This window comes from Marinobacter shunpengi, from assembly GCF_045449695.1.
Taxonomy (GTDB): domain Bacteria; phylum Pseudomonadota; class Gammaproteobacteria; order Pseudomonadales; family Oleiphilaceae; genus Marinobacter.
The window spans coordinates 1-40,587 of sequence record NZ_JBJJKZ010000021.1 but is presented as its reverse complement, the minus strand read 5'-3'; the positions used below and the strand labels follow the sequence as shown (position 1 = coordinate 40,587).

General features: G+C 62.0%; 35 protein-coding genes. 24 read left to right on the top strand and 11 right to left on the bottom strand.

The features are described from left to right. Window positions 1-183: 183 nt before the first annotated feature. Window positions 184-1,491 carry a TRAP transporter large permease gene (locus ACJO2E_RS18505; protein WP_406965823.1) on the top strand — a complete coding sequence of 436 codons (1,308 nt, stop codon included), beginning with the start codon at window positions 184-186 and terminating at the stop codon, window positions 1,489-1,491. Between the two features lie 14 nt (window positions 1,492-1,505). Next, window positions 1,506-2,717, top strand: a complete 1,212-nt coding sequence (locus tag ACJO2E_RS18500; RefSeq protein WP_406965822.1) for an acyl-CoA dehydrogenase family protein — start codon at window positions 1,506-1,508, stop codon at window positions 2,715-2,717. 67 nt (window positions 2,718-2,784) lie between these two features. Here the strand turns inward: ACJO2E_RS18500 and ACJO2E_RS18495 are convergent, their stop codons facing one another. Genes ACJO2E_RS18495 through ACJO2E_RS18470 form a run of 6 tightly spaced genes read right to left on the bottom strand, consistent with a single transcriptional unit; the run spans window position 2,785 to window position 7,444 of the window. Beyond that, on the bottom strand, window positions 2,785-3,726 hold the full coding sequence (locus ACJO2E_RS18495) for an alpha/beta hydrolase (protein WP_406965820.1): 942 nt from the start codon (window positions 3,724-3,726) through the stop codon (window positions 2,785-2,787). Between the two features lie 23 nt (window positions 3,727-3,749). Further along, a complete protein-coding gene (locus tag ACJO2E_RS18490) occupies window positions 3,750-4,124 on the bottom strand; it encodes a hotdog family protein (protein ID WP_406965819.1) in 375 nt (124 codons plus the stop codon). Continuing rightward, the gene (locus tag ACJO2E_RS18485; protein ID WP_406965818.1) at window positions 4,121-4,516 is read right to left on the bottom strand and encodes a MaoC family dehydratase; all 396 of its coding nucleotides are present in this window, start codon (window positions 4,514-4,516) and stop codon (window positions 4,121-4,123) included. The genes ACJO2E_RS18490 and ACJO2E_RS18485 overlap by 4 nt, the downstream gene beginning before the upstream one ends. Before the next feature lie 2 nt (window positions 4,517-4,518). Continuing rightward, the gene (locus ACJO2E_RS18480) at window positions 4,519-6,033 is read right to left on the bottom strand and encodes an acyl-CoA synthetase (RefSeq protein WP_406965817.1); all 1,515 of its coding nucleotides are present in this window, start codon (window positions 6,031-6,033) and stop codon (window positions 4,519-4,521) included. Further along, a complete protein-coding gene (locus ACJO2E_RS18475; protein ID WP_406965815.1) occupies window positions 6,030-6,803 on the bottom strand; it encodes an enoyl-CoA hydratase/isomerase family protein in 774 nt (257 codons plus the stop codon). The genes ACJO2E_RS18480 and ACJO2E_RS18475 overlap by 4 nt, the downstream gene beginning before the upstream one ends. Next, window positions 6,800-7,444, bottom strand: a complete 645-nt coding sequence (locus tag ACJO2E_RS18470) for a TetR/AcrR family transcriptional regulator (RefSeq protein WP_328188458.1) — start codon at window positions 7,442-7,444, stop codon at window positions 6,800-6,802. The genes ACJO2E_RS18475 and ACJO2E_RS18470 overlap by 4 nt, the downstream gene beginning before the upstream one ends. A 365-nt stretch (window positions 7,445-7,809) precedes the next feature. Here ACJO2E_RS18470 and ACJO2E_RS18465 point away from each other — a divergent pair, with 365 nt between their 5' ends. The 6 genes from ACJO2E_RS18465 to ACJO2E_RS18440 all read left to right on the top strand — a co-directional run bounded on the left by ACJO2E_RS18465 (window position 7,810) and on the right by ACJO2E_RS18440 (window position 14,202). Continuing rightward, window positions 7,810-9,018: a substrate-binding domain-containing protein gene (locus ACJO2E_RS18465; RefSeq protein ID WP_406965814.1), complete on the top strand. Its 1,209-nt coding sequence runs from the start codon at window positions 7,810-7,812 to the stop codon at window positions 9,016-9,018. A gap of 70 nt (window positions 9,019-9,088) precedes the next feature. Next, complete coding sequence (locus ACJO2E_RS18460; protein WP_406965813.1) at window positions 9,089-9,877, top strand: ABC transporter ATP-binding protein; 789 nt, start codon at window positions 9,089-9,091, stop codon at window positions 9,875-9,877. Next, entirely contained in the window at window positions 9,870-10,595 is a 726-nt protein-coding gene (locus tag ACJO2E_RS18455) for an ABC transporter ATP-binding protein (RefSeq protein WP_406965811.1), read from the top strand. The genes ACJO2E_RS18460 and ACJO2E_RS18455 overlap by 8 nt, the downstream gene beginning before the upstream one ends. Then, complete coding sequence (locus ACJO2E_RS18450; RefSeq protein WP_406965810.1) at window positions 10,592-11,677, top strand: branched-chain amino acid ABC transporter permease; 1,086 nt, start codon at window positions 10,592-10,594, stop codon at window positions 11,675-11,677. Before ACJO2E_RS18455 ends, ACJO2E_RS18450 begins: the two co-directional genes overlap by 4 nt. Window positions 11,678-11,687: 10 nt before the next feature. Beyond that, window positions 11,688-12,890, top strand: coding sequence for a branched-chain amino acid ABC transporter permease (locus tag ACJO2E_RS18445; protein ID WP_406965808.1), 1,203 nt, complete (start codon window positions 11,688-11,690; stop codon window positions 12,888-12,890). Between the two features lie 286 nt (window positions 12,891-13,176). Further along, window positions 13,177-14,202: an NADP-dependent oxidoreductase gene (locus ACJO2E_RS18440; RefSeq protein WP_406965806.1), complete on the top strand. Its 1,026-nt coding sequence runs from the start codon at window positions 13,177-13,179 to the stop codon at window positions 14,200-14,202. Window positions 14,203-14,346: 144 nt separating this feature from the next. Here the strand turns inward: ACJO2E_RS18440 and ACJO2E_RS18435 are convergent, their stop codons facing one another. Continuing rightward, window positions 14,347-15,222 (bottom strand): crotonase/enoyl-CoA hydratase family protein, encoded by an 876-nt coding sequence (locus ACJO2E_RS18435; protein WP_406965805.1) that lies wholly within the window; start codon window positions 15,220-15,222, stop codon window positions 14,347-14,349. Between the two features lie 158 nt (window positions 15,223-15,380). Here ACJO2E_RS18435 and ACJO2E_RS18430 point away from each other — a divergent pair, with 158 nt between their 5' ends. From ACJO2E_RS18430 to ACJO2E_RS18395, 8 genes are all read left to right on the top strand, one after another. After that, on the top strand, window positions 15,381-16,148 hold the full coding sequence (locus tag ACJO2E_RS18430; protein WP_406965804.1) for an enoyl-CoA hydratase/isomerase family protein: 768 nt from the start codon (window positions 15,381-15,383) through the stop codon (window positions 16,146-16,148). A 57-nt stretch (window positions 16,149-16,205) separates the two neighbouring features. Then, window positions 16,206-17,234 carry a phosphotransferase family protein gene (locus ACJO2E_RS18425; protein WP_406965803.1) on the top strand — a complete coding sequence of 343 codons (1,029 nt, stop codon included), beginning with the start codon at window positions 16,206-16,208 and terminating at the stop codon, window positions 17,232-17,234. Between the two features lie 14 nt (window positions 17,235-17,248). Further along, window positions 17,249-17,662: a DUF6285 domain-containing protein gene (locus ACJO2E_RS18420; RefSeq protein WP_406965801.1), complete on the top strand. Its 414-nt coding sequence runs from the start codon at window positions 17,249-17,251 to the stop codon at window positions 17,660-17,662. A gap of 30 nt (window positions 17,663-17,692) precedes the next feature. Beyond that, a complete protein-coding gene (locus ACJO2E_RS18415) occupies window positions 17,693-18,976 on the top strand; it encodes an acyl-CoA dehydrogenase family protein (protein WP_406965799.1) in 1,284 nt (427 codons plus the stop codon). 41 nt (window positions 18,977-19,017) lie between these two features. Beyond that, a complete protein-coding gene (locus ACJO2E_RS18410; protein ID WP_406965828.1) occupies window positions 19,018-20,628 on the top strand; it encodes a long-chain-fatty-acid--CoA ligase in 1,611 nt (536 codons plus the stop codon). Window positions 20,629-20,764: 136 nt separating this feature from the next. Beyond that, window positions 20,765-21,919 (top strand): C4-dicarboxylate TRAP transporter substrate-binding protein, encoded by a 1,155-nt coding sequence (locus ACJO2E_RS18405; RefSeq protein ID WP_406965797.1) that lies wholly within the window; start codon window positions 20,765-20,767, stop codon window positions 21,917-21,919. A gap of 13 nt (window positions 21,920-21,932) precedes the next feature. Next, a complete protein-coding gene (locus tag ACJO2E_RS18400; RefSeq protein ID WP_406965795.1) occupies window positions 21,933-23,141 on the top strand; it encodes an acyl-CoA dehydrogenase family protein in 1,209 nt (402 codons plus the stop codon). An 11-nt stretch (window positions 23,142-23,152) separates the two neighbouring features. Then, the gene (locus ACJO2E_RS18395) at window positions 23,153-24,289 is read left to right on the top strand and encodes an acyl-CoA dehydrogenase family protein (RefSeq protein WP_406965794.1); all 1,137 of its coding nucleotides are present in this window, start codon (window positions 23,153-23,155) and stop codon (window positions 24,287-24,289) included. Between the two features lie 148 nt (window positions 24,290-24,437). Here ACJO2E_RS18395 and ACJO2E_RS18390 read toward each other — a convergent pair whose 3' ends face one another. Further along, window positions 24,438-25,160: a hypothetical protein gene (locus ACJO2E_RS18390; RefSeq protein WP_406965793.1), complete on the bottom strand. Its 723-nt coding sequence runs from the start codon at window positions 25,158-25,160 to the stop codon at window positions 24,438-24,440. A 248-nt stretch (window positions 25,161-25,408) separates the two neighbouring features. Continuing rightward, the gene (locus ACJO2E_RS18385) at window positions 25,409-26,737 is read right to left on the bottom strand and encodes a hypothetical protein (protein ID WP_406965791.1); all 1,329 of its coding nucleotides are present in this window, start codon (window positions 26,735-26,737) and stop codon (window positions 25,409-25,411) included. Between the two features lie 969 nt (window positions 26,738-27,706). On the opposite strand from ACJO2E_RS18385, the gene ACJO2E_RS18380 reads away from it, so the two are divergent. From ACJO2E_RS18380 to ACJO2E_RS18350, 7 genes are all read left to right on the top strand, one after another. Next, the gene (locus tag ACJO2E_RS18380) at window positions 27,707-28,501 is read left to right on the top strand and encodes an IclR family transcriptional regulator (RefSeq protein ID WP_406965827.1); all 795 of its coding nucleotides are present in this window, start codon (window positions 27,707-27,709) and stop codon (window positions 28,499-28,501) included. A gap of 276 nt (window positions 28,502-28,777) precedes the next feature. Next, on the top strand, window positions 28,778-30,874 hold the full coding sequence (locus ACJO2E_RS18375; protein ID WP_406965790.1) for a 3-hydroxyacyl-CoA dehydrogenase NAD-binding domain-containing protein: 2,097 nt from the start codon (window positions 28,778-28,780) through the stop codon (window positions 30,872-30,874). A 66-nt stretch (window positions 30,875-30,940) separates the two neighbouring features. After that, the gene (locus tag ACJO2E_RS18370; RefSeq protein ID WP_406965788.1) at window positions 30,941-32,125 is read left to right on the top strand and encodes an acetyl-CoA C-acyltransferase; all 1,185 of its coding nucleotides are present in this window, start codon (window positions 30,941-30,943) and stop codon (window positions 32,123-32,125) included. 68 nt (window positions 32,126-32,193) lie between these two features. Beyond that, entirely contained in the window at window positions 32,194-33,996 is a 1,803-nt protein-coding gene (locus tag ACJO2E_RS18365) for an acyl-CoA dehydrogenase (RefSeq protein ID WP_406965787.1), read from the top strand. 39 nt (window positions 33,997-34,035) lie between these two features. Further along, window positions 34,036-35,145: a zinc-binding dehydrogenase gene (locus ACJO2E_RS18360; RefSeq protein WP_406965786.1), complete on the top strand. Its 1,110-nt coding sequence runs from the start codon at window positions 34,036-34,038 to the stop codon at window positions 35,143-35,145. A gap of 52 nt (window positions 35,146-35,197) precedes the next feature. Then, window positions 35,198-36,613 (top strand): aldehyde dehydrogenase family protein, encoded by a 1,416-nt coding sequence (locus tag ACJO2E_RS18355; RefSeq protein ID WP_406965785.1) that lies wholly within the window; start codon window positions 35,198-35,200, stop codon window positions 36,611-36,613. A 164-nt stretch (window positions 36,614-36,777) separates the two neighbouring features. Next, window positions 36,778-37,164: a hotdog fold thioesterase gene (locus ACJO2E_RS18350; RefSeq protein WP_406965825.1), complete on the top strand. Its 387-nt coding sequence runs from the start codon at window positions 36,778-36,780 to the stop codon at window positions 37,162-37,164. A gap of 125 nt (window positions 37,165-37,289) precedes the next feature. Here the strand turns inward: ACJO2E_RS18350 and ACJO2E_RS18345 are convergent, their stop codons facing one another. Beyond that, the gene (locus ACJO2E_RS18345) at window positions 37,290-37,913 is read right to left on the bottom strand and encodes a QsdR family transcriptional regulator (protein ID WP_406965784.1); all 624 of its coding nucleotides are present in this window, start codon (window positions 37,911-37,913) and stop codon (window positions 37,290-37,292) included. Between the two features lie 233 nt (window positions 37,914-38,146). On the opposite strand from ACJO2E_RS18345, the gene ACJO2E_RS18340 reads away from it, so the two are divergent. After that, window positions 38,147-39,736 (top strand): diguanylate cyclase, encoded by a 1,590-nt coding sequence (locus ACJO2E_RS18340; protein WP_406965782.1) that lies wholly within the window; start codon window positions 38,147-38,149, stop codon window positions 39,734-39,736. A gap of 25 nt (window positions 39,737-39,761) precedes the next feature. On the opposite strand, the gene ACJO2E_RS18335 is transcribed toward ACJO2E_RS18340, so the two are convergent. Further along, a partial coding sequence (locus tag ACJO2E_RS18335; protein WP_406965780.1) for a methyl-accepting chemotaxis protein occupies window positions 39,762-40,587 on the bottom strand: 826 nt, incomplete at its 5' end.

Here is a 40,587-nt window from a genome sequence, read left to right as displayed (position 1 = left end):
GTGCAGGGCAACTCGGACATCTCCATCTGGGTGACCTACTACATGCTGCCCCTGGGCTGCGGGCTGATGGTGCTGGTGGTGCTGTACAAGCTGATCATGAGTTTCCTGCCCCAGGAGAGTGGCCTGGATACCGAGCGTGCCAAAGCCGACGAACTCGACCCGGACTGACGAGAGACAATAATAATGAGTGACGTACAGATTGGCCTGACCGGTCTTGGCCTGATCATCTTCCTGATTGCCCTGCGTATCCCCATCGGCGTCACGCTGGTGGGGGTGTCCTTTGGTGGCCTGTGGTACCTGATGGGCTTCAACGTGGCCTGGGGATCCCTGGGCATCATTCCCTACCAGTTTGCCACCAACTGGGTGCTCAGTTCGGTGCCCATGTTCCTGCTGCTGGGCTTTATCTGCTACCACACCCAGCTCACCCAGGGCATGTTCCGGGCGGCGCGGATGTGGCTGTCCGGCATTCCCGGGGGCCTGGCCATTGCCGCCATCTTCGGCTCCGCCGGGTTTGCGGCGGTGTCCGGTTCGTCGGTGGCCTGTTCCGCGGCCATGGGGCGGATTGCCGTGCCGGAAATGGTGAAGTACCGCTACAACCCGGAACTGGCCACCGGCACCGTGGCGGTGGCGGGCACCATCGGGGCGCTGATTCCGCCGTCCATCATCATGATCCTGTACGGCATCATCGCCCAGGAGTCCATCACCGGGCTGTTCCTGGGGGGGATCTCCGCCGGTATCCTCACCGCCATCGGTTACATCACCGTGGTGCTGGTGCGGGTCAAGCTGAACCCGGAGCTGGCCCCGGACACCAATGAACAGATTCCCTTCGCCGACAAGGTGTGGGCGCTGAAGGACACCTGGCCGGTGATCCTGATCATGATCGGTATCTTCGGCGGCCTGTTTGGCGGCATCTTCACGCCCACCGAGGCGGGCGCGGTGGGGGCCTTCCTGTCGCTGGTGGTGGCGGCCATCAAGGGCAGCCTGACCTGGGGGCGGTTCCGGGATGCGATCCTGGAAACCCTGCTGACCACCAGCGCGCTGATCATCATCGCCGTGGGGGCCAGCCTGCTGACCCGCTTCCTGGCCCTGTCCGGTGCCGGTGATTTCCTGTCCGAGTGGATCATCGGCCTGGATGCTTCCACCGTGGTGATCCTGCTGGCCATCGTGCTGATCTACATCCTGCTGGGCATGTTCCTGGAGCCCATTGGCGCCATGCTGCTGACGCTGCCCATCGTGTTGCCGATCATCGATAACCTGGGCCTGAGCCTGCTGTGGTTTGGCGTGGTACTGACCAAGTTGCTGGAGGTGGGCATGATCACCCCGCCCATTGGCATGAACGTGTTCGTGATCAAGAGTGTGGTGGGCAAGCTGGTAAGCACCGCGCAGGTCTTCCGGGGGATCTTCTGGTTCCTGGTGATGGACCTGTTCGTGCTGTTCCTGCTGATGGCCTTCCCGGACATCATCCTGTTCCTGCCGGGGCTGGGTAAGTAAGACGGAGATCAAGAATGAGCAACGACCTTATTTCAGTCGCAAGCTGCGCCGATGCCTTCCCGGACCGGGAAAAGGCTGAAGAGATCGCGGCCAGGGTGGAGCGCTTCGTCCGCGAGGTGGTTGTGCCTTACGAGACTGACCCACGGCGGGACCACCATGACTGTCCGACCGATGACCTGACCCGGGAGCTGCGGCAGAAGGCCCGGAAAGCCGGTGTGCTGACCCCCCATATCCTGCCGGATGGCAGTCACCTCAGCCAGCGTGGTACCGCCCGGGTGCTGATCAAGAGCGGACTGTCTCCCCTCGGCCCACTGGCCTGCAATACCGCCGCGCCGGACGAAGGCAACATGTTCCTGCTTGGCAAGATGGGCAGCGACAGGATCAGGGAGCGCTTCCTGGAGCCCATCGTCAGGGGAGAGAAACGGTCGGCGTTCTTCATGACCGAGCCGGCGGCGGAAGGCGGCGCCGGTTCCGATCCCTCCATGATGCTTACGGAATGCCGGAAAGAAGGCGATGAGTGGGTCATCAACGGTCGCAAGGCGTTCATCACCGGCGCCGAGGGGGCTGGCGTGGGCATCATCATGGCCAAGGCGCCCGAAGGCGCCTGCATGTTCCTGGTGGACCTGCCGGACCCGGCGATCCGGATCGACCGGGTGCCACGCACCATCGACAGCTCCATGCCCGGTGGTCATGCCACCGTCACCATCCGGAACCTGCGTGTGCCCGACGACCAGATGCTGGGCGCGGCGGGGGACGGCTTCCGCTACGCCCAGGTGCGCCTGGCGCCGGCCCGTTTGTCCCATTGCATGCGCTGGCTGGGGGCCTGTATCCGCGCCAACGAGATCGCTTCCGACTACGCCAACCGTCGCGTGGCGTTCGGCAAGCCGCTGGTGGACCACGAGGGCGTTGGCTTCATGCTGGCGGAGAACCTGATCGATATCCAGCAGTGCCAGTTGATGATCGACTGGTGCGCCAGCGTGCTGGACCGTGGCGATAACGGTAATGTGGAGAGTTCCATGGCCAAGGTCTCCGTCAGCGAGGCCCTGATGCGTATCGCCGACCGGTGCGTGCAGGTGATGGGAGGCTCAGGCGTGACCGAGGATTCCATCGTGGAGCAGGTGTTCCGGGAGGTCCGGGCCTTCCGGGTGTATGACGGTCCCACCGAAGTGCACAAGTGGTCCCTGGCCAAGAAGATCAAGAAGCACTGGAAGCAGGCTAACGAGTAAACGGCACCGGTCGCCATCCCCGCAAGGGTGCCCTGGCATCCCGGTCGGGGCCATTGGCGGTTCCTGATCAGGCCTCCCGATTCAGGAAGTCGGCCACCTGTCGGTAGGTATCCCCGCAGGCGTCCGGCACCAGGTCCTCCAGGTTCAGGTAGGCGTGGATCATGTCGGCGTAGTCCTTCAGCCGGCAGGTGACGCCTGCTTTCTCCAGCTTGCGGGCATAGGCAACTCCCTCGTCATGGAGCGGGCAGAAGCCGGCGGTGACCACTAGCGTTGCCGGCATGCCCTCCGGCACTGGCATATGTAGCGGTGATGCAGCGCGGCGGTCCTCGCCGCCAGCGAAATAGTGATCGAAATACCAGCGGATCCTGGCCTCCTCCAGCAGGTACCCCTCGCCGTGCCTGTTGATGGATGGGTGGTCCATGGTGTAGTCCAGGCTCGGATAGAGGAGGATCTGATCAGTCAGGTTCAGTTCAGGATCTCCCGCCACCTGCCGGCTGACGGTGGCTGCGTAGGTGCCGCCGCCGGAGTCCCCTGCCAGTGCCAGCCGGCGTTCAAAGACCACACTTTCGTTTTCCAGTAGCGACCACACCTGACGGGTCACCGCCAGGCAATCGTTGAGCCCGCCCGGGTAGGGGGTTTCCGGCGCCAGTCGGTAATCCACCGACAGCACCAGCCAGCCGCTGGCATCGGCCAGTTTGCGGGCGATGGGGTCGTAGACCTGGACGCTGCCGGCCATATGGCCACCGCCATGGAAGAACAGCATCACCGGCTTCTCGGTACCGGGGGCCGGATCGTAGAGTCGAACCGGAATGTTGCCGTCCGCGGACGCCACCTGCAGGTCCCTGACTCGGGGCAGATCCGGCGCCTGGGTAACAAAGGTGTTGGTAATGCCGGCCAGGCTGTCCCTTACCATCCGGGGAGTGGCTTCCACGCCGCGGGCCTTCTGATCGGCGACCAGGGGGTTGAGCTGGTCAAGCCAGGCGCGCAGGTTGGGATGTACGTTGGTCATCGGGTTCTCCATAGCCGGCGGGCTCAGTGCTGGAACAGCACCAGGGCTTCGCCATCGCAGATCAGTCGGCCATCGCGGCCGGTGCACCGGGTGGTCAGGTTCACCAGTGCCTTGTCCCGGCGCAGTCGGCTGACGGTCACCGACGCCTGCAGGGGTTCATCCGCGTCGGCGGTGGCGTGGAAGGTCATGGCCTGCTTCAGGTAATTGGTGCCGTGGCCTGGCAGGTCCTCGCCCAGCAGGCAGGAGAACAACCCCGCAATCAGTGGTTCCGGAACGCCCTGCCAGTCATCGTCCAACTGGCAAAGCTGGCTCCAGTCGTGGATGTCATCGGCGGAGAAACGTCGTTCCAAGGTGGCGGACTGGCCCTCGCTCAGGGCATCGAAACGTTCCAGGCTCATGCGGCGTCCTCCCGGGCCAGGGTCAGTTGGCACCGGCCGGTCAGGCAGGTTTCGCCGTCCTCCCGGGTGATGGTGGTCTGCAGGGTGAGGGTATTGCCGTTGCGGTCCAGTTCCTCCACGGTCAGTTCCAGCGCCTCACCGGCGTAGGCCGGGGACGGGAACATCAGGTCCTGGCTCTCGAGCACGGCGCCGGGCCAGGTGCGGGCCAGCAGGCTGCGCACCACACTGAACAGCAGCATGCCGTGGGAGACGGTGCGGCCAAAACTGGTGCGGGCCGAAAACTCCGGGTCCACATGGATCGGGTTGTGGTCGCCGCTGAGGCGGGCGAAGCGGTCGAAGTCCGCCTGGGTGAGCATGAAGGTCTGCTCACAGGGAATGGTGGTGTCGGTCATGGTCAATCCTGTCTGAGAACCTGTTTGGTTACCTTGCCCAGGGCGTTACGGGGCAGCTCTTCCACGAACTGGAAGTACCTGGGCACCTTGTAGCCGGCCAGCCGTTCCCGGCACCAGGCATTGAGATCGGTCGAATCCGGTTCGTCGCTGTCGGGCTTCAGGCACAGGAAGGCCTTGCCCACCTCGCCCCATTTCTCGTCCGGCACGCCGATCACCGCCACCTCGCTGACAGCGGGATGTTCCACCAGTACCCGCTCCACCTCGGCGGGGTAGACGTTCTCTCCGCCGGAAATGAACATGTCCTTCCAGCGGTCAACGATGTAGTAGCAGCCGTCCTCGTCGCAGCGGGCCACGTCGCCACTATGCAGCCAGCCGTCCGGCTCGATGGCCTCGCGGGTGGCATCGGGGCGGTTCCAGTACCCCGGTGTGATGTTGGGGCCGCGGATCAGCAGCTCGCCGGATTCGCCCGGGGCGACATCTTTTCCATCGGTGCCGACAATGCGGACCTCGGTGAGCAGTTGTGGGCGCCCCACGGAGCCGATCTTGTCCAGCACATCCGCTTCATCCAGCAGGAACACGGTGGGGCCGGTTTCGGTCATGCCCATGCCGGTACGTACCCGGATGCCCTGGTCCACGAATCGCCGGGCCACCGGCAGGGCCAGCGGCGCGCCGCCACAGCCCCAGGAGCGGACGTTACGCAGCCGCTCCCCGCTGAACGACGGGTGCTCCAGGATCGCCTGGTAGACCGCCGGCACCCCGAAGAAGATGGTGGCGCGCTTCTCCAGCACGTCCATGGTCTGGTCCGGGTCGAAATTGCGGGCCACCAGCACGCAGCCGCCCGCCAGGAACACCGCCGAGGAGTAGAGGTTAATGCCGGCGGTGTGGAACAGGGGCAGCACGTTCAGCAGGGTGTCCTGGCCGGTCAGGTCCACCGCCAGGCCGATGTTCAGGTAGTTGCTCATCATCATGCGGAAGGTCTGAATGACCCCCTTGGGCCGGCCGGTGGTGCCGGAGGTGTAGAGCAGGTACCAGGGGGTATCCGGGTCCCGGTCCGGATGGGCGCGCAGGTCCGGCTGCGTATCCGCCAGGTCCGCATCGTAATGGCGGCAGTCATCGGCCCTGCCGTCCAGGTCCACCAGTTGATCGGTATAGCCCGAGGCCCTGAGTTTGCGGGCGCTGTCGGTGAATTCCTCACCGAACACCAGGACGCCGGGGGAGCAGTCCTCCATCAGCTGTTCCAGCTCCGGCTGGGCCAAGCGCCAGTTCAGGGGCACCAGGATGAGGCCGGCCTTGGCGCAGCCGAACAGCATGGCGAAGAATTCCGCCCGGCTATGGCCCAGGAAGGCGACCCGGTCACCCTTACTCAGACCCCAGTGGCTGAGGGCTGCTGCGGCAAAGCGGGCCGCCTGTTCGTTGAGCTGTCGATAGGTGTAGGCACGTCCCGATGCCAGGTCCTCGAGGGCCGGACGATCGGGGGTGACGCGGGCCCGGTGGCCCGCCAGGTCAAACATGTTCATGGGGTCCTCCCGAGAAAGTCAGCCATGCCCCGGTCGGCTTCGTCGGTGATGATCTGTTCCAGGAACTGCTGGCGTTCCTGCTCCAGTGCGCCGGCGATACGATCCGCGTCCGGCCGGTTCAGGAGCAGGGTGCGGGCGACGCTGCCGGGCTGTTTGCAGGTCAGGTTAGTGGCGATGTCGAGGGCACGGGCCAGTTCGCCATCGGCGGGCGCCGGGTACTGGGCCAGCCCCCAGGCCAGGGCCTCCTGTTGCGAAATGGTGCGATTGGTGAGTTGTACATCCAGTGCCCGGGCGCGACCAATGCGCTCCGGCATCAGCGCCGTCCAGCCACCATCGGGGCTGAAGCCCACCACGGTGTACCAGGGGGCGAAACTGGCGCGGGGGCCGGCCACCACAATGTCGCTGGCCAGGACCAGACCCAGGGAACCGCCGGTCACCATGCCGTGCAAGGCGGTTACGGTGGGCACCGGCAGGGTCAGCAGTTGCAGGATCACGTCATTCAGGGTGCCGACTACCCTGCTGGCGTAGGACTCCCGCCCATGGCGAGGCGTGTTGTGGAAACCGGCGACATCGCCACCGGTGGAGAAGGATTTCCCGGCGGCATCGATCAGTAGTGCAGCGGGCTGTTCACGTCGGCATTGGGCCAGCGCCTCCTTCAGATCGTCCAGCAACTCCGGGACCAGGGCGTTGTGGCGTTCCGGGCGGTTGAGGGTGAGCCGGGCGATGCCGCCCTCCTGACGATAGATGACGTGTGTCAGTCCGCGAGTCACGACTTGTCCCTCCCGTTCAGGGCGAGGCCGTTGCGCAGGAAATCCGACATGGTCTCCACGATCGGATCGAAGGCGTGCTCCCCTTCGCTGGCGCGCTGGTCCCAGAGGGCGTATTTCAGGGCCAGGAAGTGGGACAGTCCCATCAGCGCCCAGGCCCGGTGCTGGTTGTTGCCGGGTCGGATCTCGCCCTTGCGGGTGGCGGTATTGAGCATGTCGGTATAGCCCCGGGCGAAGGTCTCGTAATACTCCTGGTAGATGGCCTGATCCACGAACTGGGCTTCCTGCAGGACCCGGTACAGGGACGGGTGATCCGACAGGTATTGCAGGAACGCCCGGAGCCCCTGTTCCTCCGCCTCCAGCCGGTCGCTGGTGCCGATCACCTGGGCGGCCAGGTGGGCCCGCAGTTTGTGGCCCAGGTCCATGACCAGCTCCCGCAGGATTTCTTCCTTGCTGGTGAAATAGGTATAGAAGGTGCCCTGGGCGACACCGGCGGCCTTGGTGATGTCGGTGACCCCGGCACGGTGATAGCCCAGGGTGCCGAAGGTGTCTTCCGCCGCCTTGAGGATCTTTGCCCGGGTGCGGGCGCCGCGGGCGGTCTTGGGTGCGCCGGGGGACTGCGGGGCCTGTGTTGTTGTACTCATCAGCCTTGTCCTTCTGCCGTGTGGTGACGGAGCCGGGTCCATCCACCCTGATGGGCGGGGTTGGTCAGTTACCGGGTTTCATGATTGCGAAACATGAATCAGTCGTCAAGTAATCTAGGAAAGCGCGCCATCCCTGTCAAGGCGTAAAAAGTCAGTAATAACAGGCTTTTTTTCGCATTCGAGAAAATTTATCTATCACTATACGTTCAGTTAATAGTCAAAAAAGAGAAATTTTTTCTTGATAAAACCTGAATCGGTTGTCATATTTTAAGTCGAACAATGACACAACAAGGCGGAACGTTCACCGACAGGTCGTCCGCCGCGCCATAACCAGAAGCCCGACAACAACAAAAGGGGATCGTCGTATGAAGCGCATCATGCTTGCAGCCGCTATTTCCGTTGGCGCTCTGTCCGCCCAGGCGGACGAAGATGCCATCCGGATTGCCCACGTCACCGGTTTCACCGGTGCACTGGCACCCTATGCCGAACAACTGGACATCGGTCTCAGCATGGGGTTTGAGTACGCCACTGACGGCACCATGGAAATCGAGGGGCGACAGATCCAGATCGCCCGCAAGGATACCCAGCTGGATCCGGCCCGTGCCCGGGCCCTGGTCGAGGAAGCCTACGCCGAGGATGATGCCCATATCGTGGTGGGACCGGTATCCTCCGGTGTTGCCCTGGCCACCCTGCCGCTGGCCCAGGATTACGAGCGCATCATCATGCCCGAAGGGGTGGCCGACGCCATCACCGGGGCTGAATGGAACCGCTACGTGGTCCGGGTGGGCCGCAACTCCTCCCAGGATGCCGTCTCCAACGCGGTCGCCCTGGGTGAGCCTGGTGTTTGTGTGTCCACCATCGCCCAGGACTACGCCTTCGGTCGTGATGGCGTAGCGGCTTACAAGGAAGCCATGGAAGCCGAGGGGGGCAAGATTGTCCACGAGGAATACCTGCCCACCGACGCCACCGACTTCACCGCCGCCGCCCAGCGCCTGTTTGATTCCCTGAAAGATCGCAGCGACTGTGAACAGGGCAAGTATATCTTTGCCATCTGGGCCGGTTCCTCCAACCCTCTAGGTCGTATCCAGGACCTGGACCCGGGTCGCCATGGCATCAAGCTGGCTACCGGCGGCAACATCCTGGCGGCCATGGTTGGGTATTCCGACTTCCCGGGCATGCAGGGGGCCGGCTTCTACTACTTTGAGTCGCCGGACAACGAGATCAACGACTGGCTGGTGAAAGAGCACTTCGACCGCCACAACTCGGCCCCGGACTTCTTCACTGCCCAGGGGTTTGCCCAGGCCATGGCGATTACCGCCGCCATCCGCAAATCCGGTGGTTCCACCGATGCCGAGGACCTGATCGCGGCCTTCGAGGGCCTGGTGTTCCAGACGCCGAAGGGTGAGATGGAGATTCGTGCCGAGGATCACCAGGCACTGCAGGACATGTATCACTTCGAGATTGAGGTGGAAGAGCGCGACGACTGGTTTGCCGGTCGCACCGTGGAAGCGGGCGTTCCCAAGCTGATCCGGGTGATCGACCGCAAGGAGATGGAGATTCCGGTCCGTAACTGAGCGGTTCCCGCTCCATGGCCCCCGGTACGCCGGGGGCCGCAGTCTCTGGAATACAAAAGCGGAGTGGTTCATGTCATCCCAACAAGCGGTTCTTGAAACCCGCGACCTGACTATCAACTTTGGTGGCCATGTGGCGGTCAACCAGGTCTCCTGCCAGTTCCACAAGGGGACCCTGACCTCCATCGTCGGCCCTAACGGCGCCGGCAAGACCACCTGGTTCAACCTGATTTCCGGCCAGCTGAAGGCGACGGCCGGCCAGGTGATCCTCAATGGCGAGGACATCACCGGGCTCACCGCCGCGAGCCGGGCCGACAAGGGCCTGGGCCGGGCCTTTCAGCTGACCAACCTGTTTCCCAACCTCACCGCCCTGGAAAATGTCCGGCTGGCGGTGGCGTCGCGCCACAACATTGGTCATGTCTTCTGGCAGATGGCCAGCCGGCGCACCGACCTGACCGACCGGGCCATGGCCTACCTGGAGCAGGTCAACCTGGCCAGCCGGGCCGAGTACCTGGTGGCGGGCCTGCCCCATGGCGACCAGCGCAAGCTGGAAGTGGCACTGATGCTGGCCCTGGAGCCGGAAGTATTCATGTTCGACGAGCCCACGGCCGGTATGAGCGTGGACGAGGTACCGGTGATCCTCGACCTGATCGCCGATATCAAGAAACAGCAGGACAAGGTGGTGCTGCTGGTGGAACACAAGATGGATGTGGTGCGCTCCCTGTCGGATCGCATCGTGGTGCTGCACAACGGTGAACTGGTGGCTGACGGCGAACCCTCCGAGGTGATTGCCTCGCCGGTCGTCCAGGAGGCCTACCTGGGGGCTGCCCCGGAAACCGAGGCGGAGGTGTCCCATGGCTGAACCCATCCTCACCCTGTCCGGCGTCAAGGCGGACATCGACCAGTACCACATCCTCCATGGCGTGGACCTGGTGGTGCCGAAAGGCGAGCTGACCGTGCTGCTGGGCCGCAACGGCGCGGGTAAGAGCACGACGCTACGCACCATCATGGGCCTGACCACCCTGACCGGCGGCACCGTGACCTACCAGGGGCAGGACATCAGCCGCTGGCCGACCCCGAAGATTGCCCGGGCCGGCATCGCGTTCGTGCCTGAGAGCATGGGCATCTTCGGCCTGCTGAGCGTACGGGAGAACTTGGTGCTGGCAGCCGTCAACGGCCCCATGGATGATGCCCGGCTGCAGTGGATTTTCGACCTGTTCCCGCCCCTGAAGAAATTCTGGGACAAGCCGGCCGGCACCCTGTCCGGTGGCCAGAAGCAGATGCTGGCCATCGCCCGGGCGGTGATCGAACCCCGGGAGCTGCTGCTGGTGGACGAGCCCACCAAGGGGCTGGCACCGGCCATCATCAACGACCTGGCAGATGCCTTCGAGCAACTCAAGGCGCAGCAGGTGAGCATCCTGCTGGTGGAACAGAACTTCAACTTCTCCCGCCGCCTGGGCCAGTCCGTGGCGGTGATGAACGACGGCGCGGTGGTGCATGCCGGCACCATGGCTGAGCTGGCGGAGAACGATGAACTGCAACAGGACCTGCTGGGCCTGGGACTGGGAGCACACCAATGAGCGAGGAGACCACTGCCATGCCGATGTCCGATGCCGGTTCCGACTCTGTCCGGCAACGTCGCAGTCCGCTCAAGTGGCTGGCGGAATGTCGTGACAACCAGGCTCACCTCTTTCTGCTGGGAATCATGCTGTTGGTGTCTGTCGCGGTTATCGATTTCCAGACCTGGCTGGTGCTGACCATCAGCGGGGTGGCCATGGGCGCCATGCTGTTCCTGATGGCCTCCGGCATGACCCTGACGTTCGGGCTGATGAGTGTACTCAATCTGGCCCACGGGGCGTTTATCTCCCTGGGTGCCTTTGCCGGCGGCACCGTGCTGGCCTTCTGGCTGGACGGCTTCACCGACGCGCCATCGTTACTCACCAACCTGGTGGCCATCGTTCCTGCCCTGCTGTTTGCGGCCCTGGTGGCCGGCGTGGTGGGGCTGGTGTTCGAGAAGCTGGTGATCAAGCCGGTTTACGGCGACCACCTCAAGCAGATCCTGGTGACCGTGGGCGGCTCCATCATCCTGATGCAACTGATCGAGGTGATCTGGGGGCCCAACGAGATCCCCGTTACCCGTCCCGAGTCCCTGAGTGGCGCCTTCTTCGTGCCGGAGTTCCTGCCGCTGATCGGCGGCATCGTGCTGGAGAAATACCGCCTGCTGGCGGTGGTGCTGGGGCTGGCCATCTACGCCGCCATGCTGTGGGTCATCGACCGCACCCGTATCGGCATCCTGATCCGCGCCGGTGTGGAGAGCCGCGAGATGGTGGAGATCCAGGGCTACCGCATCCACCTGCTGTTCCTGGGCGTGTTCGTCGCCGGTTCGGCTCTGGCCGGTCTCGGCGGTGTGATGTGGGGCATGTACAAGGAGCTGCTGACGCCCCATATGGGCGACGAGATGATGATCTCGGTGATCGTGGTGATCATCCTCGGTGGGCTGGGTTCCATTCGTGGCTGTTTCTACGGTGCCCTGCTGGTGGGGCTGATCAACCTCTACATCGGCTTTGTGGAGCCCCGGCTGGCGGCGGTGGCCACGGTTGGGCTGATGGTCGGGGTGCTCATGTGGCGGCCCCAGGGGCTGATCCCGGTGATCAAGGTTTAAGGAGATGAGTATGCTGAACCGAATCTTGTCCGGCGATTATCCCCGCAGCCGCCCGCTGACCGCGCTGCTGCTGATCATCGTCACCTGTCTGGTACTGGGGCCGTTCCTGTTTGACGGTATCCGTGCCTTCACCACCCTGGCCATGATCTGCGTGTTCATCATGGTGGTGGCCGCCTATGACCTGATGCTGGGCTACACCCACATCGTGTCCTTCGCCCACACCATGTTCTTCGGCATCGGCGCCTATGGTGTCGCCATGGCCATTGAGGGCATGGGTGACAGCTTTGGCGCCATCGGCGTGGGTCTGTTGGGCGCACTGGTGGTGAGTTTCCTGCTGTCGCTGCTGCTGGGCCTGTTGTCGCTACGGGTGAAGGCGATTTTCTTCGCCCTGGTGACCCTGGCGGTGGCCTTTGCCTTCCTCAGTCTGGTGACCCAGCTTTATCACATCACCGGCGGTGAGGATGGCATGCGTGTCCGCGTGCCCCGGGAACTGGGGCCGGCGTTCCGGCCCTTCGAGAAACCGCTTCCGGGGATCGATCTGCCCACGCTGCTCAAGGGCCTGCTGACCCAGCCCTGGAACCTGGGGCAGGTATGGCAGGACTCGCTGTTCGAGATGCGCTTCAACGGCCGCAATATCATGTACTACGTGCTGGTGCTGATGGCCACCGGGGTGTTCCTGTTCCTGCTGCGGCTGGTGAACTCACCGTTTGGCCGGGTGCTGCAGGCGATCCGGGAGAACGAGTTCCGGGCCGAGGCCCTGGGCTACCGTACCGTGGTCTACCGCACCGCGGTGGTGATCCTGGCGGCCCTGGTGGCCACCCTGGCCGGTGCCGCCTTTGCCCTGATCAACCGTTATGTGAACCCGGAGAACACCCTGAACTTCGAGTTGATGGTGTTCATCCTGCTGATGTGTGTGATTGGTGGCATGGGTACGCTGTACGGGGCCATTGTTGGCAGCACGCTGTTTATCCTGGCCCAGAACTATCTCCAGGACCTGCTGGGCTGGGTGGGGCAGTACACCGCCGGTATCCCGCTGGTGGAGAACCTGCTGGGAGAGGATCACTGGCTGCTGTGGTTCGGGGTGCTGTTCGTGCTCAGTGTGTACTTCTTCCCCGCCGGGGTGGTTGGGCAATTGCGGATCTGGTCGTTGCGGCGGCGCAATCGCCAGTCGCCGCCCTCCGGGCCTGAGGCCGAGCCTGTGACGCAGGCATGAGGTTGATTGGGGTCGCGGTGGAAGACACCCCGGGGGCGGGGAGGTCTTTCGCCGCCGCGTTGGAGGGGCGTCCTGCCACCCCAACGCTTCCGTGGCATCCATGTCACTGCTCTGAAAGACCTCCCCGCCCCCGGAGTGTCCCATACCTGGGAGTTGCCTACGGTGTACCTGTTGTAAGGTCCCTGCCTGTGGCAGCCCGTTGCCAACATTCGTCGTAACAGACGATGGCAAAAAACTACATAGGTGCCAAACTGTTTCCACTGATAAAAAGAAACAGGACCCTGACATGGCAAACCAACCACAGAACCGCCGGTGGATACTCCGCAAGCGGCCTGAAGCGGATATCACCGCCGACCACCTGGAACTGGTGACCGAACCGGTGCCTGACCTGCAGGACAATCAGGTTCTGGTCCGCAACGTCTACCTGTCCCTGGATCCCACCCATCGCCTGTGGATGAGCGACCGTGAGCAGTACCTGCCACCGGTGCAGGTGGGTGACGTGATGCGTGGCGGCACCCTGGGTGTGGTGGAACAGTCCCGCTCGGATCGATTCAGCCCCGGGGATATCGTCAAACCCATGGTAGGCGGCTGGGAAGCCTACACCGTTGCTGACGGGAAAATGGTGCGGCCGGTGGACCGGCATCCGGATATTCCCCTGTCTGCCTATATGTCTGTGCTGGGATCCACCGGCATCACCGCCTATTTTGGCTTTTTGGACATTGGCCAGCCCCAGCCGGGGGAAACCCTGGTGGTCTCGGCCGCTGCCGGGGCGGTGGGCTCCATCGTCGGCCAGATTGGCAAACTCAAGGGCTGCCGGGTGGTGGGCATTGCCGGCGGTCCGGAGAAGTGCCGCTGGCTGACCGAGGAACTGGGCTTTGATGGCGCCATCGACTACCGCAATGACGATGTGCCGGCGGCCCTGGACCGGTTGTGTCCGGATGGCGTGGACATCCAGTTCGAGAACGTGGGCGGCGATATCATGGACGCGGTCTACAATCGGCTCAATCTCAATGGTCGCCTGTCCCTGTGCGGCATGATTTCCCGGTACAACGATGAGGGCGTGATGCCCGGGCCGAGGGATTTCGGTCGGGTGCTGATGAAACGCCTGACGGTGAAGGGCTTTATCGTGCTGGATTACCAGAAACGGTTCCCGGAGGCCCTGGAGGCGTTGACTGGCTGGGTCAGCCAGGACCAGCTCCAGTGGAAAAACCACGTGGTGGACGGCCTGGACAATGCCCTTGACGGGCTGTCGCTGCTGTTCAGCGGCGGCAATGACGGCAAGCTGATGGTCAAGGTATCCGACGAACCCTGAAGTTTCTCCTGTAGCGAACCTCGAGCGGAGGCGATAGACAGCCACCATACTGTCACCGGAGGCCTGTTATGGGCGCTCCGGTTTTTTATGTCTTGAGAGTCAGGCTGGGAGTGTGCGTATTCAATCCCCCATACCCTACAATTTCTATCTGAATTCCGGCTCCCCCTGCCACTCAAAGAACGTCGGCATATCGGTGGACACCCGGTTGGGATATTCCGCCGCCCGCTTCTCCAGGAATGACTCCACACCCTCCTTCGCATCTGCCGACGCGCCCCGGGCCTGAATCGCCCGGCTGTCCAGTTGGTGGGCCTCCATGGGGTGGCTGGCACCGGCCATGCGCCACAGCATCTGCCGGGTCATGGCGACGGAGACCGGTGCGGTGTTGTCGGCGATTTCCCGGGCCAGGGCCACAGCGGCGGGGTACAGATCATCCGGCGCGTGTACCGAGCGTATCAGGCCCCGTTTCTCCAGTTCATCGGCATTGATCAGGCGACCGCTCATACACCATTCCAGGGCCGTGGACAGGCCCACCGCCCGGGAGATAAACCAGGACGAGGCGGCCTCCGGCACGATGCCCCGGCGGGCGAACACGAAGCCGTAACGGGCTTTTTCGGACGCCAGTCGCATATCCATGGCCAGCGACATGGTGGCACCCACCCCCACGGCGGCGCCGTTGATGGCGCCGATCACCGGTTTCAGGCTGCGGAAGATGCGCAGCGACACCATGCCGCCGCCGTCCCGGTTGACGCCATTGGCCAGCGGGTCCGGAGCGTTGCCGGACTGGGCCTTGTAGTCAAAGGTCTCGCCGCCACCGGACAGGTCCGCACCGGCGCAGAACGCCTTGCCGGCACCGGTGACGATTACCGCCCTGACGTCATCGTTGGCGTCGGTGTGATCGAAGGCGGTAATCAACTCCTCCATCATGGTCAGGGTGAAGGCGTTCATCCGATCCGGGCGATTGAGGGTAATGGTGGCGATGCCGCCGCTGATATCGAGGGTAATGGTTTCGAACTGGCTCATGGTGTCTCCTTGTCTTGAATGCCTTAAGGCTGCGGCATCCGGTTGTTCCGGGGCATCGTCCGATGCGACGAAAACACCGCCATCACCGGATTCGTCGATTCGGACGATGCCCCGGTGGCCCCGTCGGACCACGATGAAGAAAAACAAGGAGCCCCCCCATGAGCGATGACACCGCTGTCGAATACCACGCCCGGGATGCCGTGGCCTGGATCCGCATGAACCGCCCTGATTCACTCAATGCCTTCAATGATGCCTTGCGCCGGGACCTGACTGCTGCGCTGAAACAGGCGGCTGACGATAACAACATCAACGTGGTGGTACTGGCGGCCAATGGTCGCGCCTTCAGTGCCGGGGCCGACCTGATGGAGGAGAACAGTCCGGACAAGTCTGATGTAACCCAGCAGTTGATGGAGGAATACCACCCCATCCTGGACACCATCCGCTCCATGCCCAAGCCGGTGATTGGCGTGGCACCTGGGGTCGCCGCGGGTGTCGGTGCCTCGGTGCTGATGAGTTGTGACCAGGTGGTGATGGCGGAGGAGGCCCGCATCTACATGGCCTTCAGCCATATCGGACTGGTTCCGGACGGCGGTGCCACCTGGCTGCTGTTCCAGACCCTGGGCTATCACCGGGCGTTCGCCCTGGTCACCGAGGGGGGCAGTATCAGCGCCCGGGAATGCCTGGATCTGGGAATAGCCCGCGCCGTGGTGCCCCAGGAACAGGTGGAGCAGACTGCCGCGGACATCGCCGCCACCCTCTGCGAACGGTCTGCACTGGCCACTGCCGAAGCCAAACAGCTGCTTCGGATGGCGGCCACAGCCTCCTACGACGAGGTGTTCAAGGCTGAGGCCATCGCCCAGAAGCATTGCCTGAACAGCGAGGAATCCAGACAGGCCATCGCTCGCTTCAAGAACCGCAGCAAGTGACACCATTGCCCGGACCGACACTGGTCATCAGTCACCCTTACCGGGAGGAATACCGCCATGGCTGAACCCGCACGCGAGAGCCGGACGCCCGTCGGCGAGACCGGGATGGAAGAAAAACTGGCCGGGGTGGTCCGGCGTGTCTTCCCCGATGCCTCCGTTGAGGGTCTGACACGGCTCACCGGCGGGGCCAACCAGCAGATGTGGTCGCTGGATGTGGTGGCGGACGGTAAACGCCACCCCATGGTGCTCCGCCAGACCAGCGACTGGAACCGGGATGCCACAGGCACGCTGGCACTGGACGACGAGGCACGGCTGGTGATCCGGGCCGGTGAGGGCGGCGTGCCAGTACCGGGGGTTCACCAGATCCTTGAACCGGACGATGGCCTGGGCATTGGTTACCTGATGGCCCGGCTGGAAGGGGAAACGCTGCCGCCGAAGATCCTGCGGGACGAGCGGTATGCCGATGCCCGCAGCAGGCTGGCCGGACAGTGCGGTGAGGTGCTGGCGGCTATCCATCGACTGGATGTGTCGGGCCTGGATTTTCTGCCGGCTACCACACCGGAGGGCGTGGTGGATCAGCTCTACCGGGAGTACCAGGGCCATGGTGAGCCCCGGCCCGTATTCGAACTGGCTTTCCGCTGGCTAAAAGATCACTTGCCAGCAGCCCCGGAAAAACTGGCCCTGGTCCATGGCGACTTCCGCCACGGCAACCTGATGGTGGATGAGGGCGGCCTGGTGTCGGTGCTGGACTGGGAGCTGGCGTGCCTGGGAGACCCCATGGCAGACCTGGGTTGGATGTGCGTGAACTCCTGGCGCTTCGGCCATATCGACCTGCCCGTGGGTGGCTTTGGCGCCCGCGAGCAATTGTTCGACGGCTATGAAGCCGCCAGCGGTGATCGCCCCGACCCGGACCGGGTCCGCTTCTGGGAAATCCTCGGCACCCTGCGCTGGGGGGTGATGTGCCAGGGCATGGCGGCGTCCTTCGTGGGCGGCCACGACACCTCGCCGGAGCGGGGCGCCATCGGTCGCCGGGCCTCGGAAACCGAAGTGGACCTGCTCCGCGAGCTGGTGCCCCTGATCCCCTGAACGGAGATTGTCCCATGCAGGATCTGCCAGACAACACCACGCTGCTGGCCTCGGTCGAGGCATTCCTGAAAGAAGAGGTGATGCCGCAACTGGACGCCGCCGGCGGTTTTCGTGCCCGGGTGGCCGCTAATGCACTGGCCATGGTGCGTCGACACCTGGAGCAGGCGTCCGCCGATAGTACCCACGATGAGCGGGAGCGCCTGTACCAGCTCACCGGCAAGAAAGGCACCCTGGCGGGCCAGACCGCGGAGCTGTGCCGGCTGATTGCCGACGGCCACCTGGGTGCCGGCGACCCCCAATTGCGTGATCACCTGTGGCTGACCACCCTCGCCAAACTGGCGGTGGACCAGCCCCGTTATTCCGGAAACCAGCGGGCCCGTGAGGAGTGGGAGGCATTCTGCGCCGGCTCCACCCGGCCCCATTCCTGATTGTTTACGACCCGATCCTGGAGACAGAGCATGGATTTCAACCTGCCACAAGAACTGACCGATTACCTTGCCGAGCTGGACGCTTTCATTGAGAGCACGATCAAACCCCTGGAGCAGAAAGACGACAACATCCGCTTCTTCGATCACCGCCGGGAATGGGCCCGTACCGACTTTGAAGGCGGCGGCCTGCCCCGGAAGGAATGGGAAGCGCTGCTCAAGGAGGTGCGCCGGCTGGCCGACGACGCAGGGCACCTGCGCTTCCCGTTACCCTCCGAGTTTGGCGGCAAGGACGGCTCCAACCTGGCCATGACCGTAATCCGCGAACACCTGGCGGCCAGGGGCCTGGGCCTGCACAACGACCTGCAGAACGAGCACTCCATTGTCGCCAACAACCCCTTCGTGCTGCTGTTCCGGGATTTCGGGAGCCGCGACCAGTACAGCGAATTCGTGGACCGTATGCTCAACGAGGAGTACCAGCTGGCCTTCGGTCTCACCGAACCGGACCACGGCTCCGACGCCACCCATATGGAGACCCGGGCGGTCCCGGAACAGCGGGATGGCGTCGATGGCTGGCTGATCAACGGCGAGAAGATGTGGACCACCGGCATGCACACCGCCACCCACTGCGTGACCTTTGTGCGGACCAGTGGTAACGATGGCGACGCCAGGGGGATCACGGCCCTGATCGTGCCCTCCGATACGCCGGGGGTGAAGGTGGAGGAATACCTCTGGACCTTCAACATGCCCACGGACCATCCCCGGGTCAGCTTTACCAATGTGTGGGTGCCGGACTCGGCGGTGTTCGGACCCATGGACGGCGGCCTGGCCATCGCCCAGCATTTCGTCCACGAGAACCGCATCCGCCAGGCGGCGTCCAGCCTGGGGGCGGCGGACTTCTGTATCCGCGAGAGCGTGAAGTACGCCCGTCAGCGCAAGCCTTTCGGCCAGGAACTGGCCCGGAACCAGGGCATCCAGTTTCCCATGGTGGAGTTGGCCACCCAGGTGGAAATGCTGCGTCTGCTGATCCGAAAGACCGCCTGGGAGATGGACCAGATGTCCAAGCCGGAAGTGGCCAACCAGATCTCCGACAAGGTGGCCATGTGTAACTACTGGGCCAACCGCCTGTGCTGCGAGGCCGCAGACCAGGCCATGCAGGTGCATGGCGGCATCGGTTATTCCCGCCATAAGCCGTTCGAACACATCTATCGACATCATCGCCGTTACCGGATTACCGAAGGCTCCGAGGAAATCCAGAAGCGCAAGGTGGGGGCGTTCCTGTTTGGGTATCTGGGGCCGAACAAGTGGAAGGCGTAAGGCTTCCCCAATCTCGTCGCTACCGACGACGCCCCTGATCCCTGCCCGTCGACATAATCGATGCCATCATCCAACAACAATCGCAAGAGAGTTCACCCATGTACCTGACCCAATTCCTCCACAAGGCTGTTCGCGAATACCCCAACGACGAAGCTGTGGTGTTCGGTGACCGACGCCAGACCTGGGCCCAGCTCTGTGACCGGATCGCCCGCCTGGCCGGCGTGATGCAGACACTGGGCATGGGGGAGGGAGACCGTGTGGGTATCCTGGGCCTGAATTCGGACCGCTACATGGAAACCGTGTTCGCGGCGCTGTGGGGTGGTGGTGTGTTCAACACGGTCAATATCCGCTGGAGTGCCCCGGAGATTGCCTATTCCCTGGACGACTGCGACACCCGCATCCTGTTTGTGGATGACGAGTTTGCGCCGCTGGTGCCCACCATCCGTGAAAAGTCCGCCTCCCTGCATACCGTGGTGTATATGGGAGAAGGGCAGGCGCCGGCGGGCACCGAGGAACTGGGGGCCCTGATGGACAATGCCAGCCCGGTGGCCGACGCCGAACGCCATGGCGACGACCTGGCGGGCATCCTCTATACCGGCGGCACCACCGGCAAACCCAAGGGTGTCATGCTCAGCCACGGCAACCTCTACCTCAGCGCCCTGAGCACGGTGATCCCGGCCTGCCGCCGCGATCGTATCGTGGGTCTGCATTCGGCTCCGTTCTTCCACGTGGCGGGCATCGGCCTGATCGTGCAACTGGCCATCCGGGGCGGTACCCATGTGATCCTGCCCCGGTTCGAACCGCTGCCGGTGATTGAAGCCATCTCACGGGAAAACGTGAAGGAAACCTTCCTGGTGCCCACCATGCTGCGGGCGGTGCTGGACCATCCCGGGTTCGACAACCACGACACCAGCTCCCTGCGCTGCCTGATCTACGGGGCGTCGCCCATGGACAGCACCCTGCTCAAGCGGGCCATGGACAAGCTGCCGAACGCCGACTTCCTGCAGATGTACGGCATGACCGAGCTGTCCCCCACGGTCACCATGCTGCTGCCAGAAGTGCACGCCGATCCCGCCCGGCACGACAAGCTGATGACCGCCGGCAGTCCCACTCATATTGCCGAGATCCGCATCGTCGACCCCATGGACAACGAGGTAAAGCGTGGCCAGGTGGGCGAGATCTGCGCCCGTGGCCCGATGGTCATGCAGGGCTACTGGAACAAGGAACAACAGACCCGGGAGGCCATCCGCGACGGCTGGATGCACACCGGCGATGCCGGCTATATGGATGACGACGGCTATGTATTCCTGGTGGACCGGATCAAGGACATGATCGTCACCGGCGGCGAGAACGTCTACTCCGTGGAGGTGGAGGACGTGCTGCTGCAATGCCCGGAAATCGCCCAGTGTGCGGTGATCGGCGTGCCGGACGAGAAATGGGGTGAACGGGTGCACGCCGTGGTGGTGCTCAAGGATGGCCGGGAACTGGACGAGGCCGCCGTGACCAACTTCTGCAAGGAACACATTGCCGGCTACAAGTGCCCCCGCAGCTACGAGGTGCGTGAGGAACTGCCCATGTCCGGCGCCGGCAAGTTGCTGAAATTCAAATTGAAGGAAGAGCATTGGAAGGGCCGGGGACGCAACATCGGATAGCCAGGGAAGCCGGGACCAAATCGTCGTAAGCGACGACGCCCCCAAACGGGCCGTGGCCTTAGAGTCCTGAGACAACGCCAACAATAATCCGGGTGCGGCATGACCGTCGACACCCGGTCCGAACCTGGAGGTTCACATGACATTCCTGAAGACCGTTACATCGCTTGCGGCACCCGTGGTGCTGGGCAGTCTGCTGTTCACCGCCGGAGCCAATGCTGAAACCATCACCCACGCCACCGGTTATCCTCCCAATACCATCGGCGCCAACGGCGCGGAGACGTTTGCCGGTGCGCTGGAAGAACTGTCCGGTGGCGAGATGGACGCCAAGGTCTATGCCAGCTCCCTGCTGAGTTTTTCGGAAACCTCCCCAGGCATCCGTGATGGCATGGCGGATTCCGGCTTTGTGCTGATGTCCTACTATCCGAAGGAGTTTCCGGTGTCCAACCTGGCAGCGGAACTGAGCATGCTGGTGAAGCTGGACGATGTGCAGGACAGCACCGCCGGGCTGGCGTTCATGGGGGCCCTGGCTGATTTCGTATTCAACTACTGTGACGAATGCGTGGATGAGTTCTCCGCCCAGAACCAGGTATTTACCAGCGCCTCGGCCAGTGACAACTACATGCTGCAATGCAACAAGCCGGTGGCGAACCTGGAGCAACTGAAAGGCAAGCGAATCCGCACCTCCGGTCCCCACTGGGCCCGCTGGGTGGAGCACCTTGGTGGTACCCCGGTGACCATGTCGGTGAGTGACCAGTACGAAGCGCTGAACCAGGGCGTCCTGGACTGCACGATCTCATCCGGGATCGATATGGACATCTTCAAGATCAAGGAAGTGGTGACGGACCTCACACCAGGGGTTCCCGGTGGTGTCTACGGAGCGACGGCCTTCAACAATATCAACCGGGACGTCTGGAAAGGGCTGACCGAAGATCAGCGCAGGAACGTCCTGCATGCGTCGGCCATTGGTGCCGCCCGTGTCAGTATGGACTATCACGTGGGCGCGGCCCGGGAAGTGGCCGCGGCCGACAGCCGGGATATCGCGGTGCATGAGCCGTCAGAGCAGCTTCTGCAGGCTACACAGGCATTCATCAGGTCTGACATCTCCCGTATCGCCTCGAACTATACGGAGCGTCACGGTGTTGAAACAGCGGATGAAAAAGTGGCCAAATTCCGCGAATTGCTGGCAAAGTGGTCCGAGCTGGTTCGCGACGTTGACAGCGCAGACGCATTGGCGGAGATTTACTGGGAAGAACTGTATTCCAAAGTGGATGTGAGTAGCTACGCGTTGTAGAGCTGAGGCCCCCATGATCACCAAAGACCCGGCAGAACTCGCCGCCTTCCGCCACCAGGTCCGAGCCTTCATCAAACAGAATGCCGATGTTGAGGTTCTGGAAGCGGGCCGCAAGACCACCAGTTTCTTCCCGCCGTTCGACGCGGTAATGAAATGGCATCGTATCCTCCACAGCCAGGGCTGGTCCGCCATCCGCTGGCCGGAGGAATACGGTGGTACCGGCTGGGATGTTCCCCGGCAGCTTATTTTCGAGGAGGAGTGCCGGCGGGCGGGGGTGCCCCTGCTGTTGCCCCAGGGCATTTCCATGGTGGGGCCGGCGATCATCCACTACGGCACCAACGAGCAGAAGCGGAAACACCTGCCGGGCATCCTGTCCGGCGAGGATTTCTGGGCCCAGGGCTACTCCGAGCCCAATGCCGGCTCCGACCTGGCGTCCCTGAAATGCCGGGCCGTGCGGGATGGCGACCACTACGTGATCAATGGCTCCAAGACCTGGACCACCTATGCCCACCATGCCAATCGCCTGTTCCTGCTGGTGCGCACCGGCGGGGCCGGCAAACCCCAGCAGGGCATCAGCTTTTTCCTGATCGAGGACCTGACCGACCCCGGCATTGAGATACGCCCCATTATCGGGCTGGACGGGGTACCTGAGCAGTGTGATGTGTTCTTCACCGATGTCCGCGTACCGGTGGACTGTTGTCTTGGCGAGGAGAACGACGGCTGGTCCGTGGCCAAGTACCTGCTGGAACATGAGCGCGGCGGCGGTACCTCCTTCGCCACCACCTTCCGCCACGAGCTTGCGCTGATCCGACGTCTGGCGGGCCGCACCGGCGACGGCTTTGGCGGCGTACTGGCAGAGGATCCCGTGTTCCATGACCGGTTTGTCCGCCTGAGCCTGGAGGTGGACACCCTGGAGGCCACCGAGGAGGCGTTCGCCGATATGGAAAAGGGCTCGCCCCAGTCCGGGCCCATGAGTTCCATGATCAAGATCACCTCCATGGAAACCCTGCAGCGGATCACCGAGCTGGGCATCGATGTGGCGGGTACGCCGTCCCTGGCACTTCAGTTGGCGGCCCTGACGGTGGGTAGTGGCGTGGAACCTATTGGTGACGACGACCTGCTGACGTTGATGCCGAAATATCTGAACAACCGGGCTGCCTCCATCTTCGGTGGCAGCAACGAAATCCAGCGAAACATCATCGCCAAATCCCTGTTGCGGTAAGGAAACGGAGCATGAGCACCCTGAACCGGGAAACCCGGGCGATGCTGACGGACAGCGTCGAGCGCTTTATCCGCACCGAGTACAGCTTTGAAGACCGTCGCCATAACCTGAAGCAAAACCAGGGACAGTCGCCGGACCACTGGCGCACCTTCGCCGAAATGGGCTGGCTGGGCATTCCGTTTGCCGAAGATCAGGGCGGCCTTGGTGGAGACATTTCCGATACCATCAGTGTTATGAAAGGGTTCGGCCAGGGGCTGGTCACCGAACCCTACCTGGGGGTTGTAAACGCCGCACGTATACTGGCACTGGCGGAGCAGGGCGATGACCGTCAGCAGCTTCTGGCCGGTGTTCTCGCCGGCGACAGTCAGGTGATTTTCGCCAGCGAGGGCGCGCAGGGCCGTGGCAACCCGCTGGCGGTAGCCGTGGTGGCGGAACCGGATGGTACGGGTTACCGGCTTAGTGGAGAGAAGGTGGCGGTGCCCTACAGCCGGTCGGCCAGCCATGTGGTGGTGTCCGCCCGCAGCAACGGCGGTGACACGGAAGAGACGGGCGTTGAACTCTTCCTGATGCCCCAGGATACCCCGGGCCTGGAGATTACCGACTACCCCATGATGGATGGCCATCAGGGCGCGAACCTGGCCTTCAATGGCGTAACGGTGAGTCATGCCCAGCAATTGACCGTGCCGGGTACTGCGGGCTCCCTGGTGCGCCAGGCCCATGCCGAGGGCATCCTGATGCTGGCGGCGGAGGCCGTGGGCATCATGGAAACCCTGGTCAGGAAAACGGTGACCTACACCCAGACCCGCAGGCAGTTCGGCGTCGCCCTGGCCGAGTTCCAGGTGCTCCAGCATCGGATGGCGGAAATGTACATTGAAGCCACCAGCGTCGCCAACCTGCTTAGCCAGACCGCCACCCGCTGGCCGTCCGTCGATCCGGAACAGCGCGTGGTGATGGCCTCAAAGCTAAAGGCCCGGCTTGGGCCGGCCGCACGCTACGTCGGGCAGCAGGCGGTGCAACTGCATGGCGGTATCGGCATGACCGATGAGCTGGATATCAGTCACTATTTCAAGCGGCTGACCAGCATTGAACTGCAGTCCGGCAATGCCGAGTGGCATCGGAAGTGGTTGTGGCGGGAGGCGGTTGCCTGAACCGCCAGGTTAAGCGGGCGGCGGCAGTCAGGCAGCAACCTGCTCGAAGGAAAAGTCCGGAATGTCGGTCCGCTGACTGGCATGCTCGAAGGTGATCGCGTGGAATTGTCCGCCCTCTCAGGGAGTGGGCGGACATGGGGTGCTGGTGTCAGTCTTCCACCAGGATAAGATCATGCTGCGGGCTCAGGCGCTGACCTTCCACCGGGGTCAGTGATGCCAGGTCGCTGCCAAACAGTTCGGCGACGCGGACGGTGCCAACCCTTTCACCGACACGCCAGGTGATCGGCTGACCGTTGGGGGCCCGCACCAGGGTGCCGGGTTCGTGTACAGCCAGTTCGTCACCCGCTTCCAGGCCGTTGGCCCGGCCAGCAGACAGGTAGAGACGCCCGTCATCTGCCTGGAAGGCTTTCATCGCCCAGGGTGCAATGTCAGACCGCTGGGAGGCCATGTCCAGCAGTTCATCCCCACGCTTGCCGGAGGTCAGTGCGGCTTCCGTCCAGCGGGCACCACTGGCGGCGTCCACGACGGTCACGGAATCGTCATTATTGACGGTGATCACCAGGCGCGCGCCTGGGTAGGCAGCCAGGGCCTCGGCGCAGGCTTCGGTAGTGGTATCCTGGCAGGCCGGTGTGTTGGCGACCGCATCCCGCAATTCCGAGCGGGGAACCAGCCTGAAGCCGTAATCCGCGGCGTTGTTGTCCATCTCCCGGAACAGGGCGTCCGAGGCGCCAACAACCGCCAGGTTGGTACGCAACTGGCCTTGGGCGGGGACCGCTTCAACGGATGATGAGGACACTTCCCTGGGCGCATCGGTTGCGGGTGCCCCACCGCCCCGTTCCCAGAAAGGCGTTTCCCATTCATTTTCGGGCATATTGAGACCGGCTTCCGAGTCAGCGGTTTCAATCTGTTTTTGGGCCTGATCGGAGGAGACGCATCCACCCACAAGAAGGCTGGCGACCAGTAGAGTGGATAACGTGCTGTACTTCTTATCCATTTCGGAGAACCTTTGGAAGAGATGGTAAGCGGACTTCAGGAGTCACAATAGAAACAAAAAGGGCGGGTCAGGGCAATGCCCTGACCCGCCCGAGGGTCGCTAAATTACCTGATTATACTCAAGCTTTAGAACTTGACGCGCAGACCTACGTTAGCGGCCATCAGGTCCTCATCAGCAAAGTTGCTGGGAGTGCCTACACCCATCAGGGTGTTGCCATTACCGCTAATTCCGAGCATTGCTTCGTTCTCTGTCATTACACCCAGAGAAGCAACAGTGCTAACGGCGTCGTTGATCTGATAGTTCGCGCTCAGGTCGTAGATCATTGAGGTATCATCTACGTCCAGCTGGCCATTGTCGGCGCTGAACCAGCCGACTGCGCCGGTGAGCTTCAGTTTAGGAGTGACGTTGAAGCCCAGCTTACCGATCAGCAGGTGCTCGTCATATTCCTGGATACCCAGAGCACGGCCCATACTGACGAGGCTGGTCGGATTCTGAGTAGAAGCAGGGTTGCTGTTCAGGACACTGGAGTAGGTGTCGAAGCCGGGGTCGACCAGACCACCATCAAGTGTACCTACGTACTGAACACCCCAGTCCAGCATGCCGGCATCGCCGTGCAGACGGGCATAACCGGACCAGCCATCTTCAACGTCCAGGCCGGCAAGAGTTCCATCACCAAACGGTGAGTTGCCGTCGCCGTTATCGTTACCCCAAACGTAGTTCAAGCCAGTGGCAAAATTAACACCGTCGGTCACTGCGCCACTGATGTATGGAGAGAAGATGTGAACGTTCTGGAACGAGTAAGTGGAAGCCTGTGAGTTCTTGAAAAAGTGAACATACAGCAGGCCAACATTCATATCACTCACGCGAGTGATCAAGCCGCCGGTAAACATGTCCCCGCTGTCTGTGCTGGCCTGAATGCCATTGGTAGCGATGTCATCTTGACGACGGTCATACAGGACAACCCAGGTGCCGATGCTGGTGGGTGCCAGCATGCTGATACGGTCACGACGGTCATCACAGGTCAGGAAGCAGTTGTTCCAGTTGGCGGACTGGCGACCGACACGCAGCAGGTTCCCGGCAATGGGAATCTGAACGTAGCCAGTGTCCAGAGTTACACGCTCGTTGCCCTGGTTGTTGTAGCCGAGGCCACCTTCTTCACGGGTATCACCGGTCCATGTGTCACCAGCGAGCTGGAGGCTGGTGTGCAACGAAACACCGGTGTTTTCGTCTTTGAAATCAGCCTTGAGGCGCAGCAGGTTGGCCAGGCCGTTGCCGGAGCCGTCGTCGCCGTATGCATCGCCATCTACGTAGAAGGTGTCGGCTTGGTAGGTAACGCCGAAGTCAGTCTGGATAGCGTTCGCCATGTTGGCGCCGGCGATTGCCATGCTCAGGATGGAAGCGGTGCCCAGTGCCTTGGTCATCGGGCGAGAAGTGATCTTGCTTTTCTGTGCCATGGTTTTAAACCCTTATTTTTGTCTAATCGACTCGATTGTTGGACTCAGTGACGCTTTACTACGCGCTTGTTTTTGCTTGTGTTTATTCCCTGTTGCTTTTTCAAACCTCCGGTTGTTATCCCTGTGGCCAGTTCATGCCAGGCCATCATAAGCCTGTGGTTGTTCTGGTCGACTGCCTGCCTGTCCTGGAGCAAAATGCAATCCAATCAAGGCAGTTATGGGCAAATGATCAGGTACAGTCTTAGCAGAGAATCCGGTAAAGGCAAGAGCCTTCGCGGGCTGGGACAACACTTTTTGTCGTGTGTCTGATGAGAGTCACACTTCCGTGATGCTTTTTTTGTTCTCTGCTCCAACTGCAGCCTACCATTGGCCGCTTCAGTCAGGACGCCTTCCAGTTAGCAGTCCACCGGATAGTAGGAATAAATTTTTTGTCATGCAATAGCCCCGGTGACTTTTTTACGGCTTTTTTGATGAAATTGTATTGCACAATGAAACATCCTCCCGGATCAAGTCAACCGCCCCGATGGTCGTAGAGAGCGGGGCATGCGGGGTTTTACCTGATTTTTCAATCTTTCTCGCAAGGGTCTTCCTCTGGAGTCTGCATTCTGTTACCAAATTGCGGTTGGCATCTTGTTTCTAAATTAACTAAGCTGTTCCGCAAAGCAGAACGTTATACCGAAAACGCCGCTTCACGGTGCGTTTCAGCATGACTGGCGAGGTGGCTTCTCTGCGATACCCTGTTTCATTAACAGGGGCAGTGTTGGCCCGTTTCTTGAGGCGAATTTCGCTCCGGTCGTGGCAGCAATGCGGGAGCGTGCGTAGAATGCGCGGTTTCTGACTTTCAGTTTTACTACACTAACAGGAGGCGCCCTGTGGACAACGTTCCAGCCCGGTATATGGAGGTTGGGTGCCATGGGGCATATTGAGGCACGGGAATCTATGACCTTGAATACTAAAACAAAAGCAGATCTGGTCGAAGCGTCCCCGGATGCACCGGACAAGCCGGAGAAAGATCGTAAGTTCGTGGAGGCGCTCTCACGGGGGCTGGATGTGCTGCGGGCGTTCAGTCAGGGCTCGGTTATCCTGGGTAACCAGGACATCGCCAGGCTGACTGGCCTGCCCAAGCCCACGGTTTCCCGCATGACCTACACCCTGACCAAACTTGGGTACCTCAGCTACAACCCCGTGCTGGAAAAGTACCAGCTCAGTTCCGGTGTGCTGGCCCTGGGTTATGCCTATGTCTCCAACCTCAAGGTACGACAGCTGGCCAAGCCCTACATGGACGAGTTTGCCCGTCGCAACAATATGTCTGTTGGCCTGACCTGCCGCGACCGTCTGCACATGATCTATGTGGAGAACCGGATGCCGCCAGAAGCCTCCCTGCTGCGCATGGAAATCGGCCTCAAGCTGCCCATGGCGACCACTGCGGCAGGCCGTGCCTATTGTTCATCCCTGACCGAAGACGGCCGCAAGATCCTGATGGAGGCCCTGGCTGAGAAGTATGGCCCCGAAGGCTGGCCGGAAAAGAAGGAAGGCCTGGAGCGCGCCCTGGAAGATTACCGGGAACACGGCTTCTGCCTGACCCTGGGAGAGTGGGACCGCAACATCAACGCCGCCGGTGTCCCTGTCCGGCTGCAGGACGGCACCACCATGGCCCTGACCTGCGCGGCACCGTCCTACCTGGTGTCCGGTGACAAGCTGCGCAGTTCCATCGCCCATCAGCTGGCGATGCTGGCGAGTGATATTGAATCGCTGGGAGTATAAGCCAGGCCCCCTCTCCCTCCGGGGGAGAGGGGATGTCCGTTGGTAACTCTATATCACCCTTCTGTTTCCCGGTACATCCCTCATCATCCATGAGCGCCATTTTCCGGTATCCACCGTGTTTTCCTCTCCCGCCCCATCAGGCGTACAATCATTTTTCTCGATATTCTCTGGTCGCCATTTAGCCAGTCAAGGTTGAAACATTCCGCAAACTTGTATTAAATCTCCGGTCTGTTTCGCTTAATAAAACTCCATTCCATGTTTGCGCAAGGAGGATCTATGTCCGACGTCGTAACCTATAACCGCGAAGGCGCCATCGGCGTTATCACCGTCAACTACCCGCCGGTGAACGCGCTGAGCCACGCCGTACGTTCCGGCATCCAGGGCGCCATCGAGCAGGGTCGTAATGATGCGGACGCCAAGGCTCTCCTCATCGTATGTGACGGTCGCACCTTTATTGCCGGTGCAGACATCCGTGAGTTCGGCAAGCCCATGCAGGAGCCGGGGCTGCCGGAGGTGGTCAACTTCATCGAAGCCTCCGACAAACCCGTTGTCGCTGCGATCCACGGTACCGCCCTGGGTGGTGGTCTGGAAGTGGCCCTGGGTTGCCACTACCGCGTTGCCGTGCCCAGTGCCAAGGTTGGCCTGCCGGAAGTGAAGCTGGGCCTGCTGCCCGGTGCCGGCGGCACTCAGCGCCTGCCGCGCCTGGCCGGTGCCCAGAAGTCCCTGGAAATGATCACCTCTGGCGAGTTCGTCGCCGCGAAGAATGCCGTTGAGCTGGGCATCGTCGACGAAGTGGCCGATAACGAAGACGTGAAGGCCGCTGGCCTGGCCTTCGCCCAGAAGGTCGTTGACGAAGGCAAGCCGGTGCGTCGCGTCAGCGAACTGAACGACAAGCTGGAAGCCGAGAAGGGCAGTGATGTCTTCAACCAGTTCCGAGAGGGCCTGAAAAAGAAGGCCCGTGGTCTGATTGCCCCCTTCAAGTGCACCGACGCGGTGGAAGCCGCCTTCACTTCCTCCTCGTTCGAGGAAGGCATGAAGCGTGAGCGTGAGCTGTTCGGCGAGCTGATGGCATCCGACCAGCGCGCTGGCCTGATCCATTCCTTCTTCGCTGAGCGTGAAGTATCCAAGGTTCCCGGTCTGCCGAAAGACACCCCCATCCGTGATATCAAGACAGTGGGTGTTATCGGTGCCGGTACCATGGGCGGCGGTATCGCCATGAACTTCGCCAACGTTGGTATTCCCGTCACCATTGCGGAAGTGAAACAGGAAGCTCTGGACAAGGGCCTGGCCATCATCCGCAAGAACTACGAGAACACCGCCAAGAAAGGCCGCCTGACCATGGAGCAGGTGGAAGAGCGCATGAGCCTGATCAGCGGCACCCTGACCTACGACGACTTCGCGGATGTCGACCTGGTGATCGAGGCCGTGTTCGAGCGCATGGACATCAAGAAGAGCATCTTCAGCCAGTTGGATGAGAAGTGTAAGCCGGGTGCCATCCTGGCCTCCAACACCTCCACCCTGGACATCGACGAGATCGCCTCCGCCACCAAGCGTCCGGAAGACGTGATCGGCCTGCACTTCTTCAGCCCGGCCAACGTCATGAAGCTGCTGGAAATCGTCCGTGGTGAGAAAACCGCCGACGACGTCAAGGCCACTGCCATGAACCTGGCCAAGCGCATCAAGAAAGTGGGCGTACTGGTCGGCAACTGCCACGGCTTCGTAGGCAACCGTATGCTGCACAAGCGTGGTGCCGAAGCCATGGCCCTGGTAGATGACGGTGCAAAGCCGGAGCAGGTGGACAAGGTGCTGACCGATCTTGGCTTCCCCATGGGGCAGTTCGCCATGGGCGATCTGGCCGGTATCGACATCGGCCACAGTATCCGGGAGGAGCGTCGCAAGGCCGGTGAGGACGTACCGCCGAGCTGGATGGACAAGCTGGTGGAGAAGGGCCGCCTGGGTCAGAAGACCATGGCCGGTACCTACAAGTACGAGGAAGGCAACCGCAAGCCGATCCCGGATCCGGAAGTGGACGAGATCATCGCCGAGTTCCGCAAGGAGCAGGGCATCACGCCCCGTGAGGTGACCGACCAGGAAATCCTTGAGCGCTGCATGTACGTGATGATCAACGAAGGCGCCAAGATCCTGGAGGAAGGCATCGCCGACCGTTCCCTGGATATCGATATCACCTGGATCTACGGCTACGGTTTCCCGGCCTACCGTGGCGGCCCCATGTTCTGGGCCGACCAGATTGGCCTGGACAAGATCCTGGACGCCGTGAAGAAGTACCACAAAGAGGTGGGCGGCAAGCAGTGGGAGCCATCCGCCCTGCTGGAGAAACTGGTAGCTGAAGGCAAGAAGTTCGGCGACCTGTAAGCCTTTATTGATTCGCCGCAGGGCCTCCCGGGTCCTGCGGCAAACCCGTTTCAAGAGGACACATCCATGTCTGATGCAGTTATCGTCTCCACCGCCCGTACCGGTCTGGGCAAGTCCTACCGGGGTGCACTGAACAACAGCCACAGCGTTGATATCGCTGGCCACGTCATCAAGCATGCCGTCGAGCGCGCCGGTATTGACCCGAACATCGTCGAGGACGTGATCCTCGGCGCCACCTTCCACGAAGGCGCCCAGGGCAAGAACATGGCCCGTCTGGCGGCGATCCGTGGCGGCCTGCCGGTGACCACGGCCGGCCTGTCCATCAACCGTTTCTGCTCTTCCGGTCTGCAGTCCATCGCCCTGGCCTCCCAGCGCGTGGTCTCCGAGAAGGTGCCCGCCATCGTGGCCGGTGGTGTTGAGTCCATCTCCCTGGTGCAGAATGACAAGCTCAACCAGTTCAAGGCCACCAACGAGTGGCTGATGAAGAACAAGCCGGAGCTGTACCTGTCCATGATCGAGACCGCCGACATCGTGGCCCAGCGCTACAACGTCAGCCGCGAGTCCCAGGACGAGTACGCCCTGATCTCCCAGCAGCGCACCGCCGCTGGCCAGGAATCCGGCAAGTTCGACGACGAGATCGTGCCTTATGACACCACCATGATGGTGAAGGACAAGGAAACCGGCGAGGTCAGCGAGAAGGACGTTACCCTGACCAAGGACGAGTGCAACCGCCCGAACACCACCCTGGAGGGCCTGCAGGGTCTGGACCCGGTCCGTGGTGAAGGTAACTTCGTGACCGCCGGCAACGCTTCCCAGCTGTCCGACGGCGCCTCCGTGTGCACCGTAATGAACAGCACCTACGCTGAAAAGAACAACATCGAACCGATGGGTATCTTCCGCGGTTTCGCGGTGGCCGGCTGCGAGCCGGACGAGATGGGTATCGGCCCGGTGTTCGCCATCCCGCGTCTGCTGGAGCGCAATGGCCTGACCATGGACGACATCGACCTGTGGGAGCTGAACGAAGCCTTCGCCTCCCAGGTGGTCTACTGCCGTGATCGTCTGGGCATCCCCATGGAGAAGCTGAACGTGAACGGCGGCTCCATCGCCGTGGGTCACCCCTACGGTGTCACCGGTTCCCGCCTGACCGGTCATGCGCTGATCGAAGGCAAACGCCGTGGCGCCAAGTATGTGGTGGTCACCATGTGCATCGGCGGCGGCCAGGGCGCTGCCGGCCTGTTCGAAGTGGTATAAACAGGCGAATCAGAGAGGGGGCGGGCGAGAGTTCGCCCCCTTTTTTGTTATCAGTAAGGAATTGAGCAGTGCAGCAAAACATCATCAACACCCAGGATCTGGAATTCCAGCTCTTCGAACTCCATCAGGTCGAAGACTTCCTCCGGTTTGACCGTTACTCAGACCACAGTCGTGAAACCCTCCAGGCCGCTCTCGACCTGGCGCTGAAAGTGGCGGCGGAGGAATTTGCGCCCCATGCCCGGGCGGTGGATGAGGAAGAGCCGACCTTCGAAGATGGCCGGGTGGTGATGCGCCCGGAAGTCAAAAAGGCGCTGGATGTCCTGAAGGAAACCGGCCTGCTGGCGGCCACTCAGGATTTCGAGCGGGGTGGCATGCAACTGCCCAGTGCCGTGGGCCAGATGTGCGTGGGCCTGCTCAAGGGCGCCAATGTGGGTACCCAGGCCTATGCAGGCCTGACCATCGCGGCGGCGAACCTGATCCTGACCCAGGGCAGCGACGAACAGAAACAGCGCTATGCCGAACCCATGCTCAGCGGGCGCTTCTTCGGCACCATGTGCCTGACCGAGCCCCATTCGGGGTCTTCCCTCGGCGATCTGCGTACCCGGGCGGAACCGGCCGGTGATGGCAGCTATCGCCTCAAGGGCAACAAGATCTTTATTTCCGCCGGCGACCATGAGTTGAGCGATAACATCGTCCACATGGTGCTGGCAAGGCTGCCGGACGCGCCTCCCGGCGTGAAGGGTATTTCCCTGTTTATCGTGCCCAAGTTCCTGGTCAACGAGGACGGCAGCCTGGGTGAGCGCAACGACGTGGCCCTGGCCGGACTGATCCACAAGATGGGCTACCGGGGCACCACCTCGACCATGCTCAATTTTGGTGAGAAGGACGGCGCCGTTGGCTACCTGGTGGGTGAGCCCCATAACGGGCTGGCGGCCATGTTCCACATGATGAACGAGGCCCGCATCGGCGTGGGCCTGGGCTCGGTGATGCTGGGCTACACCGGTTATCTGCATGCCCTGGAATACGCCCGGGAACGCCACCAGGGTCGGCCGGTGGGCAACAAGGACCCGGAGTCGCCCCAGGTACCGCTGATCGAGCACGCCGATATCCGCCGCATGCTGCTGACCATGAAAGCCTACGTGGAGGGCGGCCTGTCCCTGGCCTTGCAGGGCTCGCGGCTGGTGGACGAGAAGAAGGTGGCAAAAACCGACGAAGAGCGTGACATGGCCGCCGGCCTGCTGGACCTGCTGACACCGCTGATCAAGTCCTGGCCCTCCCAGTTCTGCCTGGAGGCCAACAGTCTGGCGATTCAGGTACACGGTGGCTATGGTTATACCCGGGAATATCCGGTGGAGCAGTTCTACCGGGATAACCGCCTGAACCCGATCCACGAGGGTACCCATGGCATCCAGGGCATGGACCTGCTTGGTCGCAAGATCTCCATGGCCGGGGGCCGGTACTATCAGGAACTGCTGCGTCGTATTGCTGCCACAATAGAACAGGCCCGCTCCCATGAGCGGCTGGCGGACAATGCCCGTCGTCTCGAGGAAACCGTGAGTCTGCTGACCGAGGCGACCGACAGAATCCAGGCGATCAGGAAGGAGGGGCAGGTCGAGCGTGCGCTCGCCAATGCGTCCCTGTATCTTGAAGCCTTCGGACATATGGTGGTGGGCTGGCTCTGGCTGCGTCAGGGCCTGGTGGCGTCCAGTGCACTGGATAATGGTGGCCCGCAACCGGAAGCGTTTTACCAGGGCAAGCTGAGGGCCTGCGATTTCTTCAGTCGCTATGAGCTGCCCCGGGTCCAGGGGCTGGCGCAATTGTTGAGGGAGGTGGATGCCTCCGCCCTGGACATGGAAGCAGAAGGCTTCTGATCCGTTTTTTTTGGACCTATCAATCAGGAGAGATACACCATGAGCCGTCAGGCGAAAGCTGTTGTTTGCCGCGAATGGGGCAAGCCTGTTCAGGTGGAAACCATCACTGTGGATGCCCCCAAACGGGGCGAGGTCACCATCAAGGTGGCCGCCTGTGGTGTCTGCCACAGTGATCATTCCGCCACCACCGGAAAGATCCAGTACCCGCCACCCCTGGTGGTTGGCCATGAAGCCGCCGGTGTGGTGGTGGATGTGGGCGAGGGCGTGACCGACCTGAAAGAGGGCGATTACGTGGTCAGCACCTTCATCACCATGTGCGGCAAGTGCCGCAACTGCGTCCGTGGCCGCCCGGTGCTGTGCGAGAACGCCAAGAAGTCCATGGTGACCCTGCCGGACGGTACCGTTCGTACCCACGGCAAGGATGGCGAGGACCTGTACGTGTTCGGCGCCTGCGGCGTCATGGCCGAGTATGCCACCCTGCACGAAGACAACTGTGTGAAGATTGATGAGGGCGTGTCCCTGCCCAGTGCCGCGCTGGTGGGTTGTGCCGTGATTACCGGCGTGGGCGCCGTCTTCAATACCGCGGACCTGGAGCCAGGCTCCCGCGCCGCGGTGTTCGGTATCGGCGGCGTCGGGCTGAATGCCATCCAGGGTTGTGTGACCGCCGGCGCCGAAATGGTCATTGCCGTGGACACCAATGAGAAGAAACTGGAGATGGCCAGAGAGTTTGGCGCCACGCACACCATCAACATTAACGAGGTGGAAGACGTCAGCAAGGCCATCAAGAAACTGAGCGCCGGTGGCGTAGACTACGCCTTTGAATGTGTCGGCAACGGCAAGGTGGTGGAACAGGCCTACAAGGCCCTGGGCCGCGCCGGTACCGTGGTGGTGGTCGGCGTTGCCGACATGAAGGACAAGACCTCCATCAGCACCTTCGCCCTGCCGGCGGATGAGCGTACCCTCAAGGGTAGCTGGCTGGGTTCCGCCCGGCCCCAGTACGATTTCCCGAAAATCCTCAACCTGTACAAGGCCAACCGCCTGAAGCTGGATGAGCTGATTACCAAGACCTACAGCATTGACGAGGCACCGCAGGCGTTCGAAGACATGCTGGAAGGCAAGAACGCCCGTGGCGTGATCATTTTCGAATAACGCCTGTGGTCTGAATATCTGACAAAAGCGACTCCCGATAAGGAGCACAACGATGAACAACCTGAGCAAGAACTACATCAACGGCCAGTGGGTCGAGTGGTCTGGCGACACTATTGACGTTCACGAAGGGACCAACGGCGATGTCATTGCCAAGGTGCCGTCCTCTGACCGGGGCACCATGGAGCAGGCCATCGCGGCCGCGGATGCCGCTTTCGAAAGCTGGAGCGAAACCCCGCTGGAGCAGCGCATCAACGTCATCAAACAGTTGCACGAAGGCCTGCAGAAACGCGCCCCGGAAATTGCCCAGGCGGTGGCCCGGGAAGTGGGTATGCCCATCAAGCTGGCGGGCATGATCCAGGCGGGGATGCCCATCAAGGTCACCGAGACCTACCTGGAAATGCTGCCGGACTATCCGTTTACCGAGCAGTCTGGTAACTCCGAGGTGCAGTACGCCCCGGTGGGCGTGGTGGGCTGTATCACCCCCTGGAACTACCCGCTGCACCAGGTGATCCTGAAGGTGGTGCCGGCGCTGGCCGCTGGCTGCACCATCGTGCTCAAGCCCAGTGAGGTTTCTCCGCAGACCGCCTTTATCCTGGCGGAGATCCTGGATGGCACCGACCTGCCCAAGGGTGTGTTCAACATTGTCTGCGGCCTGGGTCAGGAAGTGGGCGACACCCTGATCAAGCATCCGAAGGTGCGCATGGTGTCCTTCACCGGTTCCACCCGTACCGGTCACCTGATCGCCCACGCGGCGGCCGATGACTTCAAGCGCATCGCCCTGGAGATGGGAGGCAAGTCCGCCTCCGTGATTCTGCCGGACGCCGACCTGGAAGCCTCCGTCAAGGGCACCTTCACCAACTGCCTGCTCAACAGCGGCCAGACCTGCACCGCCCTGACCCGGATGCTGGTGCACAAGGACCAGCACGACCAGGCCTGTGAAATCGCCGGTGCCATTGCCAATGCCATGACACTGGGTGATCCGCTGGACGAGAACACCCGCCTGGGGCCGCTGGCCTCCGCCGACCAGCGCGACAAGGTCCGTGATTACATCAAGCTGGGCATTGAGGAAGGCGCCACTCTGGTGGCCGGTGGTGCCGAGGCGCCGGAAGGCCTGGAGAAGGGCTACTTCGTCAAGCCCACCGTGTTCGGCAATGTGGATCCCGATAGCCGTATCGCCCAGGAGGAAATCTTCGGGCCGGTCATGTGCGTGATTCCCTACGAGACCGAGGAAGAGGCCATCCGCATCGCCAATGGCACGCCCTATGGCCTGTCCGGCGCTGTCTTCTCCGGCGACCAGGACAAAGCGAAGAAGGTGGCCGGCAAGCTGCGCACCGGTCAGGTGTTCGTGAACGGTGGTGCCTTCAACCCGCTGGCGCCGTTTGGCGGCTTCGGCCACTCCGGCATTGGCCGCGAGTTCGGCAAGTGGGGCCTGGAGGAATTCCTCGAGGTTCGTGCGCTTCAGTTGTAATCGCCAACCCCCCTGGGGTAAATATAGAAGGCTAACGGAAACGGGCATTCTCCGCCGGGGGATGCCCGTTTTCCGTTGTGACCCCATAACCATCAACCATCCCCCCAACACAAGAGGGCCATTCAGTGAGCAGTATCTGGACCACCACCCCCACCGTGGAAAGCATGCAGGAGCGGGTCAGGAACACCGCCGTGGAGAACATGGGTATCGAATTTACGGAAGCGGGCGACGACTTTATCAGTGCCCGTATGCCGGTGGACAAGCGCACCGTGCAGCCCTTTGGCATACTGCACGGCGGGGCTTCCGTGGTGCTGGCGGAAACGCTTGGGAGTGTCGCGGCCAACCATTGCGTGAGGAAAGAGGGCACGGCCGGTGTGGGTCTGGAGATCAACGCCAACCATATCCGCTCGGTCAGATCCGGCTGGGTCCATGGTACCGCCCGTCCGCTGCACATTGGCGGTTCCACCCAGGTCTGGGAGATCCGCATCGAGACCGAGGACGGCAAGCTGGTGTGCGTATCCCGGATCACCATGGCGATCATCAATCCCTAGCGATAACTTCCTATTCCCTGGTGGGAGTCGGCCCTGGCTAAAACCCCCTCTCCCTCGTTGGAGAGAGGGGGATGTCCGCCAGTAATTCCGTGTAGCCGCCAGGTTGGATGTCTGGCCCTATGCCTTCAGGGCTTGCCCCCAAGCAGTATCCGTACCGCCAGGCAGGCCTCGTCCACTTCCTCGATGTTCGGCTCCCGACCGAGGATGACATCGGAGTACAGGCAGGATTCGGCCAGCCGGACCATGAAGTAGGACAGGCTCTCCACCCGCATTGGTGGTCTCGCCAGGTGTCCCTTGTCGATCTGATCCTGGATCATGATGGTGTTGGCCTCCACCACCCGGCCATGCATGGTGGAGGCTGACGATGTCAGTACCCGCAGGGCATGCTCCGGGTCCTGCTTCACGAATTCCTGCAGGGGTTTGGCGGTAATCAGTTCGATGTTAATCCGTCGATACACTTCTACAATATAGTCAACACCGGTGCCCGAGGTAGAGGCGACAATCGAGCTGCGGATGGGCATGTACAGTGACCAGAGGATATCGCCAAGCAGCAGGTCCTTGTTGCCCACCCAGCGGAACAGGGTGGCGCGGCCGATGCCCAGTTCCTCCGCCAGGTCAGCCAGGTGAAGCCGCTCTCCCTTGAGCCAGATGCGGCGGGCCTTGTAGAACGCATCTTCCGGAGTGGCACCGGAAGAGCGCTTGCGGGTCTTTTGGAGTTCGCGCTGTAGTGGAGAATGTGTAACTGCCACGGAGGTCTCACTTCTGGCACTAAAAAGGCGTTAAACGCGCTGGCGTCACTACCTTTTTTGACATTGTTTTTGTTACATATAATACATGTTTCTGTTGAAATAGAGCCAGCGCTCTATTTTTTGACGATACCTTCATCGGTAACGTCTCGTAAATGAGTACGACTTTCCAACATATTTGACATAAAAACAACAATCCATTTGGCAGTTTGGCCATGAAGCTCGGGAGCGGGTGAATGCTGTTCGTCGCGGCACTGTTTGTGTCCTGTCTGGTGACGCTGGGTATGATGGTCTTTGCCTGGCAACGGCGGGACGTTCGCACCGCTCCTGCCATCGCCGTGCTGATGGGCGGGCTGAGCTGGTGGACGTTCTGCTACGCCCTGCTGATTCTGCATATCCGTCACCCCGACGTGGTTCCGACCCTGTTCAACGACCCGCTATTCTGGTTCCGCCTGATGTTCGTGGGGGTCTCGGTGCTACCCGCGGCCCTGATCATCTTTGTATTGCAGTATACCGGCTACCGGCAGCGGATTGGTCTGCGTTTGATCGGATTGGTGGCGGTAATCCCGACGCTGTGCATGATCGCCAATTTTACCGAAGGGTTCGGCCACCAGTGGTTCATGGGGGACTTTGAGCCAGGTGGTGAGAGCGTGTTCAAGGGCGGGCCGGCGTTCTGGCTGCATACGCTTTACTCCTACATCGTAATGTTCATCGCCTACTTTCTGCTCATCCGCTTTGCCATCCAGAATCCCCAGTACCGTCGCCAGGCGTTATTGTTCCTGGCCGGCAACATGGTGGTGCTGATACTGAATGTGGTAACCATCATGCAGTGGATGCCAGAGTCCTGGGGAAAGCTGGATCTCAGTCCGTTCGGATTTGTGGTGGCGTCCATGATCATGGCCCTCAACATTCGTCGGGAAGGCTTCCTGGACCTGATGCCGGTCGCTCGCTCCCTGGTGTTTGAGCGCATGGCGGATGGCGTGCTGGTCACCGATACCCGGGGGCGGCTACTGGATCAGAATCCGGCGGCGCAGGCTCTTTTCACGCGGGCCGGGGTCGATATGTCCAGAGGGAGGCTTTTGCAGGAGGCACTTCCGGGGATGTTTCAGGGGGGCAGGCCGGCGGAGGAGTTAACCCTGCAACCGCCGGGTGACGAGGCTCGCCGGCCCTGGCAGTTGAACGTTCGGCGAACTGAGCTCAGGAACCGGCGCAGCCAGGTCAAGGGGTATGTGTATGGTTTCCGGGATGTCACCGAACTGAAGGAAGTGGAAGATTCCCTGCGGCAGCAGCTTGCCGACAACGAGGCCTTGCGTCGGGCCCTGAAGGAAGAGTCCATCCGCGATCCCCTGACCGGACTGTACAATCGCCGCTGGCTGGACGAAGTGCTGGAGCAGGAAATTCCCCGGGCACTTCGGGAGCAGCAGCCCCTGAGTTTCTGCGTTATGGACCTGGACCATTTCAAACAGGTTAACGACAACTGGGGGCACGATGTGGGAGACCGGATTCTGGTAGCGCTCGCCCGGCTATTGACGGAAGGCAGTCGTAAGCACGATGTGGCCGCCCGTTTCGGGGGAGAGGAATTCGTGCTGGTGTTGCCGGGGCTGGATGCCACCCGGGGCCGGGAGGTTGTCGAACGGTTGCTGAAGGCCTTCTCTGAACTGGATTTCGGCGCCGGCGGACCCGACAACCTGACGTTCTCCGCCGGGCTGGCGGTGGTTCCCGACCATGCCTCGGTCCGGGAGAACCTGTTCAAGATGGCTGATCGGGCCCTGTATCGGGCCAAGGAGGCAGGCCGCAATCGGGTGGTGGTTCAGGACATCGCCTGAACCACTCACACCTGGCTGGTAGCGGTTACACCCGGAACTGGGTTACCAGTTCACGCAGCCGCTCGCCCAGCCGTGCCAGCTCCTGGCTGGCCTCGTTGGTCTGGGTGACGCCGGTGTCGCTGTTCTGGGCCGCCTCCACGATGCGCACCACGTTCTTGTTGATCTCCTCGGCCACCTGGCTCTGCTCCTCGGAGGCCGTGGCGATCTGCGTCACCTGATCGTGGATGTGCTCCACCGACTGCTCGATGGTGCTCAGGGCCGAACTGGCGTGGTTGATACGCTCCACAGTCTCCTCCGACAGGCCCTGGGAGGAACGCATGCGCTCCACCGCGCTGCGGGACTCACGGATAAAGCCATCGATCATCTCGCGGATCTGGCCGGCGGACTCGCCACTGCGCTTGGCCAGCTGGCGCACCTCATCGGCGACCACGGCGAAGCCACGGCCATGCTCGCCGGCCCGGGCGGCCTCGATGGCGGCGTTCAGGGCCAGCAGGTTGGTCTGGTCGGTGACTTCGTGGATCACGTCCAGCACCTTCTGGATCTCGTCACTGCGGGAGGCCAGGGCGTCGATGGCCTCGGCGCTTTCCAGGATATTCCGGGACAGGCTGTTCACCGACTGCTGGGAGCCGGCCATGGTCTGGCCGCCATCCTTGGCCAGGCGGTCGGCATCCGCCCCGGCCTGCTGCACCTCGTTGGCGTTCTTCGAGATCTGGTGGATGGTGGCGGCCATCTGGTTGATGGCGGAGGCGATCTGGTCGGTCTCTGAACCCTGGACCTGCACCGAGGCGCGGGTCTCTTCCGCCACCCGGCTCAGTTCCTCCGCGGCCGAGGCCACCTGGTGGGTGGTGTCG

Coding starts and splice junctions, on each gene's coding strand:
- ACJO2E_RS18505 (WP_406965823.1), top strand. CDS start 184: ATGAGTGACGTACAGATTGGCCTGACCGGTCTTGGCCTGATCATCTTC.
- ACJO2E_RS18500 (WP_406965822.1), top strand. CDS start 1,506: ATGAGCAACGACCTTATTTCAGTCGCAAGCTGCGCCGATGCCTTCCCG.
- ACJO2E_RS18495 (WP_406965820.1), bottom strand. CDS start 3,726: ATGACCAACGTACATCCCAACCTGCGCGCCTGGCTTGACCAGCTCAAC.
- ACJO2E_RS18490 (WP_406965819.1), bottom strand. CDS start 4,124: ATGAGCCTGGAACGTTTCGATGCCCTGAGCGAGGGCCAGTCCGCCACC.
- ACJO2E_RS18485 (WP_406965818.1), bottom strand. CDS start 4,516: ATGACCGACACCACCATTCCCTGTGAGCAGACCTTCATGCTCACCCAG.
- ACJO2E_RS18480 (WP_406965817.1), bottom strand. CDS start 6,033: ATGAACATGTTTGACCTGGCGGGCCACCGGGCCCGCGTCACCCCCGAT.
- ACJO2E_RS18470 (WP_328188458.1), bottom strand. CDS start 7,444: ATGAGTACAACAACACAGGCCCCGCAGTCCCCCGGCGCACCCAAGACC.
- ACJO2E_RS18465 (WP_406965814.1), top strand. CDS start 7,810: ATGAAGCGCATCATGCTTGCAGCCGCTATTTCCGTTGGCGCTCTGTCC.
- ACJO2E_RS18460 (WP_406965813.1), top strand. CDS start 9,089: ATGTCATCCCAACAAGCGGTTCTTGAAACCCGCGACCTGACTATCAAC.
- ACJO2E_RS18455 (WP_406965811.1), top strand. CDS start 9,870: ATGGCTGAACCCATCCTCACCCTGTCCGGCGTCAAGGCGGACATCGAC.
- ACJO2E_RS18450 (WP_406965810.1), top strand. CDS start 10,592: ATGAGCGAGGAGACCACTGCCATGCCGATGTCCGATGCCGGTTCCGAC.
- ACJO2E_RS18445 (WP_406965808.1), top strand. CDS start 11,688: ATGCTGAACCGAATCTTGTCCGGCGATTATCCCCGCAGCCGCCCGCTG.
- ACJO2E_RS18440 (WP_406965806.1), top strand. CDS start 13,177: ATGGCAAACCAACCACAGAACCGCCGGTGGATACTCCGCAAGCGGCCT.
- ACJO2E_RS18435 (WP_406965805.1), bottom strand. CDS start 15,222: ATGAGCCAGTTCGAAACCATTACCCTCGATATCAGCGGCGGCATCGCC.
- ACJO2E_RS18430 (WP_406965804.1), top strand. CDS start 15,381: ATGAGCGATGACACCGCTGTCGAATACCACGCCCGGGATGCCGTGGCC.
- ACJO2E_RS18425 (WP_406965803.1), top strand. CDS start 16,206: ATGGCTGAACCCGCACGCGAGAGCCGGACGCCCGTCGGCGAGACCGGG.
- ACJO2E_RS18420 (WP_406965801.1), top strand. CDS start 17,249: ATGCAGGATCTGCCAGACAACACCACGCTGCTGGCCTCGGTCGAGGCA.
- ACJO2E_RS18415 (WP_406965799.1), top strand. CDS start 17,693: ATGGATTTCAACCTGCCACAAGAACTGACCGATTACCTTGCCGAGCTG.
- ACJO2E_RS18405 (WP_406965797.1), top strand. CDS start 20,765: ATGACATTCCTGAAGACCGTTACATCGCTTGCGGCACCCGTGGTGCTG.
- ACJO2E_RS18400 (WP_406965795.1), top strand. CDS start 21,933: ATGATCACCAAAGACCCGGCAGAACTCGCCGCCTTCCGCCACCAGGTC.
- ACJO2E_RS18395 (WP_406965794.1), top strand. CDS start 23,153: ATGAGCACCCTGAACCGGGAAACCCGGGCGATGCTGACGGACAGCGTC.
- ACJO2E_RS18390 (WP_406965793.1), bottom strand. CDS start 25,160: ATGCCCGAAAATGAATGGGAAACGCCTTTCTGGGAACGGGGCGGTGGG.
- ACJO2E_RS18385 (WP_406965791.1), bottom strand. CDS start 26,737: ATGGCACAGAAAAGCAAGATCACTTCTCGCCCGATGACCAAGGCACTG.
- ACJO2E_RS18375 (WP_406965790.1), top strand. CDS start 28,778: ATGTCCGACGTCGTAACCTATAACCGCGAAGGCGCCATCGGCGTTATC.
- ACJO2E_RS18370 (WP_406965788.1), top strand. CDS start 30,941: ATGTCTGATGCAGTTATCGTCTCCACCGCCCGTACCGGTCTGGGCAAG.
- ACJO2E_RS18360 (WP_406965786.1), top strand. CDS start 34,036: ATGAGCCGTCAGGCGAAAGCTGTTGTTTGCCGCGAATGGGGCAAGCCT.
- ACJO2E_RS18355 (WP_406965785.1), top strand. CDS start 35,198: ATGAACAACCTGAGCAAGAACTACATCAACGGCCAGTGGGTCGAGTGG.
- ACJO2E_RS18350 (WP_406965825.1), top strand. CDS start 36,778: ATGCAGGAGCGGGTCAGGAACACCGCCGTGGAGAACATGGGTATCGAA.
- ACJO2E_RS18340 (WP_406965782.1), top strand. CDS start 38,147: ATGCTGTTCGTCGCGGCACTGTTTGTGTCCTGTCTGGTGACGCTGGGT.